This is a genomic window from Mesorhizobium sp. YIM 152430, assembly GCF_029210365.1.
Lineage (GTDB): Bacteria > Pseudomonadota > Alphaproteobacteria > Rhizobiales > Rhizobiaceae > Aliihoeflea.
Window position 1 is genome coordinate 106,149 of record NZ_JARGES010000027.1, and the last position, 53,069, is coordinate 159,217.

The 53,069-nt window shown below is 65.1% G+C and carries 62 protein-coding genes (2 of these 62 cut by a window edge); 28 read left to right on the forward strand and 34 right to left on the reverse strand.

Annotated elements, in window-relative coordinates; translation table 11 throughout:
• The 3 genes in view from PZ895_RS08255 to PZ895_RS08265 are tightly spaced (at most 1 nt apart) and all read left to right on the forward strand, a layout consistent with a single transcriptional unit that may run on beyond the window.
• Positions 1-981 carry the 3' end of a molybdopterin oxidoreductase family protein gene (locus PZ895_RS08255; RefSeq protein WP_275838542.1) on the forward strand. It extends 1,860 nt beyond the left edge of the window, so only the last 981 of its 2,841 coding nucleotides appear in the window; its start codon lies off the left edge, out of view; the stop codon is at positions 979-981.
• On the forward strand, positions 978-1,739 hold the full coding sequence (locus PZ895_RS08260; RefSeq protein WP_275838543.1) for a 4Fe-4S dicluster domain-containing protein: 762 nt from the start codon (positions 978-980) through the stop codon (positions 1,737-1,739). The genes PZ895_RS08255 and PZ895_RS08260 overlap by 4 nt, the downstream gene beginning before the upstream one ends.
• Before the next feature lies 1 nt (position 1,740).
• Positions 1,741-2,673 carry a DmsC/YnfH family molybdoenzyme membrane anchor subunit gene (locus PZ895_RS08265; RefSeq protein WP_275838544.1) on the forward strand — a complete coding sequence of 311 codons (933 nt, stop codon included), beginning with the start codon at positions 1,741-1,743 and terminating at the stop codon, positions 2,671-2,673.
• Between the two features lie 125 nt (positions 2,674-2,798).
• Here the strand turns inward: PZ895_RS08265 and PZ895_RS08270 are convergent, their stop codons facing one another.
• The 6 genes from PZ895_RS08270 to PZ895_RS08295 form a co-directional block, all read right to left on the reverse strand.
• On the reverse strand, positions 2,799-3,740 hold the full coding sequence (locus PZ895_RS08270; RefSeq protein WP_275838545.1) for a lipid A biosynthesis lauroyl acyltransferase: 942 nt from the start codon (positions 3,738-3,740) through the stop codon (positions 2,799-2,801).
• Positions 3,737-4,765: a zinc-binding dehydrogenase gene (locus tag PZ895_RS08275; protein WP_275838546.1), complete on the reverse strand. Its 1,029-nt coding sequence runs from the start codon at positions 4,763-4,765 to the stop codon at positions 3,737-3,739. Before PZ895_RS08275 ends, PZ895_RS08270 begins: the two co-directional genes overlap by 4 nt.
• 30 nt (positions 4,766-4,795) lie before the next feature.
• Positions 4,796-6,064: a beta-ketoacyl-ACP synthase gene (locus PZ895_RS08280; RefSeq protein ID WP_275838547.1), complete on the reverse strand. Its 1,269-nt coding sequence runs from the start codon at positions 6,062-6,064 to the stop codon at positions 4,796-4,798.
• An 11-nt stretch (positions 6,065-6,075) separates the two neighbouring features.
• Positions 6,076-7,263: a beta-ketoacyl-ACP synthase gene (locus PZ895_RS08285; RefSeq protein WP_275838548.1), complete on the reverse strand. Its 1,188-nt coding sequence runs from the start codon at positions 7,261-7,263 to the stop codon at positions 6,076-6,078.
• Between the two features lie 12 nt (positions 7,264-7,275).
• On the reverse strand, positions 7,276-7,563 hold the full coding sequence (locus PZ895_RS08290; protein WP_152529515.1) for an acyl carrier protein: 288 nt from the start codon (positions 7,561-7,563) through the stop codon (positions 7,276-7,278).
• Between the two features lie 119 nt (positions 7,564-7,682).
• The gene (locus tag PZ895_RS08295) at positions 7,683-8,237 is read right to left on the reverse strand and encodes a histidine phosphatase family protein (RefSeq protein ID WP_275838549.1); all 555 of its coding nucleotides are present in this window, start codon (positions 8,235-8,237) and stop codon (positions 7,683-7,685) included.
• Between the two features lie 126 nt (positions 8,238-8,363).
• Here PZ895_RS08295 and PZ895_RS08300 point away from each other — a divergent pair, with 126 nt between their 5' ends.
• Together PZ895_RS08300 and PZ895_RS08305 are read left to right on the forward strand one after the other, a co-directional pair.
• Entirely contained in the window at positions 8,364-9,314 is a 951-nt protein-coding gene (locus PZ895_RS08300; RefSeq protein ID WP_275838550.1) for an AEC family transporter, read from the forward strand.
• A gap of 76 nt (positions 9,315-9,390) precedes the next feature.
• Positions 9,391-10,848, forward strand: coding sequence for an NAD-dependent succinate-semialdehyde dehydrogenase (locus PZ895_RS08305; protein WP_275838551.1), 1,458 nt, complete (start codon positions 9,391-9,393; stop codon positions 10,846-10,848).
• 190 nt (positions 10,849-11,038) lie between these two features.
• Here the strand turns inward: PZ895_RS08305 and PZ895_RS08310 are convergent, their stop codons facing one another.
• On the reverse strand, positions 11,039-11,488 hold the full coding sequence (locus tag PZ895_RS08310; RefSeq protein WP_275838552.1) for an Lrp/AsnC ligand binding domain-containing protein: 450 nt from the start codon (positions 11,486-11,488) through the stop codon (positions 11,039-11,041).
• A 145-nt stretch (positions 11,489-11,633) separates the two neighbouring features.
• Here PZ895_RS08310 and putA point away from each other — a divergent pair, with 145 nt between their 5' ends.
• On the forward strand, positions 11,634-15,233 hold the full coding sequence (putA, locus tag PZ895_RS08315; RefSeq protein WP_275838553.1) for a bifunctional proline dehydrogenase/L-glutamate gamma-semialdehyde dehydrogenase PutA: 3,600 nt from the start codon (positions 11,634-11,636) through the stop codon (positions 15,231-15,233).
• Here the strand turns inward: putA and PZ895_RS08320 are convergent, their stop codons facing one another.
• The 9 genes from PZ895_RS08320 to PZ895_RS08360 all read right to left on the reverse strand — a co-directional run bounded on the left by PZ895_RS08320 (position 15,234) and on the right by PZ895_RS08360 (position 21,346).
• Positions 15,234-15,596, reverse strand: coding sequence for a VOC family protein (locus PZ895_RS08320; protein WP_275838554.1), 363 nt, complete (start codon positions 15,594-15,596; stop codon positions 15,234-15,236). It lies immediately after the preceding gene.
• Positions 15,597-15,598: 2 nt separating this feature from the next.
• Positions 15,599-15,913: an antibiotic biosynthesis monooxygenase gene (locus PZ895_RS08325; protein ID WP_275838555.1), complete on the reverse strand. Its 315-nt coding sequence runs from the start codon at positions 15,911-15,913 to the stop codon at positions 15,599-15,601.
• On the reverse strand, positions 15,913-16,185 hold the full coding sequence (locus PZ895_RS08330; RefSeq protein WP_275838556.1) for a hypothetical protein: 273 nt from the start codon (positions 16,183-16,185) through the stop codon (positions 15,913-15,915). The genes PZ895_RS08325 and PZ895_RS08330 overlap by 1 nt, the downstream gene beginning before the upstream one ends.
• Before the next feature lie 5 nt (positions 16,186-16,190).
• Entirely contained in the window at positions 16,191-17,216 is a 1,026-nt protein-coding gene (locus PZ895_RS08335; protein WP_275838557.1) for a TonB family protein, read from the reverse strand.
• Positions 17,213-17,614, reverse strand: a complete 402-nt coding sequence (locus PZ895_RS08340; RefSeq protein ID WP_275838558.1) for a biopolymer transporter ExbD — start codon at positions 17,612-17,614, stop codon at positions 17,213-17,215. Before PZ895_RS08340 ends, PZ895_RS08335 begins: the two co-directional genes overlap by 4 nt.
• Before the next feature lie 4 nt (positions 17,615-17,618).
• On the reverse strand, positions 17,619-18,005 hold the full coding sequence (locus PZ895_RS08345) for a biopolymer transporter ExbD (protein WP_275838559.1): 387 nt from the start codon (positions 18,003-18,005) through the stop codon (positions 17,619-17,621).
• A complete protein-coding gene (locus tag PZ895_RS08350) occupies positions 17,995-18,672 on the reverse strand; it encodes a MotA/TolQ/ExbB proton channel family protein (RefSeq protein ID WP_275838560.1) in 678 nt (225 codons plus the stop codon). The genes PZ895_RS08345 and PZ895_RS08350 overlap by 11 nt, the downstream gene beginning before the upstream one ends.
• A gap of 6 nt (positions 18,673-18,678) precedes the next feature.
• Entirely contained in the window at positions 18,679-19,116 is a 438-nt protein-coding gene (locus PZ895_RS08355; protein ID WP_275838561.1) for a hypothetical protein, read from the reverse strand.
• A 91-nt stretch (positions 19,117-19,207) separates the two neighbouring features.
• Positions 19,208-21,346, reverse strand: a complete 2,139-nt coding sequence (locus tag PZ895_RS08360) for a TonB-dependent hemoglobin/transferrin/lactoferrin family receptor (RefSeq protein WP_275838562.1) — start codon at positions 21,344-21,346, stop codon at positions 19,208-19,210.
• Positions 21,347-21,566: 220 nt separating this feature from the next.
• On the opposite strand from PZ895_RS08360, the gene PZ895_RS08365 reads away from it, so the two are divergent.
• Genes PZ895_RS08365 through PZ895_RS08385 form a run of 5 tightly spaced genes read left to right on the forward strand, consistent with a single transcriptional unit; the run spans position 21,567 to position 25,578 of the window.
• Positions 21,567-21,758, forward strand: coding sequence for a hemin uptake protein HemP (locus PZ895_RS08365; protein ID WP_275838563.1), 192 nt, complete (start codon positions 21,567-21,569; stop codon positions 21,756-21,758).
• Positions 21,759-21,765: 7 nt separating this feature from the next.
• A complete protein-coding gene (locus tag PZ895_RS08370) occupies positions 21,766-22,818 on the forward strand; it encodes a ChuX/HutX family heme-like substrate-binding protein (RefSeq protein WP_275838564.1) in 1,053 nt (350 codons plus the stop codon).
• Positions 22,819-22,831: 13 nt separating this feature from the next.
• Positions 22,832-23,686, forward strand: a complete 855-nt coding sequence (locus PZ895_RS08375) for an ABC transporter substrate-binding protein (RefSeq protein ID WP_275838565.1) — start codon at positions 22,832-22,834, stop codon at positions 23,684-23,686.
• A 1-nt stretch (position 23,687) separates the two neighbouring features.
• Positions 23,688-24,779, forward strand: a complete 1,092-nt coding sequence (locus tag PZ895_RS08380; protein ID WP_275838566.1) for an iron ABC transporter permease — start codon at positions 23,688-23,690, stop codon at positions 24,777-24,779.
• A 7-nt stretch (positions 24,780-24,786) separates the two neighbouring features.
• Positions 24,787-25,578 carry a heme ABC transporter ATP-binding protein gene (locus PZ895_RS08385; protein ID WP_275838567.1) on the forward strand — a complete coding sequence of 264 codons (792 nt, stop codon included), beginning with the start codon at positions 24,787-24,789 and terminating at the stop codon, positions 25,576-25,578.
• Here the strand turns inward: PZ895_RS08385 and rirA are convergent.
• Positions 25,575-26,039: an iron-responsive transcriptional regulator RirA gene (gene rirA / locus PZ895_RS08390; RefSeq protein ID WP_275838568.1), complete on the reverse strand. Its 465-nt coding sequence runs from the start codon at positions 26,037-26,039 to the stop codon at positions 25,575-25,577. The two genes, PZ895_RS08385 and rirA, sit on opposite strands and share 4 nt — an antisense overlap.
• Before the next feature lie 226 nt (positions 26,040-26,265).
• Here rirA and PZ895_RS08395 point away from each other — a divergent pair, with 226 nt between their 5' ends.
• Positions 26,266-26,811 (forward strand): GNAT family N-acetyltransferase, encoded by a 546-nt coding sequence (locus PZ895_RS08395; protein WP_275838569.1) that lies wholly within the window; start codon positions 26,266-26,268, stop codon positions 26,809-26,811.
• A 58-nt stretch (positions 26,812-26,869) separates the two neighbouring features.
• Here PZ895_RS08395 and PZ895_RS08400 read toward each other — a convergent pair whose 3' ends face one another.
• Entirely contained in the window at positions 26,870-27,331 is a 462-nt protein-coding gene (locus tag PZ895_RS08400; protein ID WP_275838570.1) for a phasin family protein, read from the reverse strand.
• Positions 27,332-27,492: 161 nt separating this feature from the next.
• On the opposite strand from PZ895_RS08400, the gene PZ895_RS08405 reads away from it, so the two are divergent.
• From PZ895_RS08405 to ttcA, 3 genes are all read left to right on the forward strand, one after another.
• Positions 27,493-28,743 carry a DUF445 family protein gene (locus PZ895_RS08405; protein WP_275838571.1) on the forward strand — a complete coding sequence of 417 codons (1,251 nt, stop codon included), beginning with the start codon at positions 27,493-27,495 and terminating at the stop codon, positions 28,741-28,743.
• Between the two features lie 210 nt (positions 28,744-28,953).
• Positions 28,954-29,571, forward strand: a complete 618-nt coding sequence (rpsD, locus tag PZ895_RS08410; RefSeq protein WP_275838572.1) for a 30S ribosomal protein S4 — start codon at positions 28,954-28,956, stop codon at positions 29,569-29,571.
• 81 nt (positions 29,572-29,652) lie between these two features.
• Complete coding sequence (gene ttcA / locus PZ895_RS08415; protein WP_275838573.1) at positions 29,653-30,486, forward strand: tRNA 2-thiocytidine(32) synthetase TtcA; 834 nt, start codon at positions 29,653-29,655, stop codon at positions 30,484-30,486.
• Between the two features lie 3 nt (positions 30,487-30,489).
• Here the strand turns inward: ttcA and PZ895_RS08420 are convergent, their stop codons facing one another.
• From PZ895_RS08420 to purC, 9 genes are all read right to left on the reverse strand, one after another.
• Positions 30,490-31,746 carry a multidrug effflux MFS transporter gene (locus PZ895_RS08420; protein WP_275838574.1) on the reverse strand — a complete coding sequence of 419 codons (1,257 nt, stop codon included), beginning with the start codon at positions 31,744-31,746 and terminating at the stop codon, positions 30,490-30,492.
• A 104-nt stretch (positions 31,747-31,850) separates the two neighbouring features.
• A complete protein-coding gene (grxD, locus tag PZ895_RS08425; RefSeq protein WP_275838575.1) occupies positions 31,851-32,186 on the reverse strand; it encodes a Grx4 family monothiol glutaredoxin in 336 nt (111 codons plus the stop codon).
• Between the two features lie 81 nt (positions 32,187-32,267).
• Positions 32,268-32,501 carry a BolA family transcriptional regulator gene (locus tag PZ895_RS08430; protein ID WP_275838576.1) on the reverse strand — a complete coding sequence of 78 codons (234 nt, stop codon included), beginning with the start codon at positions 32,499-32,501 and terminating at the stop codon, positions 32,268-32,270.
• 12 nt (positions 32,502-32,513) lie between these two features.
• Positions 32,514-34,733, reverse strand: a complete 2,220-nt coding sequence (gene purL / locus PZ895_RS08435) for a phosphoribosylformylglycinamidine synthase subunit PurL (RefSeq protein ID WP_275838577.1) — start codon at positions 34,731-34,733, stop codon at positions 32,514-32,516.
• A 15-nt stretch (positions 34,734-34,748) separates the two neighbouring features.
• The gene (locus PZ895_RS08440) at positions 34,749-35,156 is read right to left on the reverse strand and encodes a hypothetical protein (protein WP_275838578.1); all 408 of its coding nucleotides are present in this window, start codon (positions 35,154-35,156) and stop codon (positions 34,749-34,751) included.
• Positions 35,153-35,821 (reverse strand): phosphoribosylformylglycinamidine synthase subunit PurQ, encoded by a 669-nt coding sequence (gene purQ, locus PZ895_RS08445; protein WP_275838579.1) that lies wholly within the window; start codon positions 35,819-35,821, stop codon positions 35,153-35,155. The genes PZ895_RS08440 and purQ overlap by 4 nt, the downstream gene beginning before the upstream one ends.
• Complete coding sequence (locus tag PZ895_RS08450) at positions 35,818-36,072, reverse strand: hypothetical protein (RefSeq protein ID WP_275838580.1); 255 nt, start codon at positions 36,070-36,072, stop codon at positions 35,818-35,820. Before PZ895_RS08450 ends, purQ begins: the two co-directional genes overlap by 4 nt.
• An 18-nt stretch (positions 36,073-36,090) precedes the next feature.
• Entirely contained in the window at positions 36,091-36,333 is a 243-nt protein-coding gene (purS, locus tag PZ895_RS08455) for a phosphoribosylformylglycinamidine synthase subunit PurS (RefSeq protein WP_275838581.1), read from the reverse strand.
• A gap of 16 nt (positions 36,334-36,349) precedes the next feature.
• Positions 36,350-37,141, reverse strand: a complete 792-nt coding sequence (gene purC, locus PZ895_RS08460; protein WP_275838582.1) for a phosphoribosylaminoimidazolesuccinocarboxamide synthase — start codon at positions 37,139-37,141, stop codon at positions 36,350-36,352.
• Between the two features lie 268 nt (positions 37,142-37,409).
• Between purC and PZ895_RS08465 the strand changes: the two genes are divergently transcribed.
• Positions 37,410-37,727, forward strand: a complete 318-nt coding sequence (locus tag PZ895_RS08465; protein ID WP_275838583.1) for a DUF1476 domain-containing protein — start codon at positions 37,410-37,412, stop codon at positions 37,725-37,727.
• Positions 37,724-38,485: an aldolase/citrate lyase family protein gene (locus PZ895_RS08470; protein ID WP_275838584.1), complete on the forward strand. Its 762-nt coding sequence runs from the start codon at positions 37,724-37,726 to the stop codon at positions 38,483-38,485. The genes PZ895_RS08465 and PZ895_RS08470 overlap by 4 nt, the downstream gene beginning before the upstream one ends.
• Here PZ895_RS08470 and PZ895_RS08475 read toward each other — a convergent pair.
• The gene (locus PZ895_RS08475) at positions 38,475-39,029 is read right to left on the reverse strand and encodes an alpha/beta hydrolase (protein WP_275838585.1); all 555 of its coding nucleotides are present in this window, start codon (positions 39,027-39,029) and stop codon (positions 38,475-38,477) included. The genes PZ895_RS08470 and PZ895_RS08475 overlap by 11 nt on opposite strands.
• Positions 39,030-39,182: 153 nt before the next feature.
• On the opposite strand from PZ895_RS08475, the gene PZ895_RS08480 reads away from it, so the two are divergent.
• The 3 genes from PZ895_RS08480 to PZ895_RS08490 all read left to right on the forward strand — a co-directional run bounded on the left by PZ895_RS08480 (position 39,183) and on the right by PZ895_RS08490 (position 40,894).
• Positions 39,183-39,986, forward strand: coding sequence for a VOC family protein (locus PZ895_RS08480; protein ID WP_275838586.1), 804 nt, complete (start codon positions 39,183-39,185; stop codon positions 39,984-39,986).
• A 177-nt stretch (positions 39,987-40,163) separates the two neighbouring features.
• Entirely contained in the window at positions 40,164-40,592 is a 429-nt protein-coding gene (locus tag PZ895_RS08485) for a hypothetical protein (RefSeq protein ID WP_275838587.1), read from the forward strand.
• Positions 40,589-40,894 carry a hypothetical protein gene (locus tag PZ895_RS08490; protein ID WP_275838588.1) on the forward strand — a complete coding sequence of 102 codons (306 nt, stop codon included), beginning with the start codon at positions 40,589-40,591 and terminating at the stop codon, positions 40,892-40,894. Before PZ895_RS08485 ends, PZ895_RS08490 begins: the two co-directional genes overlap by 4 nt.
• A gap of 2 nt (positions 40,895-40,896) precedes the next feature.
• Here the strand turns inward: PZ895_RS08490 and purB are convergent, their stop codons facing one another.
• The 4 genes from purB to PZ895_RS08510 all read right to left on the reverse strand — a co-directional run bounded on the left by purB (position 40,897) and on the right by PZ895_RS08510 (position 45,035).
• Positions 40,897-42,204 (reverse strand): adenylosuccinate lyase, encoded by a 1,308-nt coding sequence (gene purB / locus PZ895_RS08495; RefSeq protein ID WP_275838589.1) that lies wholly within the window; start codon positions 42,202-42,204, stop codon positions 40,897-40,899.
• 69 nt (positions 42,205-42,273) lie between these two features.
• Complete coding sequence (locus tag PZ895_RS08500; RefSeq protein WP_275838590.1) at positions 42,274-42,990, reverse strand: DUF2259 domain-containing protein; 717 nt, start codon at positions 42,988-42,990, stop codon at positions 42,274-42,276.
• Between the two features lie 9 nt (positions 42,991-42,999).
• On the reverse strand, positions 43,000-44,010 hold the full coding sequence (locus PZ895_RS08505) for a P1 family peptidase (RefSeq protein WP_275838591.1): 1,011 nt from the start codon (positions 44,008-44,010) through the stop codon (positions 43,000-43,002).
• A complete protein-coding gene (locus PZ895_RS08510; RefSeq protein ID WP_275838592.1) occupies positions 44,010-45,035 on the reverse strand; it encodes an ABC transporter substrate-binding protein in 1,026 nt (341 codons plus the stop codon). The genes PZ895_RS08505 and PZ895_RS08510 overlap by 1 nt, the downstream gene beginning before the upstream one ends.
• 191 nt (positions 45,036-45,226) lie before the next feature.
• Between PZ895_RS08510 and PZ895_RS08515 the strand changes: the two genes are divergently transcribed.
• Genes PZ895_RS08515 through PZ895_RS08550 form a run of 8 tightly spaced genes read left to right on the forward strand, consistent with a single transcriptional unit; the run spans position 45,227 to position 51,852 of the window.
• Complete coding sequence (locus tag PZ895_RS08515) at positions 45,227-45,682, forward strand: flavin reductase (protein WP_275838912.1); 456 nt, start codon at positions 45,227-45,229, stop codon at positions 45,680-45,682.
• Positions 45,683-45,702: 20 nt separating this feature from the next.
• Positions 45,703-46,632, forward strand: a complete 930-nt coding sequence (locus PZ895_RS08520; protein ID WP_275838593.1) for a MoxR family ATPase — start codon at positions 45,703-45,705, stop codon at positions 46,630-46,632.
• Between the two features lie 2 nt (positions 46,633-46,634).
• Positions 46,635-47,867, forward strand: a complete 1,233-nt coding sequence (locus tag PZ895_RS08525; RefSeq protein WP_275838594.1) for a VWA domain-containing protein — start codon at positions 46,635-46,637, stop codon at positions 47,865-47,867.
• Positions 47,868-47,893: 26 nt separating this feature from the next.
• Positions 47,894-48,229, forward strand: a complete 336-nt coding sequence (locus PZ895_RS08530) for an XdhC family protein (protein ID WP_275838595.1) — start codon at positions 47,894-47,896, stop codon at positions 48,227-48,229.
• Positions 48,230-48,231: 2 nt separating this feature from the next.
• Positions 48,232-48,936, forward strand: a complete 705-nt coding sequence (locus tag PZ895_RS08535; RefSeq protein ID WP_275838596.1) for an XdhC family protein — start codon at positions 48,232-48,234, stop codon at positions 48,934-48,936.
• On the forward strand, positions 48,933-50,549 hold the full coding sequence (locus tag PZ895_RS08540) for a molybdopterin-binding/glycosyltransferase family 2 protein (RefSeq protein ID WP_275838597.1): 1,617 nt from the start codon (positions 48,933-48,935) through the stop codon (positions 50,547-50,549). The genes PZ895_RS08535 and PZ895_RS08540 overlap by 4 nt, the downstream gene beginning before the upstream one ends.
• Positions 50,546-51,412 carry an alpha/beta hydrolase gene (locus PZ895_RS08545; protein ID WP_275838598.1) on the forward strand — a complete coding sequence of 289 codons (867 nt, stop codon included), beginning with the start codon at positions 50,546-50,548 and terminating at the stop codon, positions 51,410-51,412. Before PZ895_RS08540 ends, PZ895_RS08545 begins: the two co-directional genes overlap by 4 nt.
• 23 nt (positions 51,413-51,435) lie before the next feature.
• Entirely contained in the window at positions 51,436-51,852 is a 417-nt protein-coding gene (locus tag PZ895_RS08550) for a DUF1330 domain-containing protein (RefSeq protein ID WP_275838599.1), read from the forward strand.
• On the opposite strand, the gene PZ895_RS08555 is transcribed toward PZ895_RS08550, so the two are convergent.
• Together PZ895_RS08555 and PZ895_RS08560 are read right to left on the reverse strand one after the other, a co-directional pair.
• Complete coding sequence (locus PZ895_RS08555; RefSeq protein WP_275838600.1) at positions 51,853-52,884, reverse strand: DUF1176 domain-containing protein; 1,032 nt, start codon at positions 52,882-52,884, stop codon at positions 51,853-51,855.
• 62 nt (positions 52,885-52,946) lie between these two features.
• Positions 52,947-53,069 carry the 3' portion of a hypothetical protein gene (locus PZ895_RS08560; RefSeq protein ID WP_275838601.1) on the reverse strand. The gene runs 51 nt beyond the window's last position, so the window shows 123 of its 174 coding nt (coding positions 52-174); the start codon falls outside the window, past its right edge — the gene reads right to left on this strand; the stop codon is at positions 52,947-52,949.

A 53,069-nucleotide genomic window follows, 5' to 3' on the forward strand; every position in this document is an offset into this window, starting at 1 on the left:
AAGCTGCCCGGCTTCGTCGACCATCGCGGCAAGGCGCTCTACGCCGACTACGCCGACTACATCGTCCGTCACGAGCGTCGGCCGGGTATCGGCCCGCTGGCGGGCTTTCGCGGCACTGAGGGAGATCGAGCGGGCAGGGGCGCGGCCAATCTCGACCAGATCGAGCGCTATATCGAAAACGGCTCCTTCTTCTCCGCGCACATCCCGGCCGACGCGCTCTTTTTCAAGCACGCGAACCAGGCCTATCAGGACTTCGCGGTGAAGATGGGCTTCTTCGACAAAGCCCAGCCCGTCACCTTCCAGCTCTATTCGGAAATCCTGCAAAAATTCCGCCTGTCGGCCGAAGGCACGCGCGCCCCCTTCGCGCCGCAGGAGCACCGCCAGCGCATCCTCGCCAGCTTCACGCCGCTGCCGTCATGGTACATGCCGCTGGAGGAAGCCGGCGTCGACCGCGACGAATACCCCTATCACGCGATCACCCAGCGCCCGATGGCGATGTACCATTCCTGGGGCTCGATGAACGCCTGGCTGCGCCAGATCCACACCAGGAATCCGCTTTACGTCCCCGGTGCGATCTGCGACGCGCACGATCTGAAGGACGGCGACTGGGTCTGGCTCATCTCCCATCACGGCCGCATCAAGGTCGAGATCACCCGCTCCAACGTAGTCAATCGCGACACGATCTGGACCTGGAACGCCGTTGGCAAGCGCGGCGGCGCCTGGGCGCTCGACCCGAAATCGCCCGAGGCCCGCAAGGGCTTCCTGCTCAACCACCTCATCCACGAACTCTTGCCGCCCAAGGGCGATGGAATGCGCTGGTCCAATTCCGACCCGGTCACCGGCCAGGCGGCCTGGTACGATCTGCGCGTTAGGATCGAGAAGGCCGAGCCGGGAGCGGTGAGCGAACCGCATTTCGCCGAACAGCGACGTGTGGTGCAAGCGCCGGATGAAATTCGCTACGGACAGGAGTGGAGCGCATGACCTCCCTCCCATCGCTTCCCACACCGAAGAAACTCGGTCTCGTCATCGACCTCGACGTCTGCGTTGGCTGCCATGCCTGCGTCATCTCCTGCAAGGAGTGGAATACCGGCGGCTACGGCGCGGCCCTGTCCGACCAGGACCCCTACGGTGCCGACGTCTCCGGCACCTTCCTCAACCGGATTCATTCCTTCGAAGTCTTGCCGGAAGGCGCTGAAAAGATTGGCGAAACCGGTGATGCGCGCATCGTCCATTTCCCCAAATCCTGCCTCCATTGCGAGGATGCGCCCTGCGTCACCGTCTGCCCCACCGGCGCGTCCTACAAGCGCTCGGACGACGGTATCGTGCTCGTCGACGAGGACATGTGCATCGGTTGCGGCCTGTGCGCCTGGGCCTGTCCCTATGGCGCTCGAGAAATGGACCTCGCTGCCGGCGTCATGAAGAAATGCACGCTCTGCGTCGACCGCATCTACAACGAGACCATCGCCGAAATCGACCGCGTCCCGTCCTGCGTGCGAACCTGCCCCGCCAACGCCCGCCATTATGGCGACCTCGCCGATCCGCAGTCACACGTCTCGAAAATGGTCGCCGCGCGCGACGGCTTCGACCTGATGCCGGAGCAGGGCACGAAACCGGTCAACAAATACTTGCCCCCCCGTGCGCGCACCGCCCTTGCCGAAAGCGCGATTCCGCTCGCGGAGAACTCCGCCGGCGCATCCGGTTTTTTTGCCTGGCTCGATGGAATGCTGGAGCGGATTTGAGATGCACCCAGCCCTCTCCATCATCGTCTTCACCACCCTGTCGGGCATGGGTTACGGCCTCGCAGCGCTGCTCGGCCTCGGCCTCTTCGACCCTGCCGCCCTCGCGACCAAGATCGGCTATGTCCTCGCTCTGGCCCTCATCGCCGGCGGGCTGGTTTCTTCCACACTCCACCTCGGCAACCCGCAACGCGCTTGGCGCGCACTGTCCCAATGGCGCACGAGTTGGCTGTCGCGCGAGGGCGTCCTGGCGATCCTCGCTTTCATCCCTCTGACGATCTGCGCCTATGCCGCGATTTTTCACGACCGTCATCTCATCCTGCCCGGTCTCGCTGCTGCGGGCCTGGGCCTCGTCACCGTCTATTGCACCGCGATGATCTACGGCTCGCTGAAGACCGTCCAGCTATGGTCGCAGCGCCTGACGCCCGTCACCTATCTGCTCTTCGCTCTTGCCAGCGGCGCGACGCTGGGCACGCTTCTGGCCGTCTCGGGCGCGGCGCAGCCATGGCTGATTGCGTTTCTCGCCGTCTCGTTCACGGTCGCCGCCTGGCTGGCAAAGCGCCGCTGGCGGAACGATGGCAAGGCTCTGGCTCCGCTTTCGACGCCGGAAACCGCGACCGGCCTCGGCTCGATCGGCCGCGTGCGGCTCTTCGAGCGGCCGCATATCAACGACAATTACCTGACCCGCGAAATGGGCTTTCAGGTCGCCCGCAAGCACGCCGACAAGCTGTTCGGCATCGCGATCCTGCTTGGCGGGTTGATCCCGGCGGCGCTCGTCGTCGTCGCAGCGCTTGCCGCAGGCGCGATGGGCCCCGGTCTGACGGCTTTTCTGGCGGCTTTTCTGGCCGTGCTGTCGCATTATGCGGGTGTCTTCGTCGAGCGCTGGCTCTTCTTCGCCGAGGCCCGCCACGCCGTCATGAACTATTACGGCCGCTGAGGCAGTTCCGTGGCTCGATGTGCCGAAAACGGTGGCTTTCGAGAACCGGAGCGGAGTGTACATTTGGGTACATGAGCACCGGAAGCGCAGGAAGACGCCGTTTGCAGGTCATCGAGCCGCGAATCTCAGTCCGACCAGCGCTTGTGGAACCACATCCATTGCCCCGGATGCTCGCGCACCCAGCCCTCGACGATGTCGTTCATCATCTGGCAGCTTGCGTGAATGTCGATCGCGCCGGACGCATTGCGCGGGAATTCTATCTTCTCTTGAAGTTCCAGCCGGAACGTATTGTCGGGCAAACGGATCGAGCGCGCCGGATAGACGTCGCATTCGAACTGACGGGCGAGCTTCGGCACCAGCGGGTTCGTGCGGCATTCGCGGCCGAAGAAACTCGTCTTCTGGCCCTTGTGGAATTTCTGGTCGACGAGCACGCCGATGTTTCCGTCTCGGTCCAGAACCCGCGCGAGCGCGAAGGCGGCGCCGGCGCGTGAGGCCAGCAATTCGCCCATCGTGTCGCGCCGCGTGTTGAAGACATATTCGGCCATGTAGGGATTGTTCGGCGCGCGGAAGAGGGCGGTCACCGGCAGGTCGTAGGCCATCGCCGCCACCGGCAGCAGCTCGAAATTCCCCGAATGGGCGGTGAAGATGATGTGCGGGCGCTTTTCCTCGCGGATGCGCAGGAAAATCTCCTCGCCGATCACTTCGACGCGGTTTGGTGCCTTGCCGGGCTCATGGTCGAAGATCTGGTCGAGGAAGATGTATTCCGCAGCCAGCCGGGCCATGTTGCCCCACATGTCCGAGGCGATCGCCTGGATTTCGGCTTCGGATTTTTCGGGATAGGCGCGTTTCAGATTGTTGACCGCGACGCGATGCCGGCCGAATTTCGGCCCCAGCCTGCGTGCCGTCCGGTCGGCGAAGTCGAGCGCCTTGTCAGCCGGCAGTTTGCGCAGACCCCACATCGCCGCCATCGCCAGCCGCGCCGTTGTCCAGTATTCCGCCTGTTTCAGCGCGCCGGCCGACTTGTAGACCAGCGGCCGCAGGAATGCCGGCAGCCTGTCGCCCTTCATGACACGCGCAGGATGATCTTGCCGAACACGTCGCGGCCTTCCATGCGCTCCAGCGCGCGGCCGATGCCGTCGAAATCGACTTCCGTGTCGATGACGGGCGCAACCTGGCCGGTTGCCATTTTCTGCATCGCGTCCGCCATGTTCTCCATCCGGCAGCCGAACGAGCCGAATATCTTGAGTTGCTGCTGGAAGAGCTGCATCAGGTTCATCGATGTCGAGACGCCCGAGGTCGAGCCGCATGTCACGAGCCGTCCGCCGCGCTTCAGGCACAGCATCGAGCCCGCCCAGGTGTCGGCCCCGACATGCTCGAACACGACGTCGACGCCCTTCTTCTTGGTGATCTTGCGCACCGCGCCCTCGAAGCGGTCGGTGCGGTAGTTGATGACGTGGTCGGCGCCGAGCGCCTTGGCCGGTTCGATCTTGCCGTCGGACCCGACCGTGGTGATGATCGTGCAGCCCATGCGCCGGGCAAGCTGGATCGCCGCCGAACCGATGCCGGACCCGCCGGCATGGATCAGGATAGTCTCTCCGGGCTGAAGCTTGGCATTGTCGAACAGCATATGCTCGACCGTGCCGAAGGTGACGGGCGCGACTGCCGCGCCGATTTCCGTGACGCCGGGCGGGGCGGGGACGAGCAGCCGCGCCGGCAGGTTCATGTATTCCTGCGCAAAGCCGTCGAGATGGAAGCCGTGAACGCCGGAGACGTTCTCGCATAGATTGTCGCGCTTCTCGCGGCACGCCTTGCAAAGCCCGCAGGTGCGCGCGCCGTAGATCGAGACGAGTTGGCCTTCGCGCAAATTCGATACGCCCGGTCCGACCGCGACGACCTCGCCCGAAGCTTCCGCACCCACGGTCAGCGGCATCTTCCGCTTTGCGAACGCCATGCCCCGCCAGCCCCACACGTCGATATGATTGAGCGCGACGGCGCGGATGCGCAGCGTCACCTCGCCCTGGCCGGGCGCTTGGGGCTCGGCAATATCGACGGTTTCGAGGCGGCGATCCTCGATCAGTTGCAATGCGCGCATGGTCTCTTCCGTATTGATATCGGAGCGGAGCTAGAACGCTTCGCGCGCCATGACAAGACAAGTGTTTTGCCCGCCGAAGCCGAACGAGTTCGACAAAACGGTCTTCACGTCCGCCGACCGCTTGGCGTTCGGCACCACGTCGAGGTCGATGGCGGGGTCGGGATTGTCGTAATTGATAGTCGGCGGCAGCACGCCTTCGCGCATCGTCATCAGTGAAAACGCGGCCTCGATCGCCCCGGCGGCGGAGAGTGTATGCCCGATCATCGACTTGTTCGAGGAGACCGGCATCCGCTTAAGGTTCTCGCCGAAAACCGTCGAAAGCGACAGATGCTCCATCTTGTCGTTCTCCGGTGTCGAGGTGCCATGAGCATTCACATAGGAGATGCCATCCTGTCCAAGTCCGGCATCCTCGAGCGCAGCGCGGATCGCGCCGATGGCCGGCGAGCCGTCGGGCTTGGAGCGGGTGCGGTGGAAATCATCGGCCTTTTCGCCGCAGCCGCGCAAAATACCGAGCACCGTCGCTCCGCGCCGCGTGGCGCTTTCGAGCGATTCCAGCACAAGCGCGGCCGATCCCTCGGCCAGCACGAAGCCGTCGCGATCCTTCGAGAAGGGCTTGGATGCCTTGGTCGGGTCGTCGTTGGCAGTGGACAAGGCCGAGAGCAGCGAGAACCGGATCAGCGCTTCGGCCGTCGCCGAACCGTCGGCGCCGACGGCCAGTGCCCGCTCGCACTCGCCGCGCCGGATCGCCTCGACGCCGAGTTGGATCGCCGTCGCGCCCGAGGCGCAGGCGGTCGACAACGTGATCGGGAGGCCGCGTGCTCCGTATTTTTCGGCGAGCCGGTCGGCGATGGTTGCGAATTGCGCCTCGTCGAAAATCTCGGCGGTGAGCTTCTCGCGGGCGACCTTCAAGAGGCGCTGATATCCCTGTTCATCGTTCGACGAGGCATAGAGCGAAAGCCGGTCCTGCCAGCCGAGTTCGACCGGCGGCGAGGCGAGGAAGAGCGGTCCGTCGAACCGGCCGCGTGCAATGCCCGACATGCCGACGGCCTCGTCGGCGGCAAGATCGGCCAGTTCCTGCGTCAGCGCGGATGCGCCTTCCTTGCTGGAAGCCAGATAGTCGACCGTGCCGGAGATCGTCGTCGCCAGATGATCGGTCGGAAAGCGCGTGATCGGGTGGATACCCGACCGGCCGGACGTCAGCGCCGTCCAGTTCGCGTCGATCCCCTGGCCGAGCGAGGTCACGACGCCGATGCCGGTGACGGCGACGATGGGGCGCCCAAGATGATCGGTGGTCTTCACGGCGATCTCCTCTATGCCCGCGTCAGCATGGCCGCGCCCTCGAAGCGATTGTAGCCGATCGCCGTCGCCACCGCCTTGTCAGGCTCCACGCGGGCTGCGACTTCGTTCTCGGCATCGAAGGGCGGGTAGGCGGCATTGTTCGACAAGGCCAGCGCCGCAAGCGCGATGGCGAAGGGGAACTGCGCTTCCTTCATGTGGCCGGTGAGCGTGGAGAAGGCGCGCACGGCATGGCTGCCCTGCTCGCGCAGCGCCTGGCGTTCGGCGCCTGTCGCGGCATGGGCACCCGATGCGCCGGAAATCACGAGTTCGGTTCCAGCGAAAGCGGGCAGGGTCCGCAACAGACCGGAGACGGCCGCCGCAAGGTCGTTGTCATCGCGCCGCGCCCGGCCGGACGCGACGGCGTCGATCCGCGCATAGGCTTTGCGGCCGCGAGCCTCGGCATGTTCGCGCGATTCGAGCACGAGGAACGCGCCGCCCGAACCGGTGATGACGCCGCCGCCATCATTCGCGCCGCGCTGCCAGACGGATTTCCAGCGCTTGCGATGGAGATGCCCGCCAAGTTCGTAGCCGAGCAGCATGTCGGGATGTTCGGTCTGGAACGCGCCGCCGACGAGAACATGCGTCGACTGGCCGGAACGGATGCGCGCCGCCGCCGTCTCGATCGCCGAAACGCCCGCGCCTTCCTCGCCCATGAAGGTGCGCGATGAGCCGGTGACCTTGTGGACGATGGAGATGTTACCGGCCAGAAGGTTCGAAAGCTGGGCAAGGAAGAGCGTCGGTCGCAGTTCGGTCGTCAGCTTCTCGTTGAGCAGCAATTCGTGGTCGTTTCGCGTGCGCGAGGCTTCCAGAATGATCTCGTCCACCGAAACGTCGCGCTCGCCGCCGCCGGCGGCCACCACCATGTCCATCGAGGCGCACAGTGCCTCGTCATCCTTGATGCCGGCGTCGGCCAGCGCCAATCCGGCCGTGTAGGTGCCGAGCCGTTGCCAGGTTTCCATCTGCCGCTGGTCCCCGCGTTTGGGAATCTGCTGGCTCCAGTCCATTTCGGGCAGGGGGTGGATCGTATAGGGCGAAAACCGCTCGCCGTCATAGACAGGCTTTGCACTGCCGGAAGACAGTGCAGACCAGTGCGTCTCCGCCCCTTCGCCGAGGCAGGAAACGAGGCCGATGCCGGTGATGACGACGTCGTTGGCGCTCATTTCAGATCGGCCTCAGGCGGCCTTGGCGGCGACGAGTTGGTCGATCTTTGCGCAAAGGTTTTCCATGACGAAGTATTCTTCGGTCGTCGCCTTGCCTTCGTTGACTTCCTGCGTCCACTTCTCGAGCGGAATCTTGATGCCGAATTCCTTGTCGATCGCGAAGACGATGTCGAGGAAGTCGAGCGAATCGATGCCGAGATCGTCGATGGTGTGGCTCTTCGGCGTGATGGTCTCGCGATCGATCTCGCTCGTTTCGGCGATGATGTCGGCAACCTTGTCGAAAGTGGATGTCACGGGCAGTCCCTCGATGCGAGGTTGAAAAAGGTGGTTCGCGCGCTCTCTAATCGCTTTTTGGCGGCAGGAAAAGGGCGCGGGGCATTTTGCACTGAAGGCTACCTTCCGTCTTGCGCACCGTCATTTTAGTTGAAGACGATCCGGGCTGCCGCATGAAGTCCGTTTTCGTTCACATTGACGACGATCGCCTCGCCCTCGCGCGAGCGCGCGCCGAGCACGGACTGGATGAAATCGCCGTGCGTCACCAGCACCAGAATGCCCGAGCCGGTATAGTCCGCGACGGTTTCGCGCAGCAGTTCGGAGCGTTCGTCGGCTTCCTCGCCGTCCGGCTCGAACGGATCGAGCCAATCGACGGTCTCGACCAGCGATGCGCCAAAGGCGAGTTCGGCCGTTTCCTTCGTCCGGCAATAGCGGCTTGCCAGAACCTCCTGCACCGGCGCCGCGCGCGCCGCGAAAAGGGCACCGATTCGCCTGGCCTGCTGGCGGCCCTGTTCGGAAAGGTTGCGTTGCGTGCGGCAGACCTCGATGTCGAACGAGGCCGGTTCGCCCGAGCCCGGTGCATTGGCGTGGTTCAAGAGCACGACCTGGCCGCCGTTCCGCAGGAGCGCCCAGCCTGCCTCGGTCGCATGTGCCGGCAGGGCCATTGCCAGCGCCGCGATGATGATGAGCGCCCTGATCATTGCGTCTCCCATTGGTTTCATGACGACTCATATAGGCTGAACGGCCTGAAGCGAAACCGTGCGCCCGCCGCCTTTTGACGCGGCTGGACCATTGCGGCCCGGTTCCGGCCGGGCTACTGCCCGATCATGTCGCCTTTGACCGAGACAATCTTCTTCGTCTTCGGACTTGTCGCGCTCGGCTACGTCTCGGGCTGGACGGGCCTGTTGAAAACCGCGATCGGCGATGCGCTGACCGCCTTCGCCGTCGCGATCGCGGTCCCGATGCTGCTCTTTCGAACGCTCATCGAGGCTGATTTTCAAGGTTCCGCGCCATTATCGCTGTGGGCCTGCTATTTCTTCGCGGTCGCCGCCGCTTGGGCCTGCGGCCAGTTCGTCACGCAGAAGGTTTTCGGGCGCGATGCCCGCGCCGGTGTCGTCGGCGGCGTATCGGCGGCATTCTCGAACCTCGTCCTTCTCGGCCTTCCTCTGGTGCAGGGCGTATTCGGCAGGCCGGGCCTGGAAGTCCTGTCGCTCATCGTCGCTGTCCACCTGCCGATCATGATGGCGATGTCGATCGCGCTCTTCGAATGGGCCAATCGCAATTCGGCCGAAAGCGCCGGCATCCTCGCCGCGCTGACGGATTTCCTGAGGAAGCTCGTGTCCAACCCGCTCATTGTCGGAATTCTGGCCGCGCTGATCTGGCGGCTGACCGGGTTCGAGATGCCCTCGCTGGGAATGCGCTTCGTCGATGCGCTCGCCAATGCGGCCGGCCCGCTGGCGCTGTTTGCCATGGGCCTGTCGCTGCGACGCATGGGCATTTCCGGCAATGTGAAGGCCGGCCTCGCCCTTTCGGCGGTCAAGCTTTTCGTGATGCCTGTTGTGGCGCTGGGCGCCGTGCTCGTCATCGGCCTGCCGCCGCTCGCCGCCATGGTCGTCGTCACCGCCGCCGCGCTGCCCGCCGGCGTCAATCCCTACCTGATCGCGACGCGGTTCGGCACCGGGCAGGCGCTCGCATCCAACGTCATGACGATCTCGACGCTCGTCGCCGCCGGATCGAGCTTCCTCTGGCTCGCCGTGGCTCAACGCCTTTTTGGCTGATTGTCTTGGTCCTGCCGGCCGGTTGCCTTACATCTTCCATCACGCAATCCATTTTGAACGAATGAGGGAGGGCATCATGCTCAAGAAGACCAGTCATTTTCTCCGCGAGGCCAATCTGATCGGCGGTGAGTGGGTGCAGGCCGATTCGGGTCAGACCATCGACGTGACCAATCCGGCCAACGGCCAGAAGATCGGCGTCATCCCCAAATCCGGCGCCGCCGAAACCCGACGCGCCATCGAGGCCGCGCATGAGGCGTTCAAGACCTTCCGCAAGACCAGCGCGCTCGAGCGTTCCAAGATGCTGCGCAAGCTGCACGACGCGATCATGGACAATCAGGATGTGCTCGCCGAACTCCTGACCATGGAGCAGGGCAAGTCGCTGACCGAATCGAAGGGCGAGGTCGGCGCATCGGCCGCCTATATCCTCTGGTTTGCCGAAGAAGCGCGCCGCACCTATGGCGACGTCATCCCGTCGCCCTGGGCCGACCGCCGCATCCTGGTGACGAAGGAGCCGGTCGGCGTCGTCGCGGCGATCACGCCTTGGAATTTCCCGTCCTCGATGCTGTCGCGCAAGATCGGCCCGGCCATCGCCGCCGGCTGCACCGCCGTCGTCAAGCCGGCGACCCAGACGCCCTATTCGGGCCTTGCCTGGGGCGCGCTGTGCGAGGAAGTCGGCATCCCGAAGGGCGTCGTCAACGTTGTCACCGGCGGCGCGAGCGAAATCGGCAAGGAACTTTCCACCAACCCGCTGGTCAAGAAAATCACCTTCACCGGCTCGACGGAGGTCGGCAAGATCCTGATCCAGCAGTCGGCGTCGACGGTCAAGAAGGTGTCGATGGAACTTGGCGGCAACGCGCCGTTCCTCGTCTTCGACGACGCCGACATCGACCGCGCGGTCGAGGGTGCCGTCGCCGCGAAATACCGCAATTCCGGCCAGACCTGCGTCTGCACCAACCGCTTCTTCGTCCAGTCCGGCATCTACGATGCCTTCGTCGACAAGCTCGCCAAGGCTTCGAACAAGCTGAAGGTCGGCCCCGGCCTCGAGGAGGGCGTCCAGCAGGGCCCGCTGATCGATGAGAAGGCCGTCGAAAAGGTGGAGGAATTCGTCGCCGACGCCAAGGCGAAGGGCGGCAAGGTTGTCGCCGGCGGCAACCGCCACAAGCTCGGTGGCTCCTTCTTCGAGCCCACCGTCATCGCCGATGCCACGCCCGACATGAAGTTCATGAAGGACGAGATTTTTGGCCCCGTCGCCCCGGTCTTCCGTTTCGAGAAGGAGGAGGAGGCGGTCGAGATGGCCAACGATACCGAATTCGGCCTCGCCTGCTACTTCTACACCGGCGACCTCGGCCGCGCCTTCCGGGTCATGGAGGGCCTGAAATACGGCATGGTCGGCGTCAACGAAGGCATCATCACCACCCCCGAAGCCCCCTTCGGCGGCGTCAAGGAATCCGGCCTCGGCCGCGAAGGCGGACATCAGGGCATCGAGGATTATCTCGACACCAAATATGTCTGCATCGGCGGGCTGGGGCTTTAGAGACCAGGCTGGGGAAGGTGGCGCTCTACGGCGCCCCCCTCTGGCCTGCCAATCCTTGTAGAGAATGGCATCTCCCCCGCAAGTGGGGAGATTAGTCTCGTCATCGCCGTGCGTGATCTCCCCCCTCGCGGGGGAGATGCCCGGCAGGGCAGAGGGGGGCGCGACGAAGCGTTGACCTATCCGGGATCGATCACCGATCTTTCACCGTCTCCATCGCCACGAATGTCGACGTCTGCGCCACATGGGGCAGCGCCGAAATCCGCTCCCCCAACACCCGCCGATACGAGACAATGTCCCGCGTCCTGACCTTCAGCAGATAGTCGAAGCTCGACGCCATCATGTGGCATTGCTCGATTTCGCGGATCGTCATCACCGCCTTGTTGAACTCGGCCAGCGCCGCTGACCGCGTATCCGACAGCTTCACCTGCACGAAGGCGATATGCCCTTCGCCAAGCCGTTCGCGGTCGACGATTGCCGAATAGCCCCGAATATAGCCGTCCGCCTCCAGCCGCTTCACCCGCGCCGCGACCGGCGTCTTCGACAGCCCCACCTGGCCCGCCAGTTCCGCAATCGACAACCGCGCATCCTTCGAAAGCGCGGCGATGATGTTGAGGTCGATGCGATCGATTTGGTCCGGCATCGCCGATTATCCAGTCGGAATGATTGTTGAGTGGCCATATCATCAGTCCGTTTGGCCTGCAAAGCGCTTTCGTTTGGCCATGCCGCGATTCTGCGCCATGCTATTCTCGCGTCACCCAGGTCATACTGCTTTTCGAGGCTCACCCATGCTCGACGCCAACCGTGACACGCGCGCCGCCATCCGCCGCAACTACCTCGCCGACGAAGGCGAGGTGCTTCAGAGCCTCGTCCATCAGGCCGGCCTGTCGCCCGAACAACGCGCGCACATCTCCACCCGCGCGACCGGGCTCATCCGCCAGGTCCGCGGCCATGCCGAACCGAAGCTGATGGAAGTCTTCCTCGCCGAATACGGGCTGTCGACCAGCGAGGGCGTCGCGCTGATGTGCCTTGCCGAAGCGCTCCTGCGCGTCCCCGACGCCGATACGATCGACGAACTGATCCGCGACAAGATCGCCCCGCATGACTGGTCGGCCCATTCCGGCGGTTCCGGCTCGATCTTCGTCAACGCCTCGACCTGGGCGCTGATGCTCACCGGCAAGGTGCTGGACGAAGGCGAGGGCGGTATCGAGCGGACGCTGCGCGGCATGGTCCGCCGCGTCGGCGAGCCCGTCATCCGCCGCGCCGTCGCGGCCGCCATGCGCGAGATGGGCGAGAATTTCGTCCTCGGCCGCAACATCACCGAGGCGGTCAAGCGCGGCGCCGGCGAAATCCGCAAGGGCAATCTCTATTCCTACGACATGCTGGGCGAGGCCGCCCGCACCGAGGACGACGCGCTGCGCTATTTGAAGTCCTATGCCGACGCGATCCGGGCACTGGCGAAGGAAGCCCGCTCGGACGACATCCGCAAAAACCCCGGCATTTCGGTCAAGCTCTCCGCGCTCCACCCGCGTTACGAGCGCCCGCAGCGCGCGATCATGCTGCCGGTCATGACCGAACGCCTCCTGTCGCTGGCGCTGGCCGCGAAGGATGCCCGCATGGGCCTCAACGTCGATGCGGAGGAAGCCGACCGGCTCGACCTCTCGCTCGACGTCATGGAGGTCGTGCTCTCCGATCCGCGCCTTGCCGACTGGGACGGGTTCGGCGTCGTCGTCCAGGCATACGGCCTGCGCGCTGCGCCGGTGCTCGACTGGCTGCACGATCTGGCGACCCGGCTCGACCGCCGCATCATGGTCCGCCTCGTCAAGGGCGCCTATTGGGACACGGAGATCAAGCGCGCGCAGGTCATGGGCCTTGCCGGCTATCCCGTCTTCACCCGCAAGCCGAACACGGACGTGTCCTACATCGCATGTGCCGGCAAGCTTATCGGCATGACCGACCGCATCTACCCGCAATTCGCCACCCACAATGCCCACACCGTCGCCGCCATCCTCGAAATGGCGACCGACCGCGACGCCTTCGAGTTCCAGCGCCTCCACGGCATGGGCGACGCACTGCATGAGGCTGTGCGCAAGGCCGAGGGCACGCGCTGCCGCATCTACGCCCCGGTCGGCGCCCATTCCGACCTGCTCGCCTATCTCGTGCGCCGCCTGCTCGAAAACGGCGCCAACTCCTCCTTCGTCCACCAGATCGTCGACGAGAGTGTCCGCCCCGAGGAGATCGCCCGCGATCCGTTCGATGTCGTCGCGCAGCAGGGCGCGGCCCGCAATCCAGCGCTCCCCAACCCATCCGAGATCTTCGGCGCCGGCCGCGTCAACGCCAAGGGCTTCGACATCACCGATCCCGTGACCGAAGACGCCATCGAAGCCGGACGCGCGAAATTCGCCGCGCCGCACCGCTGGAAAGCGGGCGTCACAGGCCAATCGCGCGAAATCGTCAATCCGGCGAATCCCGCTGACATCGTCGGCGAAATTGTCGAGGCCGATGCCGCCATCGTCACCGCCGCCATCGACCGCGCCTCGTCCGCCACTCCTGCATGGGCCGCAACGCCCGTCGGCGACCGCGCCAACATGCTCCGCCGCGCCGCCGATCTTTACGAAGAACACGCCGTCGAGTTCTTCGCGCTGGCCACCCGCGAAGCCGGTAAGTCCGTGCCGGACGGCATCGCCGAAGTCCGCGAGGCTGTCGATTTCCTGCGCTACTATGCGGCGCAAGCTGGCGAAGCGGAAAAGGCGGGCGCGGCGCGCGGCGTCATCGCCTGCATCTCGCCGTGGAACTTCCCGCTGGCGATCTTCACCGGACAGGTCGCAGCCGCGCTCGTCACCGGCAATACGGTCGTCGCCAAGCCCGCCGAGCAGACGCCGCTCATCGCCGCCCGCGCCGTCGAGCTTCTTCACGAAGCCGGTATTCCAGCCGACGTGCTGCAACTCGTCATCGGTGACGGGCCGAATGTCGGCGCGCCGCTGACGGCCGATCCGCGCATCGCCGGCGTCTGCTTCACCGGCTCGACCGAGGTCGCGCGGGTCATCGAACGCCAGCTTGCCGAAACCGCCGCGCCCGATGCCATGCTGATCGCCGAGACAGGCGGCCTCAACGCCATGATCGTCGATTCGACGGCACTCGCCGAACAGGCGGTGCGCGACATCGTCGCTTCCGCCTTCCAGTCCGCCGGCCAGCGCTGCTCGGCGCTGCGGATGCTTTACGTTCAAAAGGACGTCGAGCCGCACATGCTGGCGATGCTCAAGGGCGCGCTCGCCGCCATGCGCATCGGCGATCCGTGGTCGATGGCGACCGATATCGGCCCCGTCATCGACGCCGAGGCGCAGCAGGGTATCGCGGATTATTGCCGTAGGCTCGAAGGCGAGGGCAGCCTGATCGCAAGGCTCGACGCCCCGATGGATGGCCGCTTCGTCGCCCCGCACATCTTCCGCGTGAAGGGCATCGACGAACTGGAGCGCGAAGTCTTCGGCCCGGTCCTCCATGTCGCGACCTTCGAAGCCGACCAGATCGATCAGGTCATTTCCGCCATCAACAGAACGGGTTACGGCCTCACCTTCGGGCTTCACACCCGCATCGACGCGCGCGTCCAGCACGTCATCGACCGCATCGACGCCGGCAACATCTACGTCAACCGCAACCAGATCGGCGCGGTCGTCGGCTCACAGCCCTTCGGCGGCGAGGGCCTGTCCGGCACCGGCCCCAAGGCCGGCGGCCCGAATTATCTGCGCCGTTTCCGAAAAGCCGATACGCGCACCGAAACCGTCGAACCGGGCCCGGAAGTCTCCCTGACCGCGCTACGCGACCATCTACCAGATTTTCGAAAGGGAGACTGGGCAACCCGCACCGACCGCATCGCGGTCCTGCGCAAGCATTTGCGCGGAAAGGGCTCCGATGCCATCTCGGCCGCCGCCTCGCTCGAATACGGCCCGGTCGATCTGCCGGGGCCGACGGGCGAGGGCAATGCGTTGTCGCTCGGGCCTCGCGGCCGCGTGCTGTGCCTCGGTCCTTCGGAAGACGCGCTTCTCGCGCAGGTCGTGCAGGCGCTCGCCGCCGGCAATGCGGTGCTCGCCGTCGCCCCACGCGCCAACGCGATCCTGAAGCCGCTGACGGCCAAGGGCCTGCCACTCGCCGCGCTCGACGGCCATGTCACGCCGCTCGATCTCATCGATCTGGGCGTCGATCTCGTCGCAAGCTCAGCCGATGACGCCACGCTCCGCTCGATCCGGCGGGCACTGGCGCAGAAATCCGGTCCGATCGTGCCCCTCGTCACCGAGATGATCTACCCGGCCGCTTACACCCACGAGCGTTCCGTCTGCGTCGACACCACCGCCGCCGGCGGGAATGCGAGCCTCCTGGCAGCGGCGCAGTAGTCAGGCGTCCTCGGTCGGCATCCCGAATTTGAGCAGATTGCCGTCCGGGTCCCACACGTAGAACTCGGTCATGCCCCAGTCGCGGGCCATGACCGGGCTCACCTTCTCCGCGCCGCGCGCCTTGAAGTCGGCATGAAGCGCCAGCGCATCGCGCCCGCGAATATAGGCCGAGGAGACCGGAGGAAGCTTCTCGTCGTCGGTCCGCCAGAAGTGCAACTCGATCTCGCCGCGCCTGACGATGAGATAGTCTTCGTCCGCATAGTGCTCGCCCGAGAACCCCAGCCGCTCCTCGTAGAAGCTGCGCGTCCGCTGGATGTCCAGCGACGGCAGGACGGGAATCGCGCGGGCGGTCTCCTCCAGCATCCTCATGCGCCTTCGACGATCGAAAACCCCTCGAACTGCGGGTGCCCGATATAGGCCGGCTTGGTCGTGCCGGCATTTTTGTGGGCATCGCGGAAATTCTGCGACTTCGTCCAGGCCAGGAAGTCGTCACGGCTGGCCCAGACGGTGTGCGAGGCGAAGAGCGTATAGCCTTCCTCTTCGTTCACCGGCCCGCGCAGTAGATGGAACTCGCGGAACCCTGCCATTTCAGAAAGCTTCGAATCGCGGTTCTTCCAGATATCCTCGAACTCGGTCTCAGAGCCATTCTTCACCTTGAATCGGTTCATCGCGATATACATCAGACTTGTCCTTTCGCTGTTTCGGCATTGTCCGCATCGCACGCAACCTGCGCCGTGCGGGGTTTGAAATCGATGACGTTGCCGGGTCGGAATGCGCCGGGCAGGGGTGCCGGATTGGGTCCGGCCTGCACGATCTCGCCGCGCCAACCCACGAGATCGGCGATGCGGGTGTCGCTTTCCATCGCCCGCCTGGCCTCCATCAGCGCCCGCAATTCCGGGTGAAGCCCGTCTCCATGCGCCGCCGCCAGGGCGTGAAAGCCGAGAAGCAACATTGCGGCTACCTCGAAAAGACCAGCGGAACGGTGAAGGGCCAGGAGTTGCGCCCCGCCGCCGCGGGAATGGCCGGGAAGGGCGCCGCGCGCTGGACGGTTGCGATCGCCGCCTGGTCGAGCACCGGCGAGCCGGAACTGCGGGCGATGCTGATGCCGCCCACGCCGCCGCCGGCATTGACGGTGAACCGCACATGCACCTCGCCGCGAATGCCCTGCCGCTGCGCCTCGCGCGGATAGCGCAGCGAACGGCGAAGCCGGCTCGCGACCTGTCCGGGATAGTTCGAAACGGCCGCATTGCCGGCGGCATTCGCCTGCGCGGCCTGGCCCGACGAGGTTCCGCCCGTCGATGCCGTCGTCCCCTCCGTCGTGCCGCGGCGCGCGTCGGCCTGGTTCTGTCCGCCTGAACCCTGGCGCGGAGCCTGCCGGGCAGCCTGCTGCTGGCGCGGCTGTTCCGTGCGCTGCGGCGGGGGCGGCGGCGTATAGGCCGGACGCGGCGTCGGAATTGGTACGTCGACCAGCGCCAGTTCGTCCTCGGGCAGCGGTTCGAGCGTTTCCGGCTCGACGGCGGCCACGCTGTCCTGCTCCTCGGCCAGCGCGGCCTCCGGCTCGACGGCCTCGGCCTGTTCGGCCTCTTCCTCTTCGCGCTGTGCCGGCAGAACGGGAACGGCGGTGGCGTCCTCCACGGGTTCGGCTTTGATCGCCTCCACCTCGGGCGCGGGCGCCTCTTCGATCGGCGGCACCTGCGCTGCTTCGGTCGGCGGTGTCTCGGCCACCTGCGGCTGCACCGCCGCCATGTCCTGTGCCGTCTCGACCGGCTCGACCGTTTCGGTTTCGCTCGGCGTCAGGGTTTCCGAGACGTCGCCCGCCGCAACCTGATCCTCGAAGGCATTGCCGATCACGGCAAGTTCGGTCGGTTCGCCGCCGGCGATCTTGATCTCCTCGTTGGGCGACAGGAAAAGCCCCACCGCACCGGCGTGGATTGCGGCGGAGATGGCGAAGGCGGCCGTCCATTTGAACAGGCGCGATCTCATGGAACTGCCCGCTCGGTGATCACGCGGATGGTGCCGGCACCGGCGGCGCGCAGTTCCGCAACGACGTCGATGAGCTTGTCGGCGGCCAGGTTGCGGTCGGCCGCAAGCTTTATCTCCACCGCATCTGCGGCCGACTGGCGCTCGCTCTCGCGGGCCACGTAGTCGGCCGCGCTCATTTCGACGCCGCGGCTGCGCATCGTGCCTTCGGCCGTCACGAAAAGCGCGTCCGGCGGTTCGGACCCGTCCGCATCGGCCGTGGAGATGAACGAGACCTCCGGGTCGATCGGCGGCGTGAGCGATCCGGCGATCAGGAAGAAGATCAGCATCAGGAAGACGATGTTGATCAGCGCGATCGTGCTTTCTCCCTTTCGGGTGGGGCGTGGCCTTGCAAGCTTCATCGTTCTACCTGGCTACCGAAAGCGTGAGTTCCGTTTCGCGCCGGATGCGCTCGACCGCGCCGACCAGCATCTGCGAGGTCACATCCGCGCCGCGCACGAGCACGACGGCGCTTTCCGCACCCGCCTCGTGCAGGCGGGCAAGTTCGGGCATCGCGTCGTTCTCGGTGAATGTCGCGCCGTTCACCTGCCAGCCCTCGGCGGAAAGCCGGATCAGCACGTCCGGCCGTTCCGCCGCGCTTGCCGTCGCCGCCCGTCCGCCGGTGATCTCGACTTCCGCGAACCGCGTGAAGGTCGAGGACAGCATGAAGAACAGAAGCAGCAGGAAGATGACGTCGATCAGCGAGGTCAGCGACAAGGGCCGCCGTCGCTTGACCGCCTGTTCAATGCGCATGGCTCCGCTCCGCCGTGAAATCTGCGCGAACGGGCTGCGTCGTGCCGATCTCGCGCTGCGAAAGCAGCGAGGTGGTCATCGTCTCGATCGCCACGCGCTCGTTTTCGAGCCGCGTCTCGAACCATGTCAGGACCAGCGACACCGGCATTGCGACCGCAAGGCCGACCGCCGTGGTAAGCAGCGCCACCCAGATGCCGCCCGCGAGCAGCGAGGGGTCGACGGCGTTGCCCGCGCCCTGGAGCGCCTGAAACGCTTCGATCATGCCGAGCACCGTGCCGAACAGGCCGAGCAGGGGCGCGATCTGCGCGATGGCGTCGAGCGCGCGGAATCCTTTTTGCAATTCGTGGAGCCGACCGAGCGCGATGCGCCCGACCTCGTCTTCGATCACCGCCTTGGAGGTGGTGCGATTGGCCGACAGCCGCATCGCGGTCGAAAGCGCCGAGCCGAGCGCCGAGCGGTCCTCGTCGAGAAGATGACGCGCATCGCCGTATCCGCCATGGAACCAGGCGTGCAGCGCCTTCTTGGCGCGGCCGTGCCGGCCGACCCCTTCGCGCCAGAACTGCCAGAACTTCAGGACGATGATGGCGACCGCGAAGACGGACAGGACGAGCAGGATGGCGACGACCGCGCCGCCCAGCTCCAGAAACCAGCGGATTGTCTCGACCATCTGAGGTCAGCTCCCGAATTCGACCGACGACGATTTGGTCGCGGTCTTGAGATTGCGAATGCAGGCGTCCGGCGCGATGCCGTCGCCGGCGCAGTCCGTCGCATCGTTGATGAGCACGCGGCCGAGCTGGTCGCAGGGCGTGCCCTTGAAGTCGAACTGGCGCACCTTGGTCTTGTCGGCCGGCAGGTCTTGGAAGTCGACGACCGTCATCCGGTCGACCAGGCCCTCGGCATTGAACAGGACGAGCTCGAACGCCGCGCGGCTGACATCGGCGCCAAGGCCGTTCTCCACGACGAAGGTCAGCCGGCATCCGCCCTCGGAGGGCTGCAAGGCGTTGAGTTCGAGCGAGAGCGCAGGCGCGGTCGCCTCCTGCGCTGCCGCCGGCCCCCAGGCGAGCGCAACGGCGGCGATGCCGAGCGATGCACGCTTCCAGGTCGATGTCATGAATGTCTCCGAATAGGTGTTGACCAGATGGATGGACGAGCCGGGGCGACGCCGGTGGAGGCCAGGCGAATGCACGTCGCCCCGGTCTCCATCAGCCGCCCCACCGCACCGTTGCGCCGACCTTGACCGACAGGCCCGGTTCGAAAACCGTCGTCGTCGTCGAGGCGTTGAGCGGATTTGCGTATTTCACATCGAACAGGTTGTCGACGCGAAAGTCGAGCCTGACGTTCTCGCTCGCCTGGTAGTTGGCGAACAGGTTCACCAGCGTGTAGTCATCGGCAAAGCTTGCGCCGCTGGGCGGGACGTTGTGCTGCACTTCGCCGCCGAAGGTCAGCCGGCCTTCATAGGCGCGCATTCCAAGCTGCGCCGTCACCTGGCTCGAGGGGATGGTGACGAGGTCGGCGCGCACGCCGTTCTGTTCGGTGAAGCCGTCGATGATCGATGCCGAAAGCCCGCCGAAGAAACGTCCCTGGTCGTAGAGCGCCTCGAACTCGAAGCCGCGGATCTCGGCGGACGCGAAGTTCTGGTACTGGAAGCAGATCGGGATGCGCGAAGCGCCCGGCGTGAACCGACACCCTGATCCCGGCACGAAGGGCGACAGGTTCACGCCGCCGATATAGTCCTGGACATCGTTGTGGAAATAGGCGGCCTTGATGCGCAGGCTGTCATTGCCGTTGAAGATGCCGTCGCGGCTGTAGTTGATGCCGGCTTCCCAGGTCTTCGCCGTTTCCGGGCGCAGGTTGGGGTTGGGCAGGAACGGGAACACCACGCCATTTGGATGCAGGCCGCTGATCAGCGTTTCGGTGACGCTGGGCGAGCGGTAGCCTTCCGCATAGGTGCCGTAGAATTGCAGCCCCGCGAGCGCTTCGCTGTCGAAGGGCGTGACGCCCACCGTCAGGCGCGGCGACAGCCGGTCGCCCGAGCTTTGCGCATTCGTGCCGTCGAGGCTGTAGCTGTCGTAGCGCAGCCCGCCGATGACCTCGAGCCAGTCATAGGTCAGCTTGTTCTGGACATATGCGCCGCCGACGCGCCGTTTGCCGGAGGGGGTGAAGACGTCCGCTCCGCCCGAAGGGCTCGTGGTCACGACATCGTCCTGCAACCAGTCGCCGCCATAGGTCAGTTCATGGTCGACGAGGCCGGTCGAAAAGCGCGACGTGTTCCAGATGTCTACCCCGAGCGTATCGAGGTCGTAATTGGTCTGCGCGCCGGCCGGAATGATGATTGGCGCGCCATTGACCGATGAGAACTGCTGGGAGGGCGCGAGGAAGGTTTGGTCGAGCGCGACGCCGTTGAACGACCCGTTGATGTTGAGGTCGAGCCAGGTCTGGTCCGGATCGGTCACGTTGTAGCGCGCGGTGAAGGTGTTCTGGCGCACGTCGATGTCGGAAAGCCCGCCGCGCTCGGTCCAGCCATTGTCGGCGCCCGACCAGCCCAGCTTGAGCGTGGAGAACTCGGTCGGCCTTATGGTCGACTTCAAAAGTCCACTCAGGACATCGAAGCCGGAACCCGACACCCGGTCGCCGCCGCCATCCTTGAAGTCGCCGAAGTCGCGCCAGACGATGTTGCCGACAACGTCGACGGCATCGTTGATGCGATAGGCGCCGACCGCGCTGGTCGTCCAGCCTTTGCCGTTGCTTTCGTAGCGGCCGGTGGCCGACACGGCGTAGGTTTCATCATCGCGCAGGAAATCTTCCGCGTCCTTCGTCTCGAAGAACACGACGCCGCCGATCGCACCCGATCCGTATGTATTGGCGACGGGACCGCGGATCACGTCGACCTGCTGGATCAGTTCGGGATCGAGAAAGAAGAGGCTCTGGGTTCCGTGGCCGGAGCGCTGGAAGTTCTGTCGTGCGCCATCGACGATAACGGAGACGCGGCCGAAATCCTGCAATCCGCGCACATTGATGCTGGAGGTCGCGCGCTTGGCGTCGGACTGAGCGGTGATGCCCGGCACGCCGAAGAACAGCCCGCCGGGGCTGGACGCCTGGCGGCGCTCGATCTGCTCGCGATCGACCCGGCTCACCGAGGCCAACTGGTCGATCGGGCTTTCGCCCGTCCGGCTGACGATGGTGATCTGGTCGAGCACGGTCACGCGTGCGAGCGCTTCCGACAGATCGGTTTCCTCCTGTGCCACGGCGGGCGAACCCGCCAAAAGCGCCGCGCTGGCGAGCAGAATGGCCCGCCGTGTTCGTCTTGTCGGGCTTGCGCCCCGTGCCCCTGTGCCCGTCATCACCCTGCTCCTGATTCAAAGATCTGGTTGGCTGCTGGCTGGCGCTGAGGCTTGCTGGCGTGTTGGAAAGCGGATGGTCATTACCTGACCAATTCACTCCGGTATTGCGCTTCCCTATAAAACCTGATTATCACTGTCAAGAAATCGAATTCGAGAATTGTGATGTCGCCCAGCCAGCCTTCAGCAAGCCCGGCGCGAATAGGGGTGTGACACGGTGAATATGAGCAATTCACAGGACGCGTTTGCTGAGCGTTGGAAGACGGATTGGAAGCCCGAGCATGACCGCGCCGAGCCGCGTCATGTGCAAAGCCGCGATCTTTTCGCCGGCCGCACGGAAATCTGCATCGAACATGAAGGTTCGGTCTATCGCCTCAAGATCACCCGCCAGGGCAAGCTGATCCTCAACAAATAGGTGTTCCATGAATTTCGTTGCGAAGCCGTCGCCGGGGGAAATCCGTCAGGCGCGCGCCGACAATCCGAAGATGCGCGAGCGCGACCTCGCCGCGCAGCTTGCCGTTTCCGAAGCCGAACTCGTCGCCGCTCATGTGGGCGAGGGCGCGACGGTGATCGAACCGCGCGTGAACGACCTTCTCGCCGGGCTGGAGGCCGTGGGCGAGGTGATGGCGCTGACGCGAAACGAAAGCGCCGTCCACGAGAAGATCGGCATCTACGACAATGTCCACCCCGGACCCCATGCGGCGATGGTTCTGGGCGGCGAGATCGATCTGCGAATCTTCCCGAAGGCTTGGGCGTATGGTTTTGCCGTGGAAAAGCGCGACGGCGACGATATCCGCCGCAGTCTGCAATTCTTCGACAAGGCGGGCGATGCGGTCCACAAGATCCATCTGCGCCCATCCTCCAATCTTTATGCCTTCCACAAACTCGTCGCTTCCCTTGCATCGGATGCGCAGGCGCAGGAACTGGAGATCGAGCCGGCCGCCCCGGTCGAACTGGTGCCTGCGAGCGCGGATGGCAACGCCGTGCGCGACCGCTGGGCGGCAATGACCGACCCGCACGAATTCGTCGGCCTGTTGCGCTCGCTCAAGCTGTCACGCCGCGAGGCGGTCGGTCTCGTGGGCGACGATTTCGCCTGGCAGCTTGACGCAAGCGCGCTGCACGCCATGTTCAATCATGCCGTCGAGCAGGCGTTTCCGATCATGTGTTTCGTGGGAAATCGCGGCTGCATCCAGATCCACTCGGGACCGATCATGAACGTCAAGCCGATGGGGCCGTGGATCAACGTCATGGACCCGACCTTCCACCTCCATCTGCGCGCCGACCACGTCGCCGAACTCTGGGGCGTGCGCAAGCCGACGAAGGAAGGCCACGTCACATCGATCGAAGCCTATGACGCCAGGGGCGAACTGATCATCCAGTTCTTCGGCAAACGCAAGGAAGGCGAGGACGAGCGTTCGGACTGGCGCCTGATAGCGGAAAACCTGCCGCGCACCCCGCGTTCGAGCGCGGCCTGAACGGGGCGATTGCATGAAGACCATCATTCTTGGCCTGATATCGACGCTGGCGCTCTCGGCCGCGGTGGCCGCGCAGGACGGCCCGCAACGCATCGTCGCCATCGGCGGCTCACTGACCGAGATCGTCTATGCGCTCGGCGAGGAAGACCGGCTGATCGCCCGCGACACGACCAGCGTCTTTCCCGGCGAGGCGCTGGCGCTTCCCGACGTGGGCTACATGCGCGCGCTTTCGCCGGAAGGCGTGCTGTCGGTCGATCCCGACCTGATCCTGACGCTCGATGGCGCGGGTCCGCCCGAGGCGATGGAGGTGATCCGCTCGGCGAGCGTGCCGGTCGTCACCGTCCCCGAAAGCTTCGATCGTGAAGGTGTCCTCGCCAAGGTCGAGGCGGTCGGCAAAGCCCTCGGCGTCGAAAAGGAAGCGGCCGAACTCGCAATGCGTATCGACGCCGATCTCCAGACGGCGGAGGATGCCGTCGCGGACATCGACGACCCCGCCCGCGTGCTCTTCATCCTGTCGATGGAGGGCGGGCGTGTGATGGCGTCCGGCACCGGCACCGCTGCCGACGGCATGATCCGGCTCGCCGGCGGCGAAAACGCGATCACCGACTATCCCGGCTACAAGCAGTTGACCGACGAGGCGATCATCACCGCCGCGCCGGACGTGATCCTGATGATGAACCGCGGCGGCAATCTCGACCCGACGCCCGTGGATCTCTCCACGCAGCCGGCATTGGCGGCAACGCCTGCCGCGGAAGCGGGCCGCGTCATCCGCATGGACGGCGCGTTCCTGCTCGGCTTCGGCCCGCGCACGGCCGATGCGGCGAAGGATCTGGCCGCCGCGCTTTACGACGACGCGCCGGCCGACTGAGATGAGCGTGATGGAAGAGGCGACGCCGGCCACCGGTCGACGGGCAAGGCCGGCGGGCGACCGTTCGGGCATCGCGCGGCTGACGATCCTCGGCCTTGCCGGCGCGCTCGTTCTCGTTGCGCTGTTCAGCCTGACGGCCGGCGCATCGGACGCTTCCGTTGTCGATCTCATCCGCGCCTCGCTCTCCGGCGACGTCGAGATTTCGGCCCGCGACCGGGTCATCGTTTACGACATCCGCCTGCCGCGCGTCGCGCTGGGAATCCTCATCGGCGCGGCGCTGGCCGTGTCCGGCGCGGTCATGCAGGGCCTGTTCCGCAATCCGCTTGCCGATCCGGGCCTCGTCGGCGTGTCCGCAGGCGCCGGTCTCGGCGCGATTTCGATCATCGTTCTGGGCGGCACGACGCTCGGTCCGGTCGTCGCTCTCTTCGGCATCTACGCCCTGCCGTTCGCGGCCTTTCTCGGCGGCCTTGGAACGACGATGCTTCTCTACAAGGTCGCCACGCGGCGCGGCCAGACCTCGGTCGCCACCATGCTTCTCGCCGGCATCGCGCTCGGCGCCATGGCAGGCGCATTCTCCGGCGTCCTCGTCTATCTGGCCGACGACAACCAGTTGCGCGACCTGACCTTCTGGGGGCTCGGCTCGCTCGCCGGCGCGACATGGACCAAGATCGCCGCCGCCGGCCCCATCATCGTCCTCGCGCTCGTCGCATCGCCGTTCCTCGCGCGCGGGCTGAATGCGCTGGCACTGGGCGAGGGGGCCGCGCACCATCTGGGCGTGCCCGTCCAGCGCCTGAAGAACATCGCGATCGTCAAGGTTGCCGCCGCGACGGGCGCATCGGTCGCCGTATCCGGCGGAATCGGCTTCGTCGGCATCGTCGTGCCGCACCTCCTGCGGCTGTCGATCGGCCCCGACCACCGCTATCTCCTGCCGGCATCCGCGCTTCTCGGCGCAAGCCTCCTGCTTCTGGCCGACGCCGTCTCGCGAACCATCGTCGCGCCGGCCGAACTGCCGATCGGCATCGTCACGGCCGCCGTCGGCGCACCGTTCTTCCTCTGGATATTGCTGCGCCGGCGCGGCGTGCTGGACCTGTGAGGTTGCGATGATCGAAACCCGCAACGTCAAGGTCTCGCTCGGCGGTCGGCCGATCCTGCATGGCATCGACTTCACCGCGCGCGCCGGAGAAATCACCGCCATCGTCGGGCCGAACGGATCGGGAAAGTCGACCTTTCTCAAAGCCTTGTCCGGCGACCTCGATTCGACGGGCGAGATCCGCTTCGATGGCCGTGACCTGGCCTCGATGAAGCCGTGGCAGGCCGCCGGCCTTCGCGCCGTGCTGCCGCAGGCGACCAGCCTGTCCTTTCCCTTCACGGTGCGCGAGATCGTTCGGCTCGGCCTGATGGGCGGACGCTCCGGCGTCGCCGGCCGCGATCTGGAATCGCTGCCAGACCGCGCCCTTTCGGCCGTCGATCTCGCCGGTTTCGCCGGCCGGCACTATCAGGAACTCTCCGGCGGCGAACAGCAACGGGTGCAACTCGCCCGCGTCCTCTGCCAGGTCTGGGAACCGGTGCTCGACGGTCGGCCGCGCTTCCTCTTCCTCGACGAGCCCGTTTCGAGCCTCGACATCAAGCACCAGCTCGTCATCATGGATGTGGCGCGCGACTACGCGCGTGGCGGCGGCGGAATCATCGCCGTGCTGCACGATCTCAACCTGACGGCGATGTATGCGGACCGGATGATGATGCTGCATGAGGGCAGGGTGGCGGCCTTCGGCGCTCCGGCCGATCTTCTGACCGACGATCTGATCGAAAACGTATTCGACTGCCGCCTGCGCGTCGGTGTGGCGCCTTCGGGCCGCACGCCCTTCGTCCTGCCGCAGTCGATCGAAGTCTAGTTTGCGACGACCGCGCGCGGCAGTTCCACATCGATGCCGAGCAGCGAACGCATGTTCGGGCGCGCCTTGACGAGGTCTTCGATCGTATAGCTTTCGAGCACCTCGAAGAATGCGCCGAGCGCCTTGCGCAATGCTTCGTTCAGCGCGCAGGCGTCGACCAGCGGGCACTCGGTCGCGTCCTTTTCGAAACATTCGGCCATGGCGAAATTGTCTTCCGTCACGCGCACGATGTCGAACAGCGTAATCTGCGATGCCGCGCGTCCCAGCCGCACGCCGCCATTGCGGCCACGAACGGTCTCGACCAGATTGTGCTCGACCAGCGGCTGCAAGATCTTGAACAGGAAAAGCTCGGAGACGCCATAGGCGCTCGCGATCTCGGGAATGCGGCTCAGCCGTCCGGGATTTGCGGCGCAATACATCAGGATGCGCACTGCGTAATTCGTCTGGCGGGTCAGCCGCATGGCATACCTTTCACGATTCCGACGATCGGCATTGATATGGTCTATTCCTTAGAACGGTTCCAGACAAGCTTTCATTGAAAAAAACATGAGCGTTATTATCATCTTTTCATCCGCATGGCAGCCATGCGAGTGCGGTTTCAGCTTGAAAATCATGTTGCGACGCACAATATCCGGCTTGTCGAGTTGCTTCGACTTCAGGGGAGGAGCCCTTGAGGAGAGCGACGATATGAGTAGCTTTGGAATCGTGACTGAAATTCCCCTTGGCGTCATCCGCCAGCTTCGCCCGTCGGACCTGCCGAGGTTCCGCGAACACCTCCTTCGCCTCGATCTGGAAAGCCGCCGTGACCGCTTCAACGGTCCGTCGAACGACGCTTTCGTCGCCGCCTATGCCGAGCGCGCCTTTCGTGCCGGCACGACGGTGATCGGCTATGTCGAGAATGACGTGGTTCTGGGCGCCGCCGAACTGCACGAGATCGATGGCGAGGGCGAGCCGACCGGCGAGATCGCGTTCTCGGTGGAAAAGGTTCTCCAGCACCGCGGCATCGGCAGCAAGCTGTTCCAGCGGCTGATCTGGCACGCGCACGCGCTGGGTTACACGCAGCTGCGCGTCACCACCCATCCGCAGAATCAGGCGATGAAGAAACTGGCCTCGAAATTCAATGCGCGTCTGCGCTTCGAGGGTGGAGAGACGGTCGGGATGATCGAGCTTGAACCCCAGGTGGAAATTCTGTCTCCACAGGTGATGCCTCAACCCGGCTTTCTCGCCGCCTGACTGAGGACATGCAAAAGGCCCGGATCGACCGGGCCTTTTGTCTCGTCAATAGGCAGGTTCAGGCGGCCTTCTTGACCTGATCCTGAACCACCTTGGCGTTGTCGGCCATCAGCGTCTTCGCCTGGTCGGCGCCGGTGCGGATGCGCTCCATGTTGGCGGCAGTCGCCTCGCGCACGTAGTCGGCCTGGATCGAAAGGGCTTCACCGACCGAATTGGCGTCGGCAAGCTTCTCGACCGTGGCAAAGTAATGCTGCGTATTGGCGAGCGTCGCGTCGAGCATCGAGCGCGTCACCGTCTCGTAGCTGCCGGCAAACGGTCCGAAAACGGACTTGGTCTGGTCGGCGAGCGACTTGGCCTGGCGGTGCAGGTCTTCGGCGCGCTGCGAGGCGGTCGCGGCCTGCGTGCGGAAGAAGTCGCGCGCGGCTTCGGGAACATGCATCTTGGCGCCGACATCGTCGAAAGCGCGGGTGAAACCGTCGAAATAGGAAGCGGCGGTCTGCTGGGTCTTGGTCTTGGTCATTTGAATCTCCATTCTCGTTTGGGAGCCATGGTCGGGGCCTCGCCCGTTATGGCTCGAGGCTGGATGCGTATATAGGGATGATTTTGTGCAATGCAATATAAAATGCGCGTGCAATGCAAAATAACCTGAATCGGGATATCGCTCGCGCTGAGATCGCGAGGTTGAGCGACGACGACAAGGCGCGGGCTCTGCGGCGCACCAAGGCTGTCGCGACATCCGCGCTGGTCATGTGCGTCGCGGTCTTCCTCGCCGCCCGTGCATTTCAGGCCGACTATCCGGGCCTCGTCTATGTCGCCGCCTTTGCCGAGGCCGCCGCGATTGGCGGCATTGCCGACTGGTATGCGGTGGTGGCCCTGTTCCGCCGTCCTCTCGGCCTGCCGATTCCGCACACGGCGATCATTCCGGACAACAAGGGCCGTATCGCCGACAATCTCGGCCGCTTCATCGAGACGAACTTCCTCACCGAAAAGGCCGTTCGGTCCAAACTCCAGGAGGTCGACTTCGCCCGCCTCGTCGCCGATTGGCTGGGCGAGCGCCGCCATGCGGACGACCTCGCCGGCTTCGTCACGCGCATGACGCCGCAGGCGCTCGCCGCGCTCGAGAACTCGAACCTGCGCGGTTTTCTCGGCAAACGCGTCGTCGAGCGCCTCGAGGAGATCGACATCGCGCCCGTCGCGGCCGAACTTCTCTCCGCCGTCACCGCCGAGCGCCGCCATCAGCGGCTTTTCGATGGCCTCATCCACGTCCTCGGAGGCATCCTCAACGACGAAAAAACGCTGGGCGTCATGCGCGAGCGTATCCGCGCCGAACTGCCGACGCTTGCCAACATCTTCCGCGCTGACGCCTACCTTCTGAGCAAGATCGTCACCTCGGCCGGCCGCCTGATGGAGGAAGCCGGCAGCGACCCCGATCACCCGCTCCGGCAGGAGTTCGACGCCTTCGCGCTGCGCTTCATCGAGGATCTGAAGTCCGACCCGGCCTATGTCGCCCGCGCCGAGCGGATCAAGGCGAACCTTCTCGCCCGCCCCGAACTCGCCACGCTCGCCGACGAGATCTGGAAGAACCTTGCCGCCTTCCTGCGCGAGGATGCAGAGAGCGACACTTCCATCATCCGCACACATCTCGCCTCGATGTTTGTCGAGATCGGCCGCCGTCTTGCCGACGACCCGGACATCCGCGCCGACATGAATGCCGGCTTCGTCGTCGCGCTTTCCTCCTTCGTCGAGAAACAGAAATCCGGCGTCGCGGTCTTCATCGCCGAACAGGTCAAGGCATGGGACATCGCGCAGACCACGCGCCTCATCGAACTCAACATCGGCCGCGACCTGCAATATATCCGCTTCAACGGCATGATCATCGGCGGCCTCGCCGGGCTCGCCCTTCATGTCGGCGAGGGCCTGATCTTCGGCTGATGCGCGGCATTGACAGGGCCGCGCCCTTGGCCTAGAGAGCACCCAACGCCGCGCCGCAATGCGCGGTGTTTCATTTGACGTGTCCCGTGGGCATCTTCATCGCATTGCGTGAGATGTCCTGTCAGGCTCCGAAAACGGAGGCCAGAGGAGGGCGCGTTTCCTTCGCCCGGTGCGCGAGCATCCGGGTGCAATTGTTTGAAAGGGAATGCGATGAGCAAGCGCCAATCCGCAAAGTACAAGCTCGACCGCCGTTTGGGCGAAAACATCTGGGGCCGTCCGAAGTCCCCGGTCAACAAGCGCGAATACGGCCCCGGCCAGCACGGCCAGCGCCGCAAGGGCAAGCTGTCCGACTTCGGCCTGCAACTCCGTGCCAAGCAGAAGCTCAAGGGCCATTACGGCGACATCTCCGAGAAGCAGTTCCGCAAGACCTACGAGGAAGCCGACCGTCGCAAGGGCGATACGCCGGACAATCTGATCGGCCTGCTCGAGTCGCGCCTGGACGCGATCGTCTACCGTGCCAAGTTCGCGCCGACGATCTTCGCCGCCCGCCAGTTCGTCAACCACGGCCACGTCAACGTCAACGGCCGCCGCACCAACATCGGCTCCTTCCGCTGCCGTCCGGGCGACGTGATCGAAGTGCGCGAGAAGTCGAAGCAGCTCGTCGTCGTCCTTGAATCGGTCCAACTCGCCGAGCGTGACATTCCGGACTATCTGGAAGTCGATCACTCGAAGATGGTCGCGACCTACAACCGCGTTCCGGGCCTGGCCGACGTTCCGTTCGCCGTCCAGATGGAACCGAACCTGGTCGTCGAGTTCTACTCGCGCTGATCGGTTTCGATCATCGAATCTAGATGGGCCGCGTTTCGACGCGGCCTTTATTTTTGGCTCCCGCTTTGGTCTAACGCGACGATGACGCTCCACCAGCCCGAAGACGACGACGCGCGGACCATTCCGCCCTTGATGGCGGATGCGCCGCGTTCGGTCGAGTTCAACAAGCTGCGCAAGCGCCTTTTGCGTTCCACGCGCCAGGCGCTCGACGATTTCGCCATGGTCAGGCCGGGCGAAAAATGGCTGGTCGCGCTGTCCGGCGGCAAGGATTCCTACGGCCTTCTGGCGATCCTGCTCGATCTTCAGTGGCGCGGCCTGCTTCCCGTCGAACTCCTTGCCTGCAATCTGGACCAGGGCCAGCCGAATTTCCCGAAACACATCCTGCCGGACTACCTGTCACGGCACGGCATCGCCCACCGCATCGAATATCGCGACACTTATTCGATCGTCACGGAAAAGGTGCCGGAAAACGCGACCTACTGCGCGCTCTGCTCGCGCCTTCGCCGCGGCAATCTCTACCGCATTGCGCGGGAGGAGGGGTGTTCGGCGCTCGTCCTCGGCCATCATCGCGAGGACATTCTGGAAACGTTCTTCCTGAACCTCTTCCACGGCGCCCGCCTCGCCGCCATGCCGCCCAAGCTCCTGAACGACGACGGCGACCTGATGGTCCTGCGCCCGCTCGCCTATTGCGCCGAAGCGGACCTCGCCAGATTCGCCGAAGCCATGCGCTTTCCGATCATTCCGTGCGATCTGTGCGGCAGCCAGGCTGGCCTTCAGCGAAACGCCATGAAGGAAATGATCGCCGAGATGGAGCGCCGGATGCCCGGCCGCAAGGAAGCGATGATCCGTGCGCTGGCCAATGTGCGCCCGTCCCATCTCCTCGACACGAAGCTCTTCGATTTCCAGGCGCTCTGAAAATCAGTGGCGCCGCACCGGCGCCTCATGCTGTGCTTGCAAGAGCTTGCCCCGCTCCGCCAGCAACACCATTCCCAGCGCGCCGAGACCGGCGAAGAAATACCCTGCCGCCAGCGGCGTCACCGTGCCGTCGAATGCCTGCCCGATCATCGCGCCGAGAATGCCGCCGCCCACCGTTTGCAGGAATCCCTGCACGGACGAGGCCGTGCCGGCGACGTGGCCGAGCGGCTCCATGGCGAGCGAATTGAAGTTCGATCCGATCCACGAAAACTGCATCATCGCGAGCGCGAACAAAACCGTGAACGCCCAGAGCGGGACGGTGCCGGTCAGCGACCATAAGAAGCTGATCGTGGTTACGCCGATGAAGCCGATCAGCGCGCCATGGGCGAGCTTTCGCATTCCGAACCGGCCGACGAGACGCGAGTTCAGATAGGACGAAACGGCCATCAGTCCGGCCACGATGGCGAACAGAACCGGGAACCACGCGCCGACGCCATAGATGCCGATATAGACCTGCTGCGCGGAATTGATGAAACCGAACAGCGCGCCGAAGATGCAGGTGAAGGCCGCCGTGTAGCAGATCGACACCCGGTTGGTCAGCACGATGCGAAACCCATCGGCGATCACGCGCACGGTGAACGGGCGGCGATGTTCCGGCTTCAGCGTCTCGGGCAGGCGCATCGACGTCCAGACCAGCACGCAGGCCGAAGTCGTTCCCATGAACAGAAAGATCATGGGCCAGTCGCCGAACAGCATGACGACTTGCCCGACGCCCGGCGCGATGACCGGTACGACCATGAACACCATGAAGACGAGCGACATGACCTCGGCCATGGCCCGCCCACCGAAGATGTCGCGGACGAGCGAGATCGCGATGACGCGCGTCGCCGCCGCCCCGAGGCCCTGCACGAAGCGCATGAGAAGCAGCGTCTCGAAGGAGGGTGCGAAGGCGCAGGCAAAGGCTGCGCCGACATAGATGAACAGTCCGACGATCAGCGGCGCGCGCCGGCCGAACCGGTCGGAGAGCGGACCGAAAAGCAATTGCGCGAAGCCGAACCCGGTCACATAGGCGGTGATGACGAACTGCCGGCGGTTCTCGTCGCTCTCGCCAAGGCTGGCACCGATTTCCTGGAGGCCCGGCAGCATGATGTCGATCGCCAGCGCATTGAGCGCCATCAGCGCGGCGGCAAGCGCGATCAGCTCGTTGCGGCCGAGCGGAAAACTCGTCGGCAGCGCGACATGGGAACGAGGCTGGTCCATGCGGATTGATCCAGTGATGCCGCCCAGACGAAAATGCGCCGGGCGGGGCCGGCGCATCGTCGGGGCTTGATTTTGCTTGCGGCGGGGAGGCCGCGGAAATTGCTTCAGGCGGCACCCTTGGCGGAAACGCCCTTTTCGCCCAGGAAGGTCTGAAGTTCGCCTGCCTGAAACATCTCGCGGATGATGTCGCAGCCGCCGACGAATTCGCCCTTCACGTAGAGCTGGGGGATCGTCGGCCAATTGGAATATTCCTTGATTCCCTGGCGCAATTCGTCCGAGGTCAGGATGTTGACGCCCTTGTAGTCGACGCCGAGATAATCGAGAATCTGCACCACCTGGCCCGAGAAGCCACATTGCGGAAAGCCCGGCGTTCCCTTCATGAACAGAACGACGTCGTTGCTCTTCACTTCGCTGTCGATGAACTGGCTGATCGCGGTCATGTCTTCAATCCTTGGCGGGCGAGCCGCCGATAATTCGTTTGCACCCGATATAGGCGATGGAAACCGGCCTGTCGAGTTTGCCTACTCCGGCACGCTAGTCTGCAACGCCAGCGCGTGCAGCACCCCGCCCATGTTTCCCTGCAATGCGTTGTAGACCATCTGGTGCTGCTGCACCCGGCTCTTGCCGCGAAAGCTCTCCGCCACGACTTCGGCGGCATAGTGATCGCCGTCGCCGGCCAGGTCGCGGATCGTCACTTTCGCATCGGGAATCGCTTCCTTGATCATGCGTTCGATGTCGTGCGCGTCCATTGCCATTGCTGCCTGCCTTCAGTCCATGAAACCCGGGAACCATGCTTCGTGACGAGACGAAAGGTCCTTCACGGATATGGCACGCGTGCCGGGCAGTTTCAATTCGGTGCCGCCCGTCTCGCCGATCCAGGCGACGACCAGCCCGCGCGCCGCCCCTTCGTCGATGACCTCGCGCAAAAGCTGCTTGTCGGCCCGCGGCACTGTCATCAGATAGCGGCCCTGGTCTTCGCCGAAGAGGACCGGTGCCGGATCGGTCGGCATGGGCAGGCTGATCGCCGCCCCGATGCCGGAGGCCATTGCCATCTCGGCGACCGCCACGGCAAGGCCGCCGTCGGAAAGGTCGTGGCAGGCGGTGATGCGGCCGTCATGGATGGCATCGCGCACGAATTCGCCGGCCTTGCGCTCATGGACGAGATCGACCGGCGGCGGCGGTCCGTCGCGACGCCCGTGCAGATCGCGCATATAGGCGGACTGCGCCAGATGGGTGCCCCACATGTTTGATTTGCAGACGAGCAGGATCGCATCGCCCTCGGCGGCAAAACCGATGCGCGCCATTTTCGACCAGTCGTCGATGAGCCCGACGCCGCCTATGGTCGGGGTCGGCATGATCGCCTTGCCGTTGGTCTCGTTGTAGAGCGACACGTTGCCCGAGACGATCGGGAAGTCGAGCGCGCGGCAGGCTTCGCCGATGCCTTTGATGGCTCCGACAAGCTGGCCCATGATTTCCGGGCGCTCCGGGTTGCCGAAATTCAGATTGTCCGTCGCCGCCAGCGGCAGCGCGCCGGTCGCGCAAAGGTTTCGCCAGCATTCGGCAACCGCCTGCTTGCCGCCTTCGAACGGATCGGCCTCGACATAGCGCGGCGTCACGTCCGACGAGAAAGCGAGCGCCTTGGTCTCATGCCCCTCGACGCGCACCACACCGGCGTCGCCGCCCGGCCGTTGCAGCGAGTTGCCTTGGATCAGCGTGTCGTATTGCTCCCAGACCCAGCGCCGCGACGAAAGATTCGGCGAACTGATCAGCTTCAGCAGCGCATCCGCCGGGTCGATCGCGGGCAGGACGGAAAAGTCGGGCAGGGCGGCCTTCGGGCTTTCCACCCACGGCCGGTCATATTCCGGCGCCTGGTCGCCCAGTTCCTTGATCGGCAGATTGGCGACTTCCTCGCCCTGATGGATGACGCGAAAACGCAGATCGTCCGTCGTCTTGCCGACGATGGCGAAGTCGAGCCCCCATTTGCGGAAGATCGCCTCAGCCTCTTTTTCCTTTTCGGGGCGCAGCACCATGAGCATCCGCTCCTGGCTTTCCGAAAGCATCATCTCGTAAGCCGACATGCGCTCCTCGCGCACCGGAACGGCATCGAGGTCGAGTTCGATGCCAAGATCGCCCTTGGCGCCCATCTCGACGGCCGAGCAGGTCAGCCCCGCCGCGCCCATGTCCTGGATCGCGATGACCGCGCCCGTCTTCATCAGTTCGAGACAGGCTTCGAGCAGGCACTTTTCGGTGAACGGATCGCCGACCTGCACGGTCGGGCGCTTTTCCTCGATGTCGTCGTCGAACTCGGCCGAGGCCATCGTCGCGCCGCCGACGCCGTCGCGTCCTGTCTTGGCGCCGAGATAGACCACCGGCAGGCCGACGCCCTTGGCCTGCGACAGGAAGATCTTGTCGGTGTCGGCAAGCCCGGCCGCAAATGCGTTGACGAGGCAGTTGCCGTTGTAGCTGGCGTCGAACTCGACCTCGCCGCCCACCGTCGGCACGCCGAAGGAATTGCCGTAGCCGCCGACGCCCGCGACCACGCCCGCCACGAGATGCTTCGTCTTCGGATGATCCGGCACGCCGAAGCGCAGCGCGTTCATCGCCGCCACCGGCCGCGCGCCCATGGTGAAGACGTCCCGCAAGATACCGCCGACGCCCGTCGCCGCGCCCTGATAGGGCTCGATATAGGAGGGGTGGTTGTGGCTCTCCATCTTGAAGACCACGGCCTGCCCGTCGCCGATATCGACCACGCCGGCATTCTCCCCCGGCCCCTGGATGACCCTCGGACCCGAGGTCGGCAGCGTCTTGAGCCACTTCTTGGAGGACTTGTACGAGCAGTGCTCGTTCCACATCGCCGAGAAGATGCCGAGTTCGGTGAAGCTCGGCTCGCGCCCGATCAGGTCGAGAATGCGCTGGTATTCGTCCGGCTTGAGGCCGTGCGAAGCGACCAGTTCGTCGGTGATCGGGATCGTGTTCGAAAGGGTCACGCGGATCAGTCTCCGTCAGGCTGGGCGGGAGCAGGTGGTGCCGCCCGACGCCCAGCGGGTGACGTCGGACGAAATGCGGGTCGCCTCAACGCCGCCATCCATCAGCGGTCCGAAGGCATTGAGACGGGCCGGGCTTCCGGACGCCTCGACGACGAGCTTCGGCAGGCCGCCGATATTGCCCTGCGGCACGGCGAGAATGCGCGGCTTTCCCGAATGCGAAGTCAGTTCGGGCGACATGATCAGCCCCGCGAATCGCGGATCGCCAGCCCGGAACCAGCAACGCTGCGCGGCGACCGCGACGCGCTCCATGGTCGAGAGCGCCGAGGCGTCGCCCGGTTGCGATGCGACTTCCGGTTCAGGTGCCGAACTGCGGCAGCCGGCCAGTGCGAGCGCGATCCCCAGCGCGACGAGCCGAGCCTTCACGCTGCACGCCCGAGCGCAGCCTCGAACAGCGCGCGCCCGTCGCTGCCGCCATGCGCGTCCTCGATCAGGTTTTCGGGATGCGGCATCATGCCGAGCACGTTGCCTGCGCCGTTGACGATGCCGGCTATGTCGTTGAGCGAGCCGTTCGGATTGGTGCCCTCGGCATAGCGGAACGCGACCTGGCCTTCGCCTTCGATGCGCGCCAGCGTCGCCTCGTCGGCGAAATAATTGCCGTCATGATGCGCGATCGGGCAGCGGATCAACTGGCCTTGCGCATAGCGATCGGTAAACCGCGTCCCGGCATTGGCGACTTCGAGCTTCACTTCGCGGCAGACGAACTTCAGCGAGGCGTTGCGCATCAGCGCGCCGGGCAGGAGACCGGCCTCGAGCAGGATCTGAAAGCCGTTGCAGACCCCCATCACCGTGACGCCCTTCGTGGCCTTCTCGGCCACGGCCCGCATCACCGGCATCCGCGCGGCGATCGCGCCGCAGCGCAGATAGTCGCCATAGGAAAAGCCGCCGGGAATGACGATCAGGTCGACGTCGGGAATTTCGGTGTCGGTCTGCCAGACCGTGACCGGCGCCTTGCCGCCGATCTTGGTCAGCGCCGCGATCATGTCACGGTCGCGATTGAGGCCGGGGAGGAGGATGACGGCTGATTTCATTTCGGCTCGTAGGGCGCGTGGGGTTCGGCGAATTCGCGAAGCTCAAGACGATGCTCTATGCGCTCGAGGCGCTGATCTATTCGCGCGTTCACCGAATAGATGTTGTTGATGTCGGTCTGGGTGCTCAATGCCTGAGGCCTCACCGCGACGATCTCGTGCTTGATCTCGCCGAGGGAGTTCTCAAGCTTGTCCATGCGATGATGGATCTTCTTGAGAAGTTCATACATCAGCTCATTCGAGGATTCGGACATCCGTGCCTCCGCACAACCTCAGGTTATGCTGACAGTGTAGTTCTCAATCACCGTGTTCGCCAGAAGCTTGTCGCACATGGCTTTCAGGTCGGCTTCGGCCTTGGCGCGGTCGGCGCTTTCGAGCTCGATGTCGAACACCTTGCCCTGCCGCACATGGCCGACGCCATTAAAGCCGAGCGTGCCGAGCGCGCCTTCGATGGCCTTGCCCTGCGGGTCCAGAACGCCGTTCTTCAGCGTGACGGTCACGCGCGCCTTGATCACTGCCAACTCCTGAAAATTAGTGCGGCTTGCCCTTGCCGTTGCCCGACGTGACGAGCACCGGGCCGGACGGGCGGGGCGGCTCGTTCTCGTTCATGATGCCGAGGCGGCGGGCGACTTCCTGATAGGCTTCGACGAGGCCGCCCATGTCGCGGCGGAAACGGTCCTTGTCGAGCTTGTCCTGCGTCGCCACATCCCACAGCCGGCACGAATCCGGCGAGATCTCGTCGGCGACGACGATGCGCATCATGTCGCCCTCGTAGAGGCGGCCGCATTCGATCTTGAAGTCGACGAGCTGGATGCCGACGCCAAGGAAGAGACCGGAGAGAAAGTCGTTGACGCGGATGGCGAGCGCCATGATGTCGTCGAGTTCCTGCGGCGCGGCCCAGCCGAAGGCGGTGACGTGCTCTTCGGAGACCATCGGGTCGTCGAGCGCGTCGGCCTTGTAGTAGAATTCGATGATCGAGCGCGGCAGGACGGTGCCTTCCTCGATGCCGAGGCGCTTGGCGAGCGAGCCGGCGGCGACGTTGCGCACCACGACTTCGAGCGGGATGATCTCGACTTCCTTGATCAACTGCTCGCGCATGTTCAGGCGGCGGATGAAATGGGTCGGAATGCCCATCCGGTTGAGATGGGTGAAGATGTGCTCGGAGATGCGGTTGTTGAGCACGCCCTTGCCGTCGACCACTTCATGCTTCTTCTTGTTGAAGGCGGTGGCGTCGTCCTTGAAGAACTGGATCAGCGTGCCGGGCTCGGGGCCTTCATAGAGAATCTTGGCCTTGCCTTCGTAGATGCGGCGGCGACGGTTCATGGCGGTCTCTGGTCTCGGTGGCCGGAACGGATAGGGCCCGGCAGCCTGTCATCCGCAGGAATTGCGGAAGGTTACTGAACTTGCCCGCTCTCTAGCGCATGTGACCCCTGGGCTCAATCACCAAATGACCGCGCCCACAGGCGAGCGCATAGCGGCCGATTGGCTCTTTCGCACCGCGTTTCTTGCCGCCATATTGGGACTGGCGGGCATGGATATCGTGGCCGCTGCCGCAAGGGCACGAAATCGCAGTTGATGATGAGGTTGGCCGATGAGCTTGAAGGATCGCGAAGAAGGGTTCGAGCGCAAGTTCGCCCATGACGAGGAACTGAAGTTCAAGGCCATGGCGCGCCGCAACAAGCTTCTCGGTTTGTGGGCGGCCGAAAAGCTGGGCAAGAGCGGCGACGAGGCTGACGCCTATGCGCGCGAGGTGGTCGCGTCCGATTTCGAGGAAGCGGGCGATCACGACGTCTTCCGCAAGATCCGCAAGGATTTCGATGAAGGCGGCGTGCATCAGTCCGATCATCAGATCCGCCGCACCATGGAAGAGCTTCTCGCCACCGCCGTCCGCCAGATCGAGGCTTCGTGAGCCTCGCCGCGAACCTTCGGGCCGGCGAAACCGTCTTCACCGCCTGGTCGGGCATCCCCGATGCCGTGACGGTCGAGGCCGTCGCTGCGACCGGTTTCGGCGCGGTCACGCTCGACATGCAGCATGGCGGCCACCACGAGGACAGCGTCCTGCGCGGCCTTGCCCCGGTCATCTCGGCGCAGAAGCACGCGATTGTGCGCATTCCGGTCGGCCGCTTCGACATGGCCAGCCGCGCTCTCGATTTCGGAGCGGAGGCCGTGATCGCGCCGATGGTCAATTCGGTCGAGGATGCCAGTGCTTTCGCCCGGTCGATGAAGTATCCGCCGCTCGGCTCCCGCTCCTGGGGCCCGGTCTTCGCGATGCCGCGCCACGGGACGGCCGATTCGGCTGCCTGGCTTGAGGGTCAGAACGAGGCGACGCTTTCGCTGGCGATGATCGAGACCCGCCAGGCGCTAGATGCGCTCGACGGCATCCTCGCAGTGCCGGGCATCGACGGCGTCTTCGTCGGCCCGTCCGATTTTTCGATCGCATGGACCGAGGGCAGGGCGGTCGATCCGGCGCTGCCCGAGATGGTTGCGACGCTCGAGGACATCGCCCGCCGCGCGGCTGATGCCGGCAAGCTTGCGGCGATCTATCTGGTCGACCCGAAGCTTGCCCCGAGCTACCGCCGCATGGGCTACCGGCTCATCGCGCTCGGCTCCGACCAGCGCTATATCGCAATGGGCGCGAAAGCGCTGCTGGACGCTGCTATGGAGTGAGGTTCGAGACGAACTTGGCGAAGGTCAGTGTGCCTTCCGGCCATGGTCCGTGGCCGGATTCGGCGTTGATGTGGCCGCGTTCGCCCGCGTCGATGAAGAGCGAACCCCAGGCGCCGGCGATGTCCTCCGCCACGTCGAACGCGCAGAACGGGTCGTTCCGGCTCGCCACCGTGATCGAAGGGAAGGGCAGCGGGTCGCGCGGATAGGGGCCGAAGGTCATCAGGTGCCTCGGCCGCACGTTCGGATTGGCGACGTCCGGCGGCGCGACGAAGAAGGCGCCGGCAATCTTGTTGCGGAATTCCGGCACGGCCTGCACCGCGGTCGCCACGCCCAGCGAATGCGCGACCAGGACCACCGGTTTTTGCGCGGCGTTGACGGCCTCGACGAGATTGTTTTTCCAATCCACCAGAACCGGCTTCGACCATTCGGTCTGCTCGACCCGGCGCGCGCTTGAAAGTTTTTCCTCCCAGCGCGTCTGCCAGTGATCCGGCCCCGAATTGGTGTAGCCTGGGATGATGAGGATGTCGGCGTCTTTGGCTTTCATGGCCGGCCATGTAGCGAGCGCCGCCGCCGGGCGCAACCTCGGTCGTACTGTTCCGTAATTGCGAACAACGTGTCGTCGAAAATGAAATTGCGTTGAACAATGGCGGATACGATCTTTGCGGTATCTGCGGAGCCATCCGCCAAGGAGATCATCATGACCGAACTGCCATTCTCGGCGACCACGCCGACCCACATTTCCAAGGTTGGCCTCAAGGCCCGCGACGCCGAAGCGCTTTCGGCATTCTACACGCAATTGCTCGGCCTTTCGGAACTCGCCCGTCGCGACGGGGCCATCCTGCTTGGCGTTAACGGCCGCGAACTGATGGAGATCGAAAACGCCCCGTCAGCAAAGCCGGACGATCCGCGCAGCGCCGGTCTTTTCCACACGGCCTTCCTGCTGCCGACCCGTAAGGACCTCGCGCGCTGGGTTCGCCATGCCGGCGAGAGCGGCATTGCGGTCACCGGTGCGTCCGACCATCTCGTCAGCGAGGCGCTGTATCTGAACGACCCTGAGGGGAACGGCATCGAGATCTACGCCGACCGGCCCAAGGAGACGTGGACGAGGAATGGCGGCGACATCGCGATGGCGACGGAGCGCCTGAATATCGATGGCCTTCTGGGCGAAATCGACGCTTCCACGCCGGTCTGGCATGGCGCGCCCGAGGCGACTGTCATCGGCCACGTCCATCTGCGCGTCGGCGATCCGAAAGTGGCCGAAGACTGGTGGCATTCCGAACTCGGCCTCGAAACCATGGCACGCTACGGTTCGCAGGCGCTGTTCCTCGCCTCGGGCGGCTACCACCACCACATTGGCGCCAACAGTTGGGCGAGCGCCGACGCAGGTCCACGCGATCCCGATCGCTCCGGGCTCTCCTATGTCGAACTGGCCTCGCGCGATCACGCCACGCGCACGCTGCGCGATCCGTGGGGGACGGAAATTCGTGTGAGGGGCGCGTAGCCTCCAACGCGAAGAAGTCCGCGTCAGGGGAAACGCGGACCTCTTACTGGAGGGGTCTTCTCATCTCGCCGCACCGGTGAGGGGGTCCGTTGCAGCTATGCGACAATAATGCGCGGACCGCCTTCAGGTTCCAGCCCGTCGATCCTTTCGCCCGATCACAAGGACGTGAGTGGTCGAATGGCGGAATTTATTGGTGACACGGCCGTTCAACTTTCATTTGGTTGGCTTGCGTTAAGCCATTCGGCGAAAGGAACGGTCATGATGCAAATCGAAACCGATCACGACGGGAACGGCAACGCGACACTGGCCGCGATCCACAATCGCCTCGATCTGCTTGAGGATCAGGTCGCCAGTCTCGAGCGCGCACTTGTCGCGCGCGACTTGATGGTCAGGCGCGGCAGCAATGACAGCGATCCGATCATCCTTCCGTCCGTCTATCCGTCGTCGCTCGGCCCTTCCGTCCCTCCGGTTGGGGCTGCTCTTGAACCGCAGACAATCGGGCCGGCCCACGCCACGAAGAATGCCGGACGCAAATGGCGCTCACCGCTTCTGGCGGGCGCGGGGATGATTGCGGCCACGCTGTTTGCAATCGGGATCATCGGATGAGTGATCGCGAAGACCTCGAACTGCGGCTCATGCGTATCGAACGCACGCAGGCGCTGATGCTGGAAAAGCTCGACCGCCTCGCGATTGCACCGGGCGCAATGGCGCCTGCCATGGGGGCTCCGGCCGCCTTTGCCGCATCTGGCAAGAGGGCGGACAACGCCAGCCCGGCACGAAGTTCACGCTTCGAGTCCGGCCTGAGCGCTCTCGGCACGATCGCGCTGGTCTTGGTCGCCATCGCCGCCCTGATCTGGATTGGCGACGAACTTCATCTCAATCGCTACGTCGCACGCATGTTCTGGTAGGCTCAGCTTTCGCCGAACACCCTGCGGAAGATCGTGTCGACATGCTTGGTATGATAGCCGAGGTCGAACTTTTCCCGGATATCCTCTTCCGATAGGGCCGCGCGCACATCTGCATCTTTTAGCAGTTCTTCGAGGAAGTCCGCGCCCTGTTCCCAAACGCGCATCGCGTTGCGCTGGACCAGACGATAGGAATCCTCACGGCTGACCCCCGCCTGCGTCAGCGCCAGCAGAACGCGCTGGCTCATCACCAGCCCGCGGAACTTGTTCATGTTCGCCAGCATGGTGTCGGGATAGATGACCAGCTTCTCGACGACCCCGGCAAGCCGGTTCAGCGCAAAATCGAGCGTGATCGTCGTGTCGGGGCCGATGGCCCGTTCGACGCTCGAATGGCTGATGTCGCGCTCGTGCCAGAGCGTCACGTTCTCCAGCGCCGGCGTCACCGACATGCGCACGAGCCGCGCAAGGCCGGTCAGGTTTTCGGTCAGCACCGGATTGCGCTTGTGCGGCATGGCCGACGAGCCTTTCTGGCCGGGCGCGAAGAATTCCTCCGCCTCCAGAACCTCGGTACGCTGCATGTGCCGGATTTCCGTTGCGATGTTTTCCATCGACGAGGCGATGACGCCGAGCGTGGCGAAGAACATCGCATGGCGGTCGCGCGGAATGATTTGCGTCGAGATCGGCTCGGGCTTCAGGCCGAGTTTGGCGCAGACATGTTCCTCCACGCTCGGGTCGATATTGGCGAAGGTGCCGACGGCACCCGAAATCGCGCCGGTGGCGATTTCCGCCCGCGCCGCGACGAGCCGCTCACGCCCGCGTGCCATCTCGGCGTGGAAGCGCGCGAAGGTCAGCCCCATCGTCGTCGGTTCGGCATGTATGCCGTGGCTACGTCCGATCCGCACGTCGTTCTTGTGCTCGAACGCCCGTTTCTTGAGCGCCGCCAGCACGCGGTCAATGTCGGTGAGCAGCAGGTCCGCCGCGCGCACGAGCTGGATGTTCAGCGTCGTGTCCAGCACGTCCGATGAGGTCATGCCCTGATGGACGAAGCGCGAATCCGGTCCGATGAACTCGGCCAGATGGGTCAGGAAGGCGATGACGTCGTGCCTGGTCTCGCGCTCGATCTCGTCGATGCGCTCGACGTCGAAGGTCGCAGAGCCGCCCTTGTCCCAGATGTTGCGCGCCGCCTCCTTCGGGATCACGCCGATTTCGGCCAGCGCGTCGCAGGCATGGGCCTCGATCTCGAACCAGATGCGGAACTTCGTTTCCGGAGACCAGATGGCGACCATTTCGGGCCGCGAATAGCGCGGGATCATGCGTCTCGTCCTGACGTTTGGGAGGCTTTGGCCCGCTCCCTAACAGACAGGGTGCGAGCGCTCAACGTTCTATAGTTTTCCGGGCACCGCGATCCAGCGATGATCTGGTCCCTCGAAGCCGAAACGGCGCACCGCGATCATCACCGCATAGACCGGATCGGCGCCATCGGGAAAGAAGGTCTGGATCGCGCCGATCCGGTAGCCATCCGTGCAGCCCCGGCTTTCGGGCACCCGCTCGTCCTCGTGCAGCAATTCCGTCGCGATGTCGGGATCATGCGAGATGCGCAACAGTCGGAAACCGACATGGCGCTGCGTCAGCCCCTCGCACAGTTCCGGCGGCATGAGTCCGATTTCCTCGAGCCGGATTTCCAGCGGCGCGTCGATCGGCGGGAAGACGAGCCGCGGATTGACCTCCATGCGCAGCGGATCGGCCGAATGTTCCGAGATGGCGTTGAACCCGGCGGTGATGCCCCGGTTCGCGCGCAAGACCGCGTCGTCGACGATCGCCTGCCCCTGTTCGCGGGCCTCGTCCCGCGCATCGTCGATGGCCGACATCTCCTCGTCGATCCGCACCCGGATCGGCGTTCCGGCGACGAAGCTGTCGGTTGCCGTCTCGATGTAATAGCGGTTGGCATAGGCAAAACCCGAGCCGTCCTGGATGCCGTATTCCTCGAAGGCGAAAATCGACCCGTCCGCGCTGAAACCGAGGATTTCGAGCTGTGCCGCGTCGCCGGCGACGGCCGGATCGGCAGCGAGCAGGGCAAGGGCGGCAATCATCGAACGCATCGGCGTCTCCTATAGGCGTGACGACCAGGCCGGCACGATATCACCTGCGACGGCACTTGCGGCATGAACGCCCCGCGCGATGGCCCGCGCCATGGTCGCGGCGGCGGCGGCGTGGAAATCCATCTCCGTCGAAGGATCGAGTCTTGCCGCGTTGCGCCCCGTCGCCAGCGAAAAGACGAGGTCGCCGTCATAGGCCGTATGCGCCGGCCAGATCGCGCGCGCGAAACCGTCATGTGCCGAGATCGCGAACCGCTTGGCGGCGGCCTTGGTCAGCGCCGCATCCGTCGCGATCACCGCGATCGTGGTGCTGGCGACAGCCGGAACCGGATCGCGGAACTTGACCAGCACCTCCTGGGCGTCGGCCGGCAGCGGCGCGGGCAGGCCGTGCCCGCCGAACTCGTCGTCGATCTCGAACGGCGCCGCCCAGAAATGCCGGCTGCGCCCGACCGTCACCGATCCGACCGGATTGACCGCGACCAAAGCGCCGATGGTGATGCCGCTCGGCAGAACCGTCGATGCCGATCCGAGCCCACCCTTCAGTCCCGCCGTCAGCGCGCCAAAGCCGGCGCCCGCGCTGCCGATGGCAAATTCGCCCGACGCCACTGCCACGGCCTCGAAGCCGAGTTCGCGGTAGGGCGGATAGCGCCCCCAGTCCTTGTCGCCTCCATTGGCAAGGTCGAACAGGATCGCCGCCGGCACGATCGGCACGTTGAACCCGCGCACGGCAAAACCGACGCCGCGCTCGCGCAGCGCAGCCTGCACGCCCGATGCCGCATCGAGCCCGAACGCCGATCCGCCCGACAGCACGATCCCATGCACGGTTTCGACCGTGTTGTGCGGTTCGAGCAGGTCCGTCTCGCGCGTGCCCGGCGCACCGCCGAACACCTGGCAACTCGCAACCGCCGGCGTCTCGCACAGCACGACACTGACTCCCGAGCGCAGTCTTTCGTCATGGACATTGCCGACGGACAGCCCCGCCACGTCGGTGATGAGATTGCGCGGTCCGGTCCTGAACGCCATCAGTCCACCGGACCGAAGCTGGAACCGTCGAAGCGGTAATTGCGATAGAGTTCGCCGTCCATGTCGCCCTTCTCGTCGAATTCGACGGGTCCGATGATCGTCTCGAATCGTCCGTCGCCGATCGCGCCGCCCATCCGCGATGCCGCGACGGCGATCTCCACGGCGGCATGGGTCGGAAGGAAATAGCCCCGTTCCTCGGCCGGCGCCTCGGGGTCGGGGGCGACCGCATCTTCCCATTGCGTCGCCGCGATCATCACAATCCCTTCGGCAAGCGGCGTCTCGGCGCTCGCGCGCAAGGCTTCGCCGCCGGCGATGGTCAACTCGTAGTCGAGGCCCGCGGCATCGCGCGCCATGATCGCGATGTCCTCGCGGTCGCCGCCGACGAAGACATGCGTCGCGCCCGAGCGCCGCAGCCGCCCGACCAGCCCGATCTGGTTGTCGAGTTGCGGCCGGAACGTATCGATGAACACCGGGACGAGCCCCGATTCTTCCGCCGCGATCCGCACCGTCTCGGCGATCTCGCGGCCATAGATCGTGCCGTCGTCGACGATGGCGAAGAGCGAGCCGCGCCAGTTCTCGATCACATATTGCGCGGCGGCTTCGCGCTCGGCGTCGGCGCGTGGGCCGAGGCGGAAGACCTGCCATCCGGTGCGCTCGCGCCGGTCGGTCAGGCTGTCGGTGCGGATTCCGGTCGCGATAACGGGGATGTTCGCCTCCGTCAGGATCGGCAGCGCCGCTTCGATGGCCTCGGTGCAGAGGAAACCCACCACCGCTTCCACTTCGTTTTCGACGAAACGCCGGGCGGCTTCCGCGCCGCCCTCAGTCGCGCAGGAATCCGTTTCGACGACGAGTTCGGCATCGAGCGCATCGCTCGCCGCCCGCGCGCCCGCGCGCATCTGCGCTTCGAGCAGCGGCGCCGTCTCGCTGCCCGGCACCGCAAGCCCGATGCGCGCCTGCGCCGCGGCCTGCGCGCTCGCCAGCGTCAAGGCAGCGAAAAGAAGAGCGGATTTGAGACTGTGCGGCATCGATTGATTGCGGACCGGCCGGGCTGTGAAGGCTGCGTTCACAGGTAAAGGGTGGCAGCCGGGCGCGCAACCGGCTAATCGGGGGCGAGCGCTTGGTGGCGTCTGCGGGATGTCCTATATGCGCGACTAGTGATGAAGGGGCGGCCGTGCTCGACAAGCGACAAGTGGATTCCGGACTTTACCGCGACGCGATGGCCCGCTTTGCAGGCGCGGTCCATGTCGTCACCACGGATGGCGTCGCGGGCAGGCGCGGCGTCACCATCATCGCCGGCTGCTCGGTTTCGGACAATCCCCCGACCGTGCTCGTCTGTTTGAGCCGGGTGAAGCCGGACAATGACGTCTTCGCCGAGAACGGCGTCTTCGCGCTCAATACGCTTGCAAGCGATCATCGCCCCTTGGCCGATGCGTTTTCGGGACTTACCGGCCTCAGCCAGAAGGATCGTTTCGCGCTCGGCGAGTGGGAGACGGTTTCAACGGGTGCGCCGGTTCTCGTCGGCGCCTTGACCACGCTTGATTGCCGCATCATCGAAACCAAGGATGTCGCGACCCACCGCATACTTTTCGGTGAAGTGACAGGCATCCGCATCGGCGATAGTCTTTCACCGCTGATCTATCAGGATCGCCGCTACCACATTCTCGAAACCTGATCGGTTTCACCGGAGACCTCATGCCGACAGCCCTGCCGCGTCCCGCTCCCGCTTCGATCGACGAGACGCTGGAAATGCTGAAATCCGCCGATTATGTCGGCGACCGCGCGCTGGCGACGGTCCTGTTCCTGAGCCTCAAGATGGGCCGGCCGCTCTTTCTCGAAGGCGAGGCCGGCGTCGGCAAGACCGAGATCGCCAAGGTGCTCGCCTCCGCCCTCGGCCGCCGCCTCATCCGCCTCCAGTGCTATGAGGGGCTCGACGTCTCCTCCGCCGTCTACGAGTGGAACTACGCCGCCCAGATGATCGAAATCCGCATGGAGGAAGCCGCCGGCGACGTGAAGCGCGACGCGATGGAGCGCAACGTCTTCTCGGAAAAGTATCTGATCCGCCGGCCGGTCCTCGACGCGTTGTCGGGCGAGGCGGGCTCCGCCCCCGTGTTCCTGATCGACGAACTCGACCGCACCGACGAGGCTTTCGAGGCGTTCCTGCTCGAAATCCTCTCCGACTTTCAGGTCACTGTTCCCGAACTCGGCACGATCGAGGCCAAGGAGCCGCCGATCGTCATCATCACGACCAACCGGACGCGCGAAATTCACGACGCGCTGAAGCGCCGCTGCCTCTACCACTGGGTCGACTATCCGACCGCCGAGCGCGAATTGGAGATCGTCGCCCGCAAGGTGCCGCAGGCCAATGAGCGCCTGTCAGCCGAAGTCGTCGCCTTCATCCAGCGCCTGCGGAAGATGGACCTTTTCAAGGTCCCCGGCGTCGCCGAGACGATCGACTGGGCAAGCGCGCTGACCGAGCTCGACAAGGTCGCGCTCGACCCCGAAACCGTTTCCGACACGATCGGCGTTCTCCTGAAATATCAGGACGACATCGCCCGCATCGGCCAGGGCGAGGGGCGGCGCATTCTCGACGAGGTCAAGTCCGAACTGGCGGCGGCCGAATAGACATGAACGCGGCGCGCAGCAATGCCGAGGGCCGGATCGCCGACAACATCGTCTATTTCGCGCGCACCTTGCGCAAGGCGGGAATGCGCGTCGGCCCGGCCGCCGTCAAGGATGCGATCGAGGCGGTTCTTTCCGCCGGCATCGGCACGCGCGAGGAATTCTACTGGACGCTCCACGCCGTTCTGGTGAACCGGCGCGAGGACCACGCCACCTTCGACGAGGCGTTCCGGCTCTATTGGCGCTCGCGCGAACTGATCGAGAAGATGATCGCGATGTTTTCCCCGGTCGCGCCCGACATGAAGGAAAAATCGAAGCCGAAGCCAGCCGAAAGCCGCGTTTCCGAAGCGTTGCTTGGCCAGAACGACCGCCAGACCAAGCAGGAAATCCCCGAGATCGAATTCGACGCCCGTTTTTCCGTCTCGGGCAATGAAGTGCTGCGCGGCAAGGACTTTGCTCAGATGACCGCGCGTGAACTCCTCGACGCCCGCGCCGCCATCGCGCGCCTGACGCTGCCGGCCGATCAGGTGACGACACGGCGTTTCCGGCCTGATCCCCGTGGACGCCGGGCCGATCCGCGCGCGATGATGCGCCAGGCGCTGCGTACCGGCGGAGACCTGATGCTGCCGCGCTTCAAATCCGCGCGCACCGTTCACCCGCCGCTCGTCGTCCTGGCTGACATTTCCGGCTCGATGAGCCAGTATTCCCGCATCTTCCTGCATTTTCTTCATGCGCTGAGCGAGAAGCGAAGCCGCGTCCACACCTTCGTCTTCGGCACGCGCCTGACGAACCTAACCCGCCAGATGCGTCACCGCGATCCCGACGAGGCGCTGGCTGAGGCCGCCGCCGCCGTGAAGGACTGGTCGGGCGGCACGCGCATTGGCGAGACGCTGCACGAGTTCAACCGGCTCTGGTCGCGCCGCGTTCTGGGGCAGGGCGCCGTCGTGCTCCTCATCACCGATGGCCTCGAGCGCGACGACACCGACCTGCTCGCCCGCGAGATGGACCGCCTGCACAAATCCTGCCGCCGCCTGATCTGGCTGAACCCGCTGCTGCGCTTCGACGGTTTCGAGCCGCGCGCGCGCGGCGTTCGCGTCATGCTCGACCATGTCGACGAGTTCCGCCCCGTCCATTCGCTCGACGCATTGAGCGACCTCGTGGCCTCGCTGTCGACGAAAAGCCGCCAGTCGATCGACCCGCGCCAATGGCTGGCCCTTGGCAAGGGCAGGGCGGCGTGACCATATCCGGGTTGGAGGTAGACGCCATGACATCTGATCTGCTGGGACAGGAAACCGATCCGCTCGCGCTCGCCGAACGCTGGGTCGGCGAAGGCCGCAAGGTCGCGCTCGCCACCGTCGTCGAGACCTGGGGTTCGGCCCCGCGCCCGGTCGGCAGCCACCTCGTCATCGATTCGGAAGGCAATTTCGAAGGCTCCGTCTCCGGCGGATGCGTCGAAGGCGCCGTCGTCGGCGAAGCCATCGACGTGCTCGAATCCCGCGCGCCGAAAATGCTGGAATTCGGCGTCGCGGACGAAACCGCCTGGCAGGTCGGCCTTTCCTGCGGCGGCCGCATCAAGGTCTATGTCGAGCCCGTCGCCTGACCATGGAACTGACCCTTCTCAGCCAGGCCAACGCCGAACGTGCCGCCCGCCGCGCGGTGATCCTCGCGACCGACCTCGAAACCGGCGCCGCCACGCTCCACCGTGAAGCCGACCCGCGCGACGGCGAGTTCGGCACCGCACTCACCCGCGCTTTCGATTCCGGCAAATCCGGCAGCGTCGAAGTCGCCGGCCGCCAGCTTTTCCTCAACGTTCACGTCCCGCCCGCGCGGCTCGTCGTCATCGGCGCGGTCCATATCAGCCAGGCGCTCGCCCCCATGGCGCGGCTCGTCGGCCTCGACGTGGAAATCATCGATCCCCGCACCGCCTTCGCCACCCCCGAGCGGTTTCCCGACACGGCCTTGAGCGCCGAATGGCCCGAAAGGGTGCTCACGACCCGCCCGCTCGACGCCTTCACCGCGCTCGCCGCCGTTACCCACGATCCCAAGATCGACGATTTCCCGCTCGAAGCCGCGCTGCGCGCCAACTGCTTCTATGTCGGCGCGCTCGGCAGCCGCAAGACGCACGACAAGCGCATTGATCGCCTGAAGGCCGCGGGTTTGAGCGAGGCCGACATCGCCCGCATCCGCGCCCCGATCGGCCTTGCCATCGGCGCCGCCAGCCCGGCCGAGATCGCCGTTTCCGTCCTCGCCGAAATCATCGGCGCCCTGCGCACCCGCACTTCCCGCCAGATGGAAGCCGAGGCGTGAAGTTCGGCCCGCTGACGCTCGACCGGGCCGAAGGCGCGCTACTCGCGCATTCCCTCTCCGTGCCCGGCCTGCGTCTGAAGAAGGCGCATCGCCTGACGGCATCTGACGTTGCAGCCCTGCGCATCGCCGGTATCGAATCCGTCATCGGCGCAGTGCTCGAACCCGGCGACGTCCCCGAAAACGAAGCCGCCGCCCGCCTTGCCGCAGCGCTCGCTATCGACGGAGTTGAAATCCGCGACCCGGCGACCGGCCGCGTCAACATCCACGCCCGCAAAGCCGGAATCTTCACCGTCGACCGCGCGATCATCGATGCCATCAACCGCGTCGATCCGGCCCTGACGATCGCGACGCTCGCCCCATTCGATGTCGTCCAGCCAGGCCAGATGGTCGCGACCGTCAAGATCATCCCCTTCGCCGCCCCTGAAGCCGCCTTGCAGGCCGCCACCGCCGCAGCCCGATCCGGCCAAGCCTTCGCCATCCACGCCTTCCAACCGCGCCGCGTCGCAATCATCCAGACGATGCTGCCCGGCGTCAAACCAAGTGTCCTCGACAAGACTACCCGCGTCACCCGCGATCGACTTTCACGTTCGCACAGCAGCTTGCAAACCGAACTTCGCGTGCCGCACGAAGACGAAGCTCTGGCCTCCGCCCTCACCAAACTCGGCCCGGAAAGCGATCTCGTCCTCGTCTTCGGCGCCTCGGCGCTCTGCGATTGGGACGATGTCATCCCCGCCGCGATCCGCCGCGCCGGCGGCACGGTCGAGCGGGCCGGAATGCCGGTCGATCCCGGCAACCTCCTCGTCCTCGGCTCGCTCGACGGCCGCACGATCATCGGCGCGCCCGGCTGCGCCCGCAGCCCCAAGCCGAACGGCTTCGACTGGGTTCTCGACCGCCTGATCGCCGGCGTTCCCGTCACCGCGGCCGACATCGCCGCCATGGGCGTCGGCGGTCTGCTCATGGAAATCCCCGTCCGCCCGCAGCCGCGCGACACCGCGGCCGCTGCAACGCGCCCGGCCGTCCATGCCGCCATTCTCGCCGCCGGCCGTTCCAGCCGGATGCACGGACCGAACAAGCTTCTCGCCCAATTCGGCGGAGTTCCGCTGGTTCGCCGCGTCGCCGAGGCCGTCACGACCTCCCGCGTGGGCGCCACCCACATCGTCCTCGGCCACCAGCGCCAGCGCATCGCCACCGCCCTCGACGGTCTCGACGTCTCGTTTGTCGAAAATCCCGACTATGCCGACGGCCTCTCCACTTCGCTCAAAGCCGCCGAACGCGCCTTGCCGCCAGAGGTGAACGGCCTTCTCGTCGTCCTCGGCGACATGCCCGGCATCACCGCGAATGCCATCGACGCGATGCTCGACGCCTTTGCCCGCTCGGGCGGCCAGGCCATCATCCGCGCCACCGATGCCGGCAAGCGCGGCAATCCGGTCCTTCTGCCGCGCACTCTGTTCACACAGATCGAAAGGATTGAGGGGGACACCGGCGCGCGCCATCTCGTCGAAGGCGCGTCTTTGCCGGTCGTCGACGTCGAACTCGGCACCGCCGCCAGCCTCGATCTCGACACGCAGGACGCCGTCCGCCTTGCCGGCGGCAATATCGTGGAAGACGCATGATGCGCCTCGCTCTTGCCACCGCGATCTTCGCCGCAACGCTTTTCCCCGCCGCCGCCGAACTGCTCGCCCCGTCGAAGGACCGTCTCTTCGCCCTCCCGGCCACGATCGAGACGAGCGACGACGGCGCGCGCATCGTCGTCGATTATCAGGAAATGCGCGACATCAACGGCCGCGACGAGATCCCCGAACGCCGCGCCCATGCCGCCTATGTCGACCTCTCCGTCCGCCGCGCCCAGCGCGACGTAACCGTCCAAACGCCCGCCGGCAACGTCGCACATGTTGCGGTCGGAAAGGTCGAGGGCACCCGCTTCATCGTCGCCTATCTCCACGGCCAGGGCGGCAATCGCAGGCAGGGCGCGGACGATTTCACCTTCGGCGGCAATTTCAACCGCATCAAGAACCTCGCCGCGCAAAATGGCGGTCTCTACCTCTCGCCCGACTTCGCCGATTTCGGCACGACAGGCGCGGGGCAGGTCGCAGCGCTCCTGAAAACCTACGCCAACGCCGCGCCGCAAGCGCCGATCTTCGTCGCCTGCGGCTCCGCCGGCGGCGCGATCTGCTGGCAACTGGCGCAGGACGGCGACCTCGCGCCGCGGCTCGGCGGGCTGCTCCTTCTCGGCTCGCACTGGGACGAGGGCTTCCTCGACAGCGCCGCCTTCCGCGCGCGCGTTCCCGTCTATCTCGGCCATGGCAGCCGCGACCGCGTTTTTCCCGTCGAGCGGCAGGAAGCGTTCTTTCGCGCCATCCGCGCAGCCGCGCCTGGCTACCCGGCCCGCTTCGTCCGTTTCGAGACGGGCAGCCACGGCACGCCGATCCGCATGACCGACTGGCGCGCGGTGATCAACTGGATGAGCGAACGTTGATAATTATCGGAAAGGACTCGATCATGGATGCCTATGTCGACCCGACGCGCGAGACCTTCGGCGACTTTCGAAGGCTTGTCGAGGAGGGGCCGATTCACATGCTCAATCTCGTGCGCCTGCGCGAACACGCACACTACCCCGATGGGCGCAAGGCCAGCGGCGTAGAGGCGTATCGGTCCTATGGGCGCGAGAGTGGCCCGATCTTTCGCCGCCTCGGCGGCCGCATCTCCTGGACGGGCGACTTCCGATTGATGCTGATCGGACCGGCGGACGAGCGGTGGGACAGATGCTTCATCGCGGAATATCCAAGCGGAGCGGCCTTCGTTGAAATGATCAAGGACCCCAACTACCAGAAGGCCGTCATTCACCGTCAGGCGGCTGTCCTGACATCCCGGCTCATTCGTTTGAAGCCGGGCACTTCGGGAGATGATTTCGGCTGATCAGGGCGTCTCGCCGTAGCCGATCACCTGCTGCGGATTGATTTCGCCGTCATAGGTCGCATCGACCTCATAAAAGACGAGCGAGAACGCGCCATAGCGGAAGATCCAGCGCCCGGAAGCCGAAGCGTCTCCCACACCGCGCCATTTTTCGAACGACGTGACCGCCTGTGTGTCCGGGTCGTAGTCGGAATTGACGAGTTCGGTTCGCGTGATCATGCCAAGCTGCGTCATGTCCTCGACCGCGCCTTCGAGATCGTCGTTCTCGTAGCGGATGTCGAGTTCGGGCACGGCGAAAGACACCGGCTCGACCGGGCCGTCTCCGCCGGTCATGAGATAGACATGGCTGATATTGTAGGCGCCGCCATTGCAGAAGAACCGGAACAGCCGGGCCGTGCGCATCGGATCGTCCGATGTCTCGTGCATGTAGCGATAGCTGATTTCGAAGTCCTGAGGGTCGGTCTCCATGCCTTCCATGGCGCCGCCGCCGCATCGGTTGGCAAAGCTGGCCGCAAACGCGCGCTCGGCTTCCAGCAGCGCCGTGTCCGTTTCGGGCAGGTCCGCCCCGCCGCATTGGCGCGGCAGTGCGTCCGGGCCGAATTCGGCCTCGCTGACGGCAAGATCCCTGTCCTCGATCGTCATCGGCACATAGTCGTCCGCGAAATTCGCCGGGTTCGGCGCCTTCAGCGTGTAGCAGCCGGCATGGACCGTTTCGGTCCCGTCTGCGGCGACCGAGCGCAGCACGAGCGGCTGGCGATAATAGACGCTTCCTGCCGCGCCTTCCTCGGACGGCACACCGAAGATGATTTCGGTCGTGTCGCTGTCGGCAAGGCTCTGCGCATAGGCTTCGACGCTTTCAGCCGGCGGATTGGCGAAATAGGAATAGGCGCGCGCGAATTCATCGCGGTCGATCGCATTGTAAAGCGAGCGGATGACGGTTTCGGGCGACGAGCGATCGTCGATGAAGGCCGTCTGGCCAAGGGCGGCCGTGCTCATGAAAAGGACAGGCACGCCGATCGAGACGAATTTGCGCATGGGCCAACCTCGCGAATCATGTCCCTTCGATTGCGAAGTCAGCCACTCATCGGCGGCGATGTCTAGAAGCGCCGCTTGGCCGCCATGTCGCGGGCGATCTGCGGAAAATCGGCCGGCTTGATGCCGATATCCGAGAGTTCCGCGCTGTCCATGGCGTTGAGGATCAGCATTCCGCGCGATTGCCG

What these genes read in the sequence shown, in the direction of transcription:
- PZ895_RS08345 (WP_275838559.1), bottom strand. Translation starts at nt 18,005, where the DNA reads ATGCGCATTGAACAGGCGGTCAAGCGACGGCGGCCCTTGTCGCTGACC.
- PZ895_RS08325 (WP_275838555.1), bottom strand. Translation starts at nt 15,913, where the DNA reads ATGTATATCGCGATGAACCGATTCAAGGTGAAGAATGGCTCTGAGACC.
- PZ895_RS08275 (WP_275838546.1), bottom strand. Translation starts at nt 4,765, where the DNA reads ATGCGCGCATTGCAACTGATCGAGGATCGCCGCCTCGAAACCGTCGAT.
- PZ895_RS08465 (WP_275838583.1), top strand. Translation starts at nt 37,410, where the DNA reads ATGAGCTTGAAGGATCGCGAAGAAGGGTTCGAGCGCAAGTTCGCCCAT.
- PZ895_RS08475 (WP_275838585.1), bottom strand. Translation starts at nt 39,029, where the DNA reads ATGAAAGCCAAAGACGCCGACATCCTCATCATCCCAGGCTACACCAAT.
- PZ895_RS08490 (WP_275838588.1), top strand. Translation starts at nt 40,589, where the DNA reads ATGAGTGATCGCGAAGACCTCGAACTGCGGCTCATGCGTATCGAACGC.
- PZ895_RS08520 (WP_275838593.1), top strand. Translation starts at nt 45,703, where the DNA reads ATGCCGACAGCCCTGCCGCGTCCCGCTCCCGCTTCGATCGACGAGACG.
- PZ895_RS08365 (WP_275838563.1), top strand. Translation starts at nt 21,567, where the DNA reads ATGAGCAATTCACAGGACGCGTTTGCTGAGCGTTGGAAGACGGATTGG.
- PZ895_RS08530 (WP_275838595.1), top strand. Translation starts at nt 47,894, where the DNA reads ATGACATCTGATCTGCTGGGACAGGAAACCGATCCGCTCGCGCTCGCC.
- PZ895_RS08400 (WP_275838570.1), bottom strand. Translation starts at nt 27,331, where the DNA reads ATGACCAAGACCAAGACCCAGCAGACCGCCGCTTCCTATTTCGACGGT.
- rpsD (WP_275838572.1), top strand. Translation starts at nt 28,954, where the DNA reads ATGAGCAAGCGCCAATCCGCAAAGTACAAGCTCGACCGCCGTTTGGGC.
- PZ895_RS08335 (WP_275838557.1), bottom strand. Translation starts at nt 17,216, where the DNA reads ATGAGATCGCGCCTGTTCAAATGGACGGCCGCCTTCGCCATCTCCGCC.
- PZ895_RS08395 (WP_275838569.1), top strand. Translation starts at nt 26,266, where the DNA reads ATGAGTAGCTTTGGAATCGTGACTGAAATTCCCCTTGGCGTCATCCGC.
- PZ895_RS08310 (WP_275838552.1), bottom strand. Translation starts at nt 11,488, where the DNA reads ATGCCGGACCAAATCGATCGCATCGACCTCAACATCATCGCCGCGCTT.
- PZ895_RS08260 (WP_275838543.1), top strand. Translation starts at nt 978, where the DNA reads ATGACCTCCCTCCCATCGCTTCCCACACCGAAGAAACTCGGTCTCGTC.
- PZ895_RS08270 (WP_275838545.1), bottom strand. Translation starts at nt 3,740, where the DNA reads ATGAAGGGCGACAGGCTGCCGGCATTCCTGCGGCCGCTGGTCTACAAG.
- purB (WP_275838589.1), bottom strand. Translation starts at nt 42,204, where the DNA reads ATGATCCCGCGCTATTCGCGGCCCGAAATGGTCGCCATCTGGTCTCCG.
- PZ895_RS08535 (WP_275838596.1), top strand. Translation starts at nt 48,232, where the DNA reads ATGGAACTGACCCTTCTCAGCCAGGCCAACGCCGAACGTGCCGCCCGC.
- PZ895_RS08545 (WP_275838598.1), top strand. Translation starts at nt 50,546, where the DNA reads ATGATGCGCCTCGCTCTTGCCACCGCGATCTTCGCCGCAACGCTTTTC.
- PZ895_RS08505 (WP_275838591.1), bottom strand. Translation starts at nt 44,010, where the DNA reads ATGGCGTTCAGGACCGGACCGCGCAATCTCATCACCGACGTGGCGGGG.
- PZ895_RS08385 (WP_275838567.1), top strand. Translation starts at nt 24,787, where the DNA reads ATGATCGAAACCCGCAACGTCAAGGTCTCGCTCGGCGGTCGGCCGATC.
- PZ895_RS08330 (WP_275838556.1), bottom strand. Translation starts at nt 16,185, where the DNA reads ATGTTGCTTCTCGGCTTTCACGCCCTGGCGGCGGCGCATGGAGACGGG.
- PZ895_RS08305 (WP_275838551.1), top strand. Translation starts at nt 9,391, where the DNA reads ATGCTCAAGAAGACCAGTCATTTTCTCCGCGAGGCCAATCTGATCGGC.
- PZ895_RS08550 (WP_275838599.1), top strand. Translation starts at nt 51,436, where the DNA reads ATGGATGCCTATGTCGACCCGACGCGCGAGACCTTCGGCGACTTTCGA.
- PZ895_RS08430 (WP_275838576.1), bottom strand. Translation starts at nt 32,501, where the DNA reads ATGGCAATGGACGCGCACGACATCGAACGCATGATCAAGGAAGCGATT.
- PZ895_RS08500 (WP_275838590.1), bottom strand. Translation starts at nt 42,990, where the DNA reads ATGCGTTCGATGATTGCCGCCCTTGCCCTGCTCGCTGCCGATCCGGCC.
- PZ895_RS08360 (WP_275838562.1), bottom strand. Translation starts at nt 21,346, where the DNA reads ATGACGGGCACAGGGGCACGGGGCGCAAGCCCGACAAGACGAACACGG.
- PZ895_RS08370 (WP_275838564.1), top strand. Translation starts at nt 21,766, where the DNA reads ATGAATTTCGTTGCGAAGCCGTCGCCGGGGGAAATCCGTCAGGCGCGC.
- PZ895_RS08355 (WP_275838561.1), bottom strand. Translation starts at nt 19,116, where the DNA reads ATGACATCGACCTGGAAGCGTGCATCGCTCGGCATCGCCGCCGTTGCG.
- PZ895_RS08295 (WP_275838549.1), bottom strand. Translation starts at nt 8,237, where the DNA reads ATGATCAGGGCGCTCATCATCATCGCGGCGCTGGCAATGGCCCTGCCG.
- PZ895_RS08340 (WP_275838558.1), bottom strand. Translation starts at nt 17,614, where the DNA reads ATGAAGCTTGCAAGGCCACGCCCCACCCGAAAGGGAGAAAGCACGATC.
- PZ895_RS08515 (WP_275838912.1), top strand. Translation starts at nt 45,227, where the DNA reads ATGGCCCGCTTTGCAGGCGCGGTCCATGTCGTCACCACGGATGGCGTC.
- PZ895_RS08510 (WP_275838592.1), bottom strand. Translation starts at nt 45,035, where the DNA reads ATGCCGCACAGTCTCAAATCCGCTCTTCTTTTCGCTGCCTTGACGCTG.
- PZ895_RS08480 (WP_275838586.1), top strand. Translation starts at nt 39,183, where the DNA reads ATGACCGAACTGCCATTCTCGGCGACCACGCCGACCCACATTTCCAAG.
- purQ (WP_275838579.1), bottom strand. Translation starts at nt 35,821, where the DNA reads ATGAAATCAGCCGTCATCCTCCTCCCCGGCCTCAATCGCGACCGTGAC.
- PZ895_RS08375 (WP_275838565.1), top strand. Translation starts at nt 22,832, where the DNA reads ATGAAGACCATCATTCTTGGCCTGATATCGACGCTGGCGCTCTCGGCC.
- PZ895_RS08525 (WP_275838594.1), top strand. Translation starts at nt 46,635, where the DNA reads ATGAACGCGGCGCGCAGCAATGCCGAGGGCCGGATCGCCGACAACATC.
- grxD (WP_275838575.1), bottom strand. Translation starts at nt 32,186, where the DNA reads ATGACCGCGATCAGCCAGTTCATCGACAGCGAAGTGAAGAGCAACGAC.
- rirA (WP_275838568.1), bottom strand. Translation starts at nt 26,039, where the DNA reads ATGCGGCTGACCCGCCAGACGAATTACGCAGTGCGCATCCTGATGTAT.
- putA (WP_275838553.1), top strand. Translation starts at nt 11,634, where the DNA reads ATGCTCGACGCCAACCGTGACACGCGCGCCGCCATCCGCCGCAACTAC.
- PZ895_RS08420 (WP_275838574.1), bottom strand. Translation starts at nt 31,746, where the DNA reads ATGGACCAGCCTCGTTCCCATGTCGCGCTGCCGACGAGTTTTCCGCTC.
- purC (WP_275838582.1), bottom strand. Translation starts at nt 37,141, where the DNA reads ATGAACCGTCGCCGCCGCATCTACGAAGGCAAGGCCAAGATTCTCTAT.
- PZ895_RS08450 (WP_275838580.1), bottom strand. Translation starts at nt 36,072, where the DNA reads ATGTCCGAATCCTCGAATGAGCTGATGTATGAACTTCTCAAGAAGATC.
- PZ895_RS08285 (WP_275838548.1), bottom strand. Translation starts at nt 7,263, where the DNA reads ATGAGCGCCAACGACGTCGTCATCACCGGCATCGGCCTCGTTTCCTGC.
- PZ895_RS08555 (WP_275838600.1), bottom strand. Translation starts at nt 52,884, where the DNA reads ATGCGCAAATTCGTCTCGATCGGCGTGCCTGTCCTTTTCATGAGCACG.
- PZ895_RS08485 (WP_275838587.1), top strand. Translation starts at nt 40,164, where the DNA reads ATGGCGGAATTTATTGGTGACACGGCCGTTCAACTTTCATTTGGTTGG.
- PZ895_RS08350 (WP_275838560.1), bottom strand. Translation starts at nt 18,672, where the DNA reads ATGGTCGAGACAATCCGCTGGTTTCTGGAGCTGGGCGGCGCGGTCGTC.
- PZ895_RS08320 (WP_275838554.1), bottom strand. Translation starts at nt 15,596, where the DNA reads ATGCTGGAGGAGACCGCCCGCGCGATTCCCGTCCTGCCGTCGCTGGAC.
- ttcA (WP_275838573.1), top strand. Translation starts at nt 29,653, where the DNA reads ATGACGCTCCACCAGCCCGAAGACGACGACGCGCGGACCATTCCGCCC.
- PZ895_RS08265 (WP_275838544.1), top strand. Translation starts at nt 1,741, where the DNA reads ATGCACCCAGCCCTCTCCATCATCGTCTTCACCACCCTGTCGGGCATG.
- PZ895_RS08300 (WP_275838550.1), top strand. Translation starts at nt 8,364, where the DNA reads ATGTCGCCTTTGACCGAGACAATCTTCTTCGTCTTCGGACTTGTCGCG.
- PZ895_RS08380 (WP_275838566.1), top strand. Translation starts at nt 23,688, where the DNA reads ATGAGCGTGATGGAAGAGGCGACGCCGGCCACCGGTCGACGGGCAAGG.